45 protein-coding genes (1 of these 45 running past the window's edge) are annotated in these 57,671 nt (G+C 52.3%); 29 read left to right on the top strand and 16 right to left on the bottom strand.

Going from position 1 to position 57,671, the window contains the following annotated elements; all coding sequences use genetic code 11:
• The 4 genes from nqrE to nqrM form a co-directional block, all read left to right on the top strand.
• Positions 1-292 carry the 3' portion of an NADH:ubiquinone reductase (Na(+)-transporting) subunit E gene (gene nqrE, locus C2M35_RS02285; protein ID WP_105188154.1) on the top strand. The gene continues 317 nt to the left of window position 1, outside the view, so only the last 292 of its 609 coding nucleotides appear in the window; its start codon lies off the left edge, out of view; it ends in the stop codon at positions 290-292.
• A gap of 17 nt (positions 293-309) precedes the next feature.
• Positions 310-1,536, top strand: coding sequence for an NADH:ubiquinone reductase (Na(+)-transporting) subunit F (nqrF, locus tag C2M35_RS02280; protein WP_105199701.1), 1,227 nt, complete (start codon positions 310-312; stop codon positions 1,534-1,536).
• 90 nt (positions 1,537-1,626) lie between these two features.
• Positions 1,627-2,658, top strand: a complete 1,032-nt coding sequence (locus tag C2M35_RS02275; protein WP_105264513.1) for an FAD:protein FMN transferase — start codon at positions 1,627-1,629, stop codon at positions 2,656-2,658.
• 75 nt (positions 2,659-2,733) lie between these two features.
• Positions 2,734-2,946 (top strand): (Na+)-NQR maturation NqrM, encoded by a 213-nt coding sequence (gene nqrM / locus C2M35_RS02270; protein WP_105199703.1) that lies wholly within the window; start codon positions 2,734-2,736, stop codon positions 2,944-2,946.
• Positions 2,947-2,994: 48 nt separating this feature from the next.
• On the opposite strand, the gene C2M35_RS02265 is transcribed toward nqrM, so the two are convergent.
• The 6 genes from C2M35_RS02265 to C2M35_RS02240 form a co-directional block, all read right to left on the bottom strand.
• Positions 2,995-4,152 carry a glutathionylspermidine synthase family protein gene (locus C2M35_RS02265; RefSeq protein WP_105264512.1) on the bottom strand — a complete coding sequence of 386 codons (1,158 nt, stop codon included), beginning with the start codon at positions 4,150-4,152 and terminating at the stop codon, positions 2,995-2,997.
• Positions 4,153-4,740 (bottom strand): DUF1190 domain-containing protein, encoded by a 588-nt coding sequence (locus C2M35_RS02260; protein ID WP_105264511.1) that lies wholly within the window; start codon positions 4,738-4,740, stop codon positions 4,153-4,155.
• 12 nt (positions 4,741-4,752) lie between these two features.
• Complete coding sequence (locus C2M35_RS02255; RefSeq protein ID WP_105199706.1) at positions 4,753-5,157, bottom strand: DUF350 domain-containing protein; 405 nt, start codon at positions 5,155-5,157, stop codon at positions 4,753-4,755.
• 25 nt (positions 5,158-5,182) lie between these two features.
• Positions 5,183-5,518 carry a PilZ domain-containing protein gene (locus C2M35_RS02250; protein WP_105199707.1) on the bottom strand — a complete coding sequence of 112 codons (336 nt, stop codon included), beginning with the start codon at positions 5,516-5,518 and terminating at the stop codon, positions 5,183-5,185.
• A 112-nt stretch (positions 5,519-5,630) separates the two neighbouring features.
• Entirely contained in the window at positions 5,631-7,304 is a 1,674-nt protein-coding gene (gene ettA / locus C2M35_RS02245; RefSeq protein WP_105257756.1) for an energy-dependent translational throttle protein EttA, read from the bottom strand.
• Positions 7,305-7,397: 93 nt separating this feature from the next.
• On the bottom strand, positions 7,398-8,285 hold the full coding sequence (locus tag C2M35_RS02240) for a DMT family transporter (RefSeq protein WP_234000012.1): 888 nt from the start codon (positions 8,283-8,285) through the stop codon (positions 7,398-7,400).
• 150 nt (positions 8,286-8,435) lie between these two features.
• Here C2M35_RS02240 and C2M35_RS02235 point away from each other — a divergent pair, with 150 nt between their 5' ends.
• The 8 genes from C2M35_RS02235 to C2M35_RS02200 all read left to right on the top strand — a co-directional run bounded on the left by C2M35_RS02235 (position 8,436) and on the right by C2M35_RS02200 (position 21,454).
• On the top strand, positions 8,436-9,383 hold the full coding sequence (locus tag C2M35_RS02235; protein WP_105264509.1) for a homoserine O-succinyltransferase: 948 nt from the start codon (positions 8,436-8,438) through the stop codon (positions 9,381-9,383).
• Entirely contained in the window at positions 9,373-10,428 is a 1,056-nt protein-coding gene (locus C2M35_RS02230) for a homocysteine S-methyltransferase family protein (protein WP_105264508.1), read from the top strand. The genes C2M35_RS02235 and C2M35_RS02230 overlap by 11 nt, the downstream gene beginning before the upstream one ends.
• Positions 10,429-10,441: 13 nt before the next feature.
• Positions 10,442-13,066: a methionine synthase gene (gene metH, locus C2M35_RS02225; RefSeq protein WP_105199716.1), complete on the top strand. Its 2,625-nt coding sequence runs from the start codon at positions 10,442-10,444 to the stop codon at positions 13,064-13,066.
• 151 nt (positions 13,067-13,217) lie between these two features.
• The gene (locus C2M35_RS02220; protein WP_105264507.1) at positions 13,218-14,249 is read left to right on the top strand and encodes a GGDEF domain-containing protein; all 1,032 of its coding nucleotides are present in this window, start codon (positions 13,218-13,220) and stop codon (positions 14,247-14,249) included.
• 68 nt (positions 14,250-14,317) lie between these two features.
• Complete coding sequence (hrpB, locus tag C2M35_RS02215) at positions 14,318-16,732, top strand: ATP-dependent helicase HrpB (RefSeq protein ID WP_105264548.1); 2,415 nt, start codon at positions 14,318-14,320, stop codon at positions 16,730-16,732.
• Positions 16,733-16,826: 94 nt separating this feature from the next.
• On the top strand, positions 16,827-19,595 hold the full coding sequence (locus tag C2M35_RS02210) for a DUF2339 domain-containing protein (RefSeq protein WP_105264506.1): 2,769 nt from the start codon (positions 16,827-16,829) through the stop codon (positions 19,593-19,595).
• Positions 19,596-19,661: 66 nt separating this feature from the next.
• Positions 19,662-20,462, top strand: a complete 801-nt coding sequence (locus C2M35_RS02205; protein WP_234000011.1) for an ABC transporter ATP-binding protein — start codon at positions 19,662-19,664, stop codon at positions 20,460-20,462.
• Positions 20,459-21,454 carry a FecCD family ABC transporter permease gene (locus C2M35_RS02200; RefSeq protein ID WP_105264504.1) on the top strand — a complete coding sequence of 332 codons (996 nt, stop codon included), beginning with the start codon at positions 20,459-20,461 and terminating at the stop codon, positions 21,452-21,454. The genes C2M35_RS02205 and C2M35_RS02200 overlap by 4 nt, the downstream gene beginning before the upstream one ends.
• A gap of 38 nt (positions 21,455-21,492) precedes the next feature.
• Here C2M35_RS02200 and C2M35_RS02195 read toward each other — a convergent pair whose 3' ends face one another.
• The 6 genes from C2M35_RS02195 to C2M35_RS02170 all read right to left on the bottom strand — a co-directional run bounded on the left by C2M35_RS02195 (position 21,493) and on the right by C2M35_RS02170 (position 31,776).
• Positions 21,493-24,906 carry an Ig-like domain-containing protein gene (locus C2M35_RS02195; RefSeq protein ID WP_105264503.1) on the bottom strand — a complete coding sequence of 1,138 codons (3,414 nt, stop codon included), beginning with the start codon at positions 24,904-24,906 and terminating at the stop codon, positions 21,493-21,495.
• Entirely contained in the window at positions 24,897-28,031 is a 3,135-nt protein-coding gene (locus tag C2M35_RS02190; protein WP_105264502.1) for a DUF4347 domain-containing protein, read from the bottom strand. Before C2M35_RS02190 ends, C2M35_RS02195 begins: the two co-directional genes overlap by 10 nt.
• A complete protein-coding gene (locus tag C2M35_RS02185) occupies positions 28,018-28,863 on the bottom strand; it encodes a sulfotransferase family protein (RefSeq protein ID WP_105213193.1) in 846 nt (281 codons plus the stop codon). The genes C2M35_RS02190 and C2M35_RS02185 overlap by 14 nt, the downstream gene beginning before the upstream one ends.
• 80 nt (positions 28,864-28,943) lie before the next feature.
• Positions 28,944-29,537, bottom strand: a complete 594-nt coding sequence (locus C2M35_RS02180; RefSeq protein ID WP_105199723.1) for a phage tail protein — start codon at positions 29,535-29,537, stop codon at positions 28,944-28,946.
• 10 nt (positions 29,538-29,547) lie between these two features.
• The gene (locus C2M35_RS02175) at positions 29,548-30,516 is read right to left on the bottom strand and encodes a formyltransferase family protein (RefSeq protein ID WP_105264501.1); all 969 of its coding nucleotides are present in this window, start codon (positions 30,514-30,516) and stop codon (positions 29,548-29,550) included.
• A 3-nt stretch (positions 30,517-30,519) separates the two neighbouring features.
• Complete coding sequence (locus C2M35_RS02170; RefSeq protein ID WP_105264500.1) at positions 30,520-31,776, bottom strand: hypothetical protein; 1,257 nt, start codon at positions 31,774-31,776, stop codon at positions 30,520-30,522.
• Between the two features lie 333 nt (positions 31,777-32,109).
• Here C2M35_RS02170 and cobO point away from each other — a divergent pair, with 333 nt between their 5' ends.
• The 15 genes from cobO (at position 32,110) to C2M35_RS02095 (ending at position 49,500) form a co-directional block, all read left to right on the top strand.
• Entirely contained in the window at positions 32,110-32,706 is a 597-nt protein-coding gene (gene cobO, locus C2M35_RS02165; RefSeq protein ID WP_105199726.1) for a cob(I)yrinic acid a,c-diamide adenosyltransferase, read from the top strand.
• Positions 32,706-33,566, top strand: coding sequence for a cobalamin-binding protein (locus C2M35_RS02160; RefSeq protein WP_105264499.1), 861 nt, complete (start codon positions 32,706-32,708; stop codon positions 33,564-33,566). Before cobO ends, C2M35_RS02160 begins: the two co-directional genes overlap by 1 nt.
• A 179-nt stretch (positions 33,567-33,745) precedes the next feature.
• On the top strand, positions 33,746-34,453 hold the full coding sequence (locus tag C2M35_RS02155; RefSeq protein WP_158677894.1) for a hypothetical protein: 708 nt from the start codon (positions 33,746-33,748) through the stop codon (positions 34,451-34,453).
• A complete protein-coding gene (locus tag C2M35_RS02150; RefSeq protein WP_105264497.1) occupies positions 34,454-35,863 on the top strand; it encodes a Y-family DNA polymerase in 1,410 nt (469 codons plus the stop codon).
• Complete coding sequence (locus C2M35_RS02145; protein WP_105264496.1) at positions 35,863-38,958, top strand: error-prone DNA polymerase; 3,096 nt, start codon at positions 35,863-35,865, stop codon at positions 38,956-38,958. The genes C2M35_RS02150 and C2M35_RS02145 overlap by 1 nt, the downstream gene beginning before the upstream one ends.
• Before the next feature lie 194 nt (positions 38,959-39,152).
• Positions 39,153-40,409, top strand: coding sequence for a serine hydroxymethyltransferase (glyA, locus tag C2M35_RS02140; protein ID WP_105199731.1), 1,257 nt, complete (start codon positions 39,153-39,155; stop codon positions 40,407-40,409).
• A 91-nt stretch (positions 40,410-40,500) separates the two neighbouring features.
• The gene (nrdR, locus tag C2M35_RS02135) at positions 40,501-40,950 is read left to right on the top strand and encodes a transcriptional regulator NrdR (RefSeq protein WP_105199732.1); all 450 of its coding nucleotides are present in this window, start codon (positions 40,501-40,503) and stop codon (positions 40,948-40,950) included.
• A 1-nt stretch (position 40,951) separates the two neighbouring features.
• Positions 40,952-42,097 carry a bifunctional diaminohydroxyphosphoribosylaminopyrimidine deaminase/5-amino-6-(5-phosphoribosylamino)uracil reductase RibD gene (gene ribD / locus C2M35_RS02130; RefSeq protein ID WP_105264495.1) on the top strand — a complete coding sequence of 382 codons (1,146 nt, stop codon included), beginning with the start codon at positions 40,952-40,954 and terminating at the stop codon, positions 42,095-42,097.
• 2 nt (positions 42,098-42,099) lie between these two features.
• Entirely contained in the window at positions 42,100-42,756 is a 657-nt protein-coding gene (locus C2M35_RS02125; RefSeq protein ID WP_105199734.1) for a riboflavin synthase, read from the top strand.
• A gap of 17 nt (positions 42,757-42,773) precedes the next feature.
• Positions 42,774-43,880, top strand: coding sequence for a bifunctional 3,4-dihydroxy-2-butanone-4-phosphate synthase/GTP cyclohydrolase II (ribBA, locus tag C2M35_RS02120; RefSeq protein WP_105199735.1), 1,107 nt, complete (start codon positions 42,774-42,776; stop codon positions 43,878-43,880).
• Between the two features lie 101 nt (positions 43,881-43,981).
• Positions 43,982-44,446, top strand: coding sequence for a 6,7-dimethyl-8-ribityllumazine synthase (gene ribH, locus C2M35_RS02115; protein ID WP_105188120.1), 465 nt, complete (start codon positions 43,982-43,984; stop codon positions 44,444-44,446).
• A 9-nt stretch (positions 44,447-44,455) separates the two neighbouring features.
• A complete protein-coding gene (nusB, locus tag C2M35_RS02110) occupies positions 44,456-44,866 on the top strand; it encodes a transcription antitermination factor NusB (RefSeq protein WP_105199736.1) in 411 nt (136 codons plus the stop codon).
• A 45-nt stretch (positions 44,867-44,911) separates the two neighbouring features.
• The gene (thiL, locus tag C2M35_RS02105) at positions 44,912-45,889 is read left to right on the top strand and encodes a thiamine-phosphate kinase (RefSeq protein ID WP_105213186.1); all 978 of its coding nucleotides are present in this window, start codon (positions 44,912-44,914) and stop codon (positions 45,887-45,889) included.
• Positions 45,890-45,891: 2 nt separating this feature from the next.
• A complete protein-coding gene (locus C2M35_RS02100; protein ID WP_105199773.1) occupies positions 45,892-46,377 on the top strand; it encodes a phosphatidylglycerophosphatase A family protein in 486 nt (161 codons plus the stop codon).
• Between the two features lie 9 nt (positions 46,378-46,386).
• On the top strand, positions 46,387-49,500 hold the full coding sequence (locus C2M35_RS02095) for a diguanylate cyclase domain-containing protein (RefSeq protein ID WP_105213185.1): 3,114 nt from the start codon (positions 46,387-46,389) through the stop codon (positions 49,498-49,500).
• A 92-nt stretch (positions 49,501-49,592) separates the two neighbouring features.
• Here the strand turns inward: C2M35_RS02095 and dxs are convergent, their stop codons facing one another.
• From dxs to C2M35_RS02080, 3 genes are all read right to left on the bottom strand, one after another.
• Positions 49,593-51,455 (bottom strand): 1-deoxy-D-xylulose-5-phosphate synthase, encoded by a 1,863-nt coding sequence (gene dxs / locus C2M35_RS02090; RefSeq protein ID WP_105213184.1) that lies wholly within the window; start codon positions 51,453-51,455, stop codon positions 49,593-49,595.
• A gap of 68 nt (positions 51,456-51,523) precedes the next feature.
• On the bottom strand, positions 51,524-52,411 hold the full coding sequence (gene ispA, locus C2M35_RS02085) for a (2E,6E)-farnesyl diphosphate synthase (RefSeq protein ID WP_105264494.1): 888 nt from the start codon (positions 52,409-52,411) through the stop codon (positions 51,524-51,526).
• An 8-nt stretch (positions 52,412-52,419) separates the two neighbouring features.
• Entirely contained in the window at positions 52,420-52,659 is a 240-nt protein-coding gene (locus C2M35_RS02080) for an exodeoxyribonuclease VII small subunit (protein WP_105199741.1), read from the bottom strand.
• Between the two features lie 276 nt (positions 52,660-52,935).
• Here C2M35_RS02080 and C2M35_RS02075 point away from each other — a divergent pair, with 276 nt between their 5' ends.
• Positions 52,936-54,858, top strand: coding sequence for a DNA topoisomerase III (locus tag C2M35_RS02075; RefSeq protein WP_105264493.1), 1,923 nt, complete (start codon positions 52,936-52,938; stop codon positions 54,856-54,858).
• Here C2M35_RS02075 and C2M35_RS02070 read toward each other — a convergent pair.
• Positions 54,855-56,174, bottom strand: coding sequence for a M20 metallopeptidase family protein (locus tag C2M35_RS02070; protein ID WP_442792744.1), 1,320 nt, complete (start codon positions 56,172-56,174; stop codon positions 54,855-54,857). The genes C2M35_RS02075 and C2M35_RS02070 overlap by 4 nt on opposite strands.
• Before the next feature lie 75 nt (positions 56,175-56,249).
• Between C2M35_RS02070 and C2M35_RS02065 the strand changes: the two genes are divergently transcribed.
• The gene (locus C2M35_RS02065; protein WP_105199743.1) at positions 56,250-57,107 is read left to right on the top strand and encodes a tetratricopeptide repeat protein; all 858 of its coding nucleotides are present in this window, start codon (positions 56,250-56,252) and stop codon (positions 57,105-57,107) included.
• Positions 57,108-57,671: the final 564 nt, after the last annotated feature.

Raw genomic sequence — 57,671 nt, 5'->3', positions numbered from 1 at the left:
CCCGCCGCTATACAACGCGCTGGGCATCTTCCTACCATTGATCACGGTAAACTGTGCGATTTTCGGTGCGGTATCCTTCATGGTAGAGCGTAACTACAACTTCGGTGAGTCAGTGGTTTTCGGCCTAGGCTCAGGTGTGGGTTGGGCACTGGCAATCACTTTGCTTGCTGGTATCCGTGAGAAGATGAAGTATTCAGACGTGCCAGACGGTCTGCGTGGTCTAGGTATTACCTTTATCACCGTAGGTCTTATGGGTCTTGGCTTTATGTCATTCTCTGGTATTTCACTATAAGGTAGCGAGGAGAAATCATGCTTGAGGTATATTTAGGCGTAGGTGTATTCGTCGCTATCGTGGTTATCTTGGTTTTAGTTATTATTGCAGCTAAATCTAAGCTAGTACCCACAGGTGACGTCACCATTGGGATCAATGGCGATCCTGAGAAAGCAATTAAAACTTCACCGGGTAGCAAGCTACTTGGTGCACTAGCAGATGCCGGTATTTTCGTATCGTCTGCTTGTGGTGGCGGTGGCTCATGTGGCCAGTGTCGCGTAGATGTGAAATCGGGTGGTGGTGATATCCTACCGACCGAGCTTGACCACATCTCTAAAGGTGAAGCCCGTCATGGCTGTCGTCTAGCGTGTCAGGTTGCCGTTAAAGGCGACATGGAAATTGAACTTGAAGAGTCAATCTTCGGTATCAAGAAGTGGGAATGTTCTGTTATCTCTAACGATAACAAGGCAACCTTCATTAAAGAACTGAAACTAGCTATCCCTGAAGGTGAGGTTGTACCTTTCCGTGCCGGTGGTTACATTCAGATCGAAGCGCCTGCTCACCATGTTAAATACGCTGACTTCGATATTCCTGAAGAATATCGTGCAGACTGGGATCGTTTTGGCTTCTTCAAACTAGAGTCAAAAGTTGACGAAGAAACAATCCGTGCGTACTCAATGGCTAACTACCCAGAAGAGTTCGGCATCATCATGCTTAACGTACGTATTGCGACTCCGCCGCCAAACAACCTAAGCCTACCTTGCGGTAAGATGTCTTCATACATCTGGTCGCTTAAAGCAGGTGACAAGGTAACTATTTCTGGTCCATTCGGTGAATTCTTCGCCAAAGACACAGACGCAGAAATGGTATTCGTAGGTGGTGGTGCAGGTATGGCACCTATGCGTTCACACATTTTCGACCAGCTTAAGCGTCTTAACTCTAAGCGTAAGATGAGCTTCTGGTACGGTGCACGTTCTAAGCGCGAAATGTTCTATGTAGAAGATTTCGACGGCCTAGCTGCTGAAAACGATAACTTCGTATGGCACGTAGCCCTTTCAGATCCTCAACCAGAGGACAACTGGGAAGGTTACACTGGCTTTATCCACAACGTATTGTATGACAACTATCTGAAGGACCACGACGCGCCTGAAGATTGTGAGTTCTACATGTGTGGACCACCTATGATGAACGCGGCCGTTATCAACATGCTTAAAGATTTAGGTGTTGAAGACGAGAACATCCTACTGGATGACTTCGGCGGCTAATTTAACGATGTATATTCGTTAACATTAGGTATAAGGGCTTCCTAGCTAAGGTTAGGGAGCCTTTTCTTTTTTCTCACGCGAGTATTACAGATGAAACCTATTCTACGTGTCACGGCCTTAGTGATTTTCGCCCTTACCTTTGGCCTACTTAGCGGTTGTGATAAGGCCGGTGAGCCCGAGCAGCAAGAGTTACTGCTGCATGGTAAAACCATGGGCACTACCTATAACATCAAGCTGTATGCCACCGGCGAGCATTTGGCATCGCTGAATCTACATGGCGACATAGAGCAGGCCTTAAAAGCCGTGAATCAGTCCATGTCGACCTATATACCCGACTCGGAAATCAACCAGTTTAACCGCTTGAGCGCGGGAGAGGTGATGGCCATCAGTGCGGACTTTCGCACCGTGACGGCGGAGTCTATCCGTTTGGGCTTCTCCACCAAGACCCTGGATGTGACCATGGGCCCGCTGATTGATCTCTGGGGCTTTGGCCCGGATAAGCGCCCGACGCAGCGACCTACGCAGGCTGAGCTTGATGCCATGGTCGCCAATATCGGCGTTGATAAGCTGACCCTGAACGAGCAGGGCTTAGCTAAGTCGGTAGACGGTTTGGAGCTGAGCTTTTCGGCGACCGCCAAAGGTTTCGGTATAGATAAGGTGGCAGACTTACTTGAGCGCCAAGGCATAGCCAACTATATGGTTGAGATTGGCGGCGAGATGCGTATTGCCGGGCACAAACCGGGGAACAAGCCTTGGGTGATTGCCATTGAGCAACCGGATGCACCAAAGGGTGAGCGTAAAATCCATCGTACCTTAGAGCCGGGCTCTATGGGCGTGGCGACCTCAGGTGATTATCGTATCTTCTATGAGATGGACGGCGAGGTATACACGCACTTGATTGACCCGCAAACCGGTATGCCGATTAAGCACGACCTGGTGTCTGTGACCGTGTTACACCCCAGTGCCATGACCGCCGACGGCCTGGCTACGGCGCTAACGGTAATGGGTACGGAGCGAGCTAAAGCCTATGCCGAGGCCAATAACCTACCCGTGTATTTGATCAGCAAAACATCGGAAGGCTTAAAAACCTATTCAAGTCCGGCGTTTAAGCCATATTTGTAGTCAGGTTAAAGCGGGCGTATAATAACGCCCGTGGCTGACTCAGCCGTTGATTGTCATTTTTAAGGGGCACAGACAATGCAGCTATTTCTTCTTACCTTTGGTCTGCTTTTGATTATTATCGCGGCGATGGCGGTAGGTGTTATCGTTCAACGCAAATCAATGGCCAGCAGCTGTGGTGGCCTGGGCTCTGTAGGCATAGAAAAAGCCTGTGACTGCGACGACCCGTGCGACAAGCGTAAAAAGCGCATGGCCAAAGAGCAAGCCTGGAAAGAGAATCAGATTCTTTAATGCCGATAAAAAAACCGCTTAAGTAAGCGGTTTTTTTGTGTCCGATGTTTAGCCAAGAATAATATGCGGCACAAAGCGCGAGGTGTCCTTGGTGATGGGGCCATTATCCTCACGAATAGTCAGGCCACAGCTTTTATGACCTACGACCCAGGAGCCTATCAAGGTGTGGTTGCCGGCAAATACGGGCAGAGGCGCTAAGGCCTGGGTAATAAAGCCCTCACCGCCGTAGCTGCCGCCTTGATGAACCCGGCCCTTGCTGGGGTGTACCCAGGTGATGTTTTCTCCCTCACGGCTAAATAAGGGTTTGCTGACATAGCCTCGTTCGAGCCCTTCGCCTTCTTCCCCGGCAAAATAGCTGGGTAGTAAATTGGGATGCCCGGGGAACATTTGCCAAAGCAGCGGTAAAATAGCCTTATTCGAGAGCACTGCCTTCCACGGCGGCTCCACAAACAGGGTATCCGTGCTTAACAGCTGTGGCGCGAATTCATCAAAAAACAGCTCTTCCCAGGGGTAAAGTTTAAATAACTGGGAGATTGGCGTGTCATCAAGGTCGGTAAGCTGGCCCTTGGCGTCTATGCCTATGTCCTCAATGGCCATTCTTATGGTCGGCATACCCCCCTGATAGGCGCAGTCTTGCAAATAGGCGACCGTGCCCTTGTCTTCCAGCGAATCGCGGCTGTGAACAAGGTGGATGGCATCCTGGTTGCTGAAGTGGTTAAAGCGGCTGATCAAGGCTTCTTGTATGCTGTTGAATTGATCGGCACGCCTTGGCAGTACGCCCCTGTCTACCTGTTGCTCCAGCCATAGCCATTGGAAAAAACCCGCCTCGTAGATGGAGGTGGGGGTGTCGGCATTGTATTCCAGCAGTTTAGCCGGGCCTGTGCCCTGATAACTAAAGTCCATGCGCCCATACAGGCTGGGCTCTTTGTTATGCCAACTGGTGGCGACAAAATCCCAAAAGCGCTCGGGCAGGGCAAACTTCTTTAGCCAGTATTCGTCCCGAACCACCTTATCGACCAATTCCAGGCACATCTGCTCGAGCTCGTTGGTCGGGTCTTCCAGGTCGTTTTCAATTTGCTTCAGGGTAAATTGATAATAGGCGCTCTCGTCCCAATACTTTTCGCCATCTATATTGCAGAACTCGAAGCCGAAGTAATCGGCCTGAGCGGCCAAGTCTGACCGCTCAGTGATGGGTTGGCGAAACATCTAACTACCAAAGCTGCTGCGAGATGCGGCGCGACGACCAAAACCACCGCGTGAACTGGTGACGGTTTTAGGCTTGCTTGAGTAGTGGATTTGCGATTTCTTCACCATGGTGGTGCCGCGGTTATTCACCGAGCCGATATAGCCATTGTTGGCATTACGGAAACTGAAAAAGTCATCTCGGGAGCGATACAGGGGCTTGGCGCCCGAGTAGTAGCTACCGCCCAGATAGGCGTACTTTTTACGCTTTTTCTTTTTCATCAGGTCGAGGCCTTCATCGACCGCCTCGGCCACCGCGGCTATCATAAAGCCGGCCATAATGGGGCGCCAGATACTGCCTTCCTGTTCGCACTGGTCAAAGCCAAAGTCATTTTCACACAGGCCTTCGTTGACATACTTAGGCGCTTCCATGGCGTGGTTGGCCAGGGCTTCCTGGTACTGCGCCTGGCACACGTCCTGCTCGACACCAAAGCTCATACAGTCTTCGGTATCGTTAAAGAGCAGAGCCGACTCGTCCGGATCGCCACAACCGCTAAGCCCTGCGGTGGCACCCAGCATCAGGGTCAGTTTTAATTTACTCGTCCTTTTCATAATCACCGCTCCTTAGTAGGTAATACAAGCGGCGTTAAGAATTCCGGTCGCCAGCGAGGCGATACCTAAAAAGGCTCCGGCGCTCATATGGCCGTTGGCAATTTTTTCAGACAATTTAGGCATATACAGGCGTACTAAGAAAAAGGTAATAAGCTGCATAACACCGGCAATGACACCCCAGATGGCGAAGTCAATAATGGATACCGAGTTCACCGCGGCACTGGCAACCGGCAGGGTAAAGCCAATAAAGGCACCGCTAAAGGCGGTTGCGGCGGCGGCATTGTTTTCCTTCATCAAAGTCCACTCACAGTGGGGGGTGACTAGGGTGTATAAAAACAAAAATGCCAAAACCAACAGGTAGCCAAGGCCAAAATACATCAAAAAGGGAATAAACCCTTGCATGGATTCCATGATCATAATTGCTGCTCTCACTGAGTCTATTTTATTGTTGTTCCACCGAGGCCGGCTGTACCAGCTCTCGGTGCAATAGCTTATCATCCCCGACATTAAGTTCAATAAGACGTTTTAAATGCGTGGCGCTATCTAAGTCAATGAGGATGCAGCGTAAACCAATATGCGGCTGTTCGATATCGGTGTCGGCTAGGGTAAAGCTCAGTTGCAGTTCTGCCCCTAGGCTGGGGTGGAAGTTCTCTGGGTGGCTGATCAGGGCACCTGTAAGTGAGAGGTCGAGTAACTGGCTGGGGTAGAGATGTTGATGGTCGGTGACTAGAGTGGGGCGTTGAAACAGTACCCGGGTAAAGTGGCGACGCTCGTGCATAAACACTCCTAAAAAGCAGGGTATTTAGTCAGTGTAGTTGGCGACGGGCAATTTTGTCTATGAACAGGGGATACAAAAAAGCCCCATTGCTGGGGCTTTTGCAATTGGTTAATTAACCAATTTTCTTATATTTAATACGCTTAGGTTGTGCGGCATCGGCGCCCAGCGTTTTCTTCAACCAGGCTTCGTACTCTGTGTAGTTACCATCGAAGAAGTTGATCTGACCTTCGTCACGGTAATCCAGAATATGCGTAGCGATACGGTCAAGGAACCAACGATCGTGCGAAATAACCATCACACAGCCCGGGAATTCTAGAATCGCATTCTCCAAGGCGCGCAGAGTTTCTACGTCCAGGTCGTTGGTAGGCTCATCCAGTAGCAAGACGTTGCCGCCCGCTTTAAGCAGCTTGGCAAGGTGTAAACGGTTACGCTCACCACCTGATAGGTCTTTTACAAACTTCTGCTGGTCATTGCCTTTAAAGTTAAAGCGACCCACGTAGGCACGGCTTGGGAATTCGAAGTTACCCACTTTTAGCACGTCCTGACCGTCAGCGATTTCTTCAAATACGGTTTTGCTATCGTCCATATTGCCACGGAACTGATCCACTGTGGCCAGCTCTACGGTTTCACCAATAGTGATTTCACCGCTATCCGGCTGCTCATCGCCGCTTAGCATCTTAAACAGGGTTGATTTACCGGCACCGTTAGCACCGATAATGCCGACGATGGCACCCTTAGGCACGGTGAATTCCAGGTTGTCGATCAACTGACGATCGCCAAAGCTCTTGTTCAGACCTTTAACCTCGATTACCTGATCGCCCAGGCGTGGACCCGGTGGAATAAACAGTTCATTGGTTTCGTTACGCTTTTGGTAATCGCTTTGCTGTAGCTCGGCGAACTGGGCCATACGCGCTTTAGACTTGGCTTGGCGACCTTTAGGGTTTGAACGCACCCACTCAAGCTCTTGGGCAATTGATTTCTGGCGTGCTTTTTCCGCTTTTTGCTCTTGCTTCAAACGGGCATCTTTTTGCTCTAGCCAAGATGAGTAGTTGCCTTCCCATGGAATACCTTCACCACGGTCAAGCTCAAGGATCCAACCGGCAACGTTATCAAGGAAGTAACGGTCGTGGGTTACCGCCACTACTGTGCCTTCGTAATCGTGCAGGAAGCGCTCCAACCAAGCCACAGATTCTGCATCCAGGTGGTTGGTCGGTTCGTCGAGAATAAGCATGTCTGGCTTTTCAAGTAGCAAACGACAAATCGCCACACGGCGTCGCTCACCACCGGAAAGATGTTCAACTTTTGCATCCCATGCAGGTAGACGAAGGGCATCGGCGGCACGCTCTAGAGCGTTGTCCAGGTTATGACCGTCATGTGCCTGGATAATGGCTTCAAGTTCGCCTTGCTCTTTGGCTAGGGCATCAAAGTCCGCATCTTCCATGGCGTATTCGGCATATACTTCATCAAGGCGGGTCAGGGCGTTTTTAACTTCGCTTACCGCTTCTTCAACCACTTCACGCACGGTTTTGCTTTCATCAAGTACCGGCTCCTGTGGCAGGTAACCAATTTTCACGCCCGGTTGAGGGTGAGCCTCACCTTCAAAATCTTTATCAACGCCGGCCATGATACGTAACAGGCTAGATTTACCCGAGCCGTTTAGACCAAGTACACCAATTTTTGCGCCAGGGAAAAAGTGCAGAGAAATGTCTTTTAGGATGGTGCGCTTAGGCGGCACAACCTTAGACACTCGACTCATCGAGAAAATAAACTTATCAGGTAAAACCATGAAAGGAACCTTTGCAATATGACTAAAATTATCAGCCGCTATTGTAGAGTCTCTAGGGTAAAAGCGTCAACGAAAGGCCACGTTTTTAGCCGCTTAATTTGCCAGTAGAATGCCGACGCCGGCTAGAGCTAAAACGCCGCCGAGGATCATGTTTGCGCTCACCGGCTCACGTTTAAAAAAGCCGAAGGTCATCACCATCAACGGGGCGGTGGCAAAGAGGGTTTGCGCTATGGCCGGGTCGGTGTATTTTACCGACGCTAACTGCAGCCACAGGCCGATAAAGGTGCCGAAGAATACCGCCACCAACAACCAATGCTTCTTATCTATGCCTTTTAAGCGGATTGCCTGATACAGGTCCGAGTGTTTGATCAGCGCCACCACCAAAGCCACGGTGAGGGTGCCCGATACCAGACGTATCATCGCCGCCCACAAACTACTCATTGACTCTAGGTTCATTGCTCCTTTTGACATCACCATGCCGGTGGCCTGGCACAGTGCCGCCAGCAGCGCCAAGGATACGCCGATTACATAATGACGCTTATCCAGGCTTGGTAAGGCATGCTGTGGCCGAATGGCAATCACCACCCCGACCGTGGTGACGATAATACCGACCCAGGCCAGTGTGGACAGGTAGTGTCCCAGCAACAGGATATTAAGTATGCCTGCCAAGGCGGGGGCAAGTGACTCTATGATCAGGGTACGCGCCGGACCAATATTGCGCAGGGCGCCAAAGTAGGCGCTGTCACCGATGGCAATGCCAATAATACCACCGGCGATAAGCCAACCCCAGGCGGCTACTTGCTGCGGGATGTTAGAGTCTGCGGTGATAACAATGGCTGCGACCATCATCAGTGACGCCAGCAAGCCCTTGCTGACATTGAGCTGTAAGGGCGAAAGGTGATGGCTAAAGGTTTTGTAGAGCAGGGTTGAAAACGCCCAGACAATGGCGGCACAGATTGCTGCTAATTCTCCTAATCCCACCTTGGGTCCCTTATACTTAATTCGACGCGCGGCATTATGGCAAGGGAGAGCCGCGCTGTAAAATTTATATGGACGTCTAAACATCTAGAGGTTGATATTTCCAGTGGGAGGGTCATAATAGCCCTTCTAATATTAGCATTGGAGTTCACTATGCCTATTACGGTTCAGGATGCGTTGCCAGCGATTTCGCAATTGCGCCAAGAAAATGTCTTTGTGATGCCGAAAAGTCGTGCCAGCACGCAGGAGATCAGGCCCATGCGTTTGGCCATATTGAACCTGATGCCGAATAAGGTGGAAACGGAAGTGCAGTTTATTCGCTTGCTGGCCAACACCCCCTTGCAGGTCAACGTGGACTTACTGCGTCTTGATACCCATAGATCCAGCGCCAACTCCGAGCAGCACTTGGACATGTTTTATCGCTATTTCAGCGATGTGAAAGACACTAACTATGATGCGGTGATCATCACAGGCGCGCCGCTGGCCCATCTTGAATATGATGAGGTAGGCTATTGGCAGGAATTACAGGAGTTTTTCGACTGGGCCGAGCATCATGTCACCTCGACCCTGTTTAGCTGTTGGGCCGCTCATGCCGGTTTGTATCATCACTATGGTTTGAAACGTGAACTCCAGGCCAACAAACTATGCGGTGTGTTTGAACACCAGTGTTATTTCGACCACGGCGCGCTCACCCGCGGTTTTGACGACCGTTTCTTGGTGCCACACTCGCGCTACGGTCATATCGATATCAATAAAATTGCCGCGCGCGAAGATCTTGTGGTGCTTGCCGGTTCAGAGGAAGTGGGTGCCTACTTACTTAAAAACCAAAGCGGCTCGCAGGTGTACCTGACCGGGCACCCGGAATACGACGCCGATACCTTGCAAAAAGAGTATCAACGCGATGTCGACAAGGGCCTGGATGTGGATAAACCGAAAAACTATTTTCCCGAGGATAACCCGGCCTTAAAACCGTCGAAAACCTGGCAAAGCCATGCCTTCTTGTTATTTTCCAATTGGCTAAACTACTACGTGTATCAAACCACGCCCTATGATATTAATCTGGTGAGCCAGGATGTAAGGACAGATAATTATGCCGAATAAACGTCACGCCCTCGAAGCGGCCCTCAAACAGCGTATTTTAATTCTCGATGGCGCCATGGGCACCATGATCCAAAAACATAAGTTTGAGGAAAACGACTATCGCGGCGAGCGCTTTAAAGACTGGCATGTGCTGGTGAAGGGCAACAACGATTTGTTAAGCCTGACGCAACCCGAGGTGATCGCGCAAATCCATCGCGAATACCTTGAAGCTGGTGCGGATATTATAGAAACCAACACCTTTAACGCCACCACCATTTCCATGGAAGACTACGACATGGCAAGCCTTAGCCGCGAGATTAATTTCGAGTCGGCGCGCTTAGCCCGCAAGGTGGCCGATGAATTTACCGCCAAGGAGCCAAATAAACCGCGCTACGTGGCCGGTGTGCTTGGGCCCACGTCCAAGACCTGCTCTATCTCGCCGGACGTGAACGACCCGGGTTATCGTAATATCACCTTCGATAAACTGGTTGAGGCCTATATCGAGTCGACTTTGGCGCTGATGGAAGGCGGTGCCGACCTGATCTTGATCGAAACCATTTTTGATACCCTCAATGCCAAGGCCGCGGCCTTTGCGGTGGAAGAGGCCTTCGAGCAGGCCGGCACCAGTTTGCCTGTGATGATCTCCGGCACCATTACCGATGCCTCGGGCCGCACCCTGTCGGGACAAACCACAGAGGCTTTCTATAACTCCATTCGTCATATTAAGCCGCTTTCCATCGGCCTTAATTGCGCCTTAGGCCCGGATCTGCTGCGCCAGTACGTGGAGGAGCTATCCACCGTATGTGAAACCTTTACCTCGGTGCACCCCAATGCCGGTTTGCCCAACGAGTTCGGTGAGTACGACCTGGAAGCCGAAGAAATGGCCGAGGAGATCATCGACTGGGGCGAGCAGGGCTTTATCAATATCGTTGGTGGCTGCTGTGGTACCACGCCCGAGCATATTAAAGCCTTTAGCGACGGCTTAAAGAACACCGCACCACGAGCGCTCCCCGAGCTGCCGGTGCGCATGCGTCTCAGCGGCCTTGAAGCCTGTAACTTGAATTAAGGGGCTATCAACTATGACCAATACAGCCATTTTTACCAATGTCGGTGAGCGTACCAATGTCACCGGCTCGGCGCGTTTTAAGCGCCTGATCATGGAAGAAGACTATGAAACCGCCCTGGATGTGGCCCGCGAACAAGTAGAAAGCGGCGCCCAGGTGATCGATATCAACATGGACGAAGCCATGTTGGACTCCAAGGCGGCGATGGTGAAGTTTCTTAATCTGATCGCCTCGGAGCCGGATATCTCCAAGGTGCCGATCATGGTCGACTCCTCCAAGTGGGAGGTGATTGAAGCGGGCCTTAAGTGTATTCAAGGCAAGGCAATTGTGAACTCCATTTCCCTTAAAGAAGGGGAAGAGCCGTTCCGTCACCAGGCAAAAATCCTGAAGCGCTTTGGCGCCGCCGTGGTGGTCATGGCCTTTGATGAAACCGGCCAGGCGGAAACCGCAGACCGTAAGTTTGCAATCTGTGAGCGCTCCTACCGTATTTTGGTAGACGAGCTCGGCTTCCCGCCGGAAGACATTATTTTCGACCCCAATATTTTCGCCGTGGCCACGGGCATCGAAGAGCACGATAACTACGCCGTTGAATTTATAGAGGGCACCCGCCGCATCAAAGAAAACCTGCCGTACTGTAAGGTGTCCGGCGGGGTGTCGAATGTGTCCTTCTCATTCCGTGGTAATAATCCGGTGCGCGAAGCCATTCACTCGGTATTCCTGTATCACGCCATCCAAGCGGGCATGGACATGGGCATAGTTAATGCCGGCCAGCTGGCGGTGTATGACGATATTCCCGAAGAGCTACGCAATGCGGTTGAGGATGTGATCCTTAATAAAGACCCGGGGGCGGGCGAGCGCTTGGTTGAGCTGGCGCCTAAATACTCGGGCATGGCTCAGGCCGAGAAGGTGGAAGACCTGGAATGGCGCTCCTGGCCGGTGGAAAAACGCCTGGAGCACGCCCTGGTGAAGGGCATCACCGATTACATTGAAGAAGACACAGAGGCCTGTCGCCAGCAGTTTGCCAAGCCCATTGAGGTTATCGAAGGGCCGCTGATGGATGGCATGAATGTGGTCGGTGACCTCTTTGGTGCCGGTAAGATGTTCTTGCCTCAGGTGGTGAAATCGGCGCGGGTTATGAAGCGCGCAGTGGCCTACCTCGACCCCTATATTGAAGCCGAAAAGGAAGAAGGGCAGACCAACGGTAAAATTATTATGGCCACGGTAAAGGGCGATGTGCACGACATAGGCAAAAACATCGTCGGCGTGGTGCTGCAATGTAATAACTATGAGGTGATAGACCTGGGCGTGATGGTGCCGGCGGAGAAAATTCTGCAAACCGCCATCGATGAAAACGCCGATATCATAGGTTTATCCGGCCTTATTACCCCATCCCTTGACGAGATGGTGCATGTGGCCAAGGAAATGACCCGTCGCGGCTTTGAGATACCGCTGCTGATTGGCGGTGCCACCACCTCCAAGGCGCACACGGCGGTGAAAATTGAGCCCCAATACGACAAGGGTGTGATCTATGTGAATAATGCCAGCCGCGCCGTGGGCGTGGCCTCCAGCCTGTTGAGTAAAACCGCCAAGGCGGACTTTGTGGCTAAAACCAAGGTCGAGTACGAAAAGGTGCGTGAGCAACAGGCGCGTAAGAAACCGCGCTCCAAGCCCATTGGTTTACAGCAGGCACGGGCCAACCATGCCAAGCTGGACTGGCAAAACTATGTGCCACCGGTTCCCAGTAAGCTGGGCGTGCAGGAGTTCCACGATGTGGCCATAGACACCTTGCGTCATTATATCGACTGGACCCCGTTTTTTATGACCTGGTCGCTGGCGGGCAAGTATCCACGCATTCTCAATGACGAGGTGGTGGGTGAGCAGGCGCAGTCGCTGTTTGCCGATGCCAATGCCATGCTCGATAAGTTTGCCCGTGAGCGCAGTATACAGCCCAAGGGGGTGATAGGTTTGTTCCCGGCCAACCGCGTCGGCGACGACATCGAAATTTACGCCGATGAAACCCGCTCTCAGGTGTTGTTGCGTTCGTGTCAGTTGCGTCAGCAAACCGAGAAAAAGGGCTTTGCCAACTACTGCTTAGCAGATTATGTGGCGCCCAAGGGCACGCCGGATTACTTTGGTGCCTTTGCCGTCACCGGCGGCTTGGAAGAAGACGCGCTGGCCGATGCCTTTGATGCCCAAGGTGATGACTACAATAAGATCATGGTCAAGGCCGTGGCCGACCGTCTCGCCGAAGCCTTTGCCGAGTATCTGCATGAGCAGGTGCGTAAGGTACATTGGGGCTACGCCACGGATGAAGCGCTCAGTAATGATGAGCTAATTCGCGAAAATTATCAGGGTATTCGCCCGGCGCCTGGTTATCCGGCCTGCCCGGAGCATACGGAGAAGTCGAAGATCTGGGACTTGCTGAACGTCGAAGAGCGCATCGGCATGAAGCTGACTTCGTCTTACGCCATGTGGCCGGGGGCGGCTGTGTCGGGCTGGTATTTCAGCCATCCTGATTCCAAGTACTTCGCCGTGGCGGGCATTCAGCGCGACCAGGTTGAAGATTACGCCGAGCGCCAGGGTATGACGCTGGACGAAGCGCACAGATGGCTCGGGCCTAATCTGGGCTACGACTACTAAGGTGATTATATTGAATAAAAAGGTGACTGAGGTCGCCTTTTTTTATGCGTTCAATCAACCCCGAACAATTTTTAACAACCCCAGAACTTGGGCATTAATATTTTTATGATACAGTAAGTTATCGAATAACAAGGATAAGTAGTGCGGATCAGTGAAAGATACTTTTAATGCCACCGATGCCGATAAGGCCCATTTCTTACGTGTATTTGCCGCGATCGGCGCCTGTACTTCCTTGATAATGGCCATCAACAGTTACCTCGATGGCTACCTGTTGCTTAGCCTGCTGTTGGCCAGCGCCGTGCTGGTGTTTGCCTTGCCCTTTGTGATAACAAAGCATGATGCCTTTATTGCTGTGCTTATGTTGTATTCCCTGTACGCGCTGATGTCGTACCTGGTGGTATCCGGAGGCAGCCATGGTACCGGGCCCTTGTGGTTATTTATTGTCTCGCCGGTGACCTTCTTCATTCGTGGTTTAAAGCAAGGGGCGGTGGACCTTATTTTACTGGCCGTGGTGGTTTTGCTGTTGTTTATCTTTACGCCCAACCTAGGCTTGTATCAATACGATAATTACCATTTTCCCGCTCGTGTGATGCTGTGCTTTGCCATTCTCTGTGCGCTGGCTGGCTTTTATGAGTATTACCGCAATAAATACAGCCGGGCGTTAATGCAGCAGTTGCAGATTAATGAGCAACTGGCGCGCACCGATGCCATGACCGGGCTCAGCAACCGCCGTTATGCTCTGGAATGTCTGATTCAGCCTGGTTTCGGCGCCGGTGCCGTGTATATGTTGCTTGATGCCGATAATTTTAAGCAGATCAATGATGGCTATGGTCATCAGGTCGGCGATCAGGTGCTGCGCTTTATCGCCGCGACTTTAAAGGACCATGCCGGGCCCGATGATATTGTCGCTCGTTGGGGCGGTGAAGAGTTTTTGCTGGTGGTGCATAACACCGCGGCGCGCAGTGCCAAACGGGTTGCTACGCAGATAATGCAACATCTGCAGGATAACGCTCTGCACACAGATGGCCATAGCTTGCAAATGACCCTGAGCATAGGTGCTCACCAACGTCAGTTTGGTGAGAGCATAGATCATTGCCTCAATATTGCCGATAAGCGTTTGTATCTGGCCAAAAGCAGTGGTAAAAACCGGGTCGTATTCGACGACGATGTGGCCATGGATTAGCCCTAGCTGCTGATCCTGAGCGGACAATGGCATACAATAGCCACCATGAATCGCTTCGTGTGAACGCCGTGCTACCAATACAACAAAGCTACCCTCAGCTTATAGAGCAACTCAGTAACCACCCCTTGTGTTTATTACAAGCGCCTCCCGGTGCCGGTAAATCAACCTGGCTGCCGCTGCAATTGCTGCGCGATGGCCACTTTCAGCGCATTATTATGCTTGAGCCCCGGCGCTTAGCGGCGCGCAACATCGCTCAGTTTTTGGCATCGCAACAAAACGAGCGGGTGGGGCAAAGCGTGGGGTTGCGTTTGCGTCAGGAAACCAAGGTGAGTGCCGACACGCGGCTGGAGATCGTCACCGAAGGGGTGTTGACGCGCATGCTGCAAAGCGACCCCGAGTTGAGCGGCGTCGATCTGGTGATCTTCGATGAATTCCATGAGCGCTCACTGGCCGCCGACACGGCCCTGGCCTTTGCCTTGGAAAGCCAGTTGCTGCGCGATGACCTAAAAATTCTGATCATGTCGGCTACTTTGGATGGCGAGCGTTATCAGCAGTTTTTCGATTGTCCCATGGTGTCTGCCGAGGGACGCAGTTATCCCATAGAGGAAGTGTATGAACCCCTGGCGCAGAGCGAGCGCTGGTTAGAGGCCATGGCGCCCTTGGTGAAGAAGGCTCTGAGCGAACAAGAAGGCAGTGTGTTGGTGTTTTTGCCCGGTCAGCGCGAGATCAACCGCGTGGGCGAGCAACTGGCGGATTTACCGGCCGACATCGAGGTGCATAAACTCTATGGTGAGCTGGATAAACAGGCGCAGCAAGAGGCCATTGCCCCGGCACCCGAGGGTAAGCGCAAGGTAGTGTTAACCACCAATGTGGCGGAAACCAGTTTAACCATAGATGGCATTCGCGTGGTGGTGGACAGCGGTAAACGTCGCGCCGCCGAGTTTAATTTAAAAACCGGGGTCACCGAGCTTAAAACCGTGAACATTTCGCGTTCCTCCGCCACCCAAAGAGCCGGACGAGCCGGGCGTTTGCAACCTGGCGTGGTCTATCGCCTTGGTGCCAGGGAGCAGCTTGAACGCCGCGCCAGTCACGATGCCCCCGAGATGCTCACCAGTGATATCAGCCCCTTGTTGTTAGAGGCCAAGCTGTGGGGGGCCAGTCTTGACGAGCTGCAGCTGCTGGACCCGCCAACCCAGGCGCAGCAACAGCAGGCCCAGGTGTTATTACAGATGCTTGAGGTGCTGGAAGGCGATAAATTATCGCCTCAGGCCCACATCATGCACGCCATGGGTACCGAATTGCGCTTTGCCCATCTTTTGTATAAGGCCGAGAAGTTTGAACGCCAGTGGCCGGGTTTTTTACAGCTGGCGGTCCATTTTGTTGCCCTGATGGAAGCGCGTATTAGCACAGCCGCTGAGCTCAGCACGGCGCTTAATGCGCAATTGCATCGCCCCCATCCGGCGTTTCGCCAGCAGCTCAGGTATTGGCAGCAAAGGCTCAAGTTAGCGCCCAGCCAATCTTTGCCCATGTCCTTATTGCCCCTGGTAGTGGCGCTGGCCTACCCGGATCGTCTGGCCAAGCGCCGTGGGCAGGGCATGCTGATGAGTAATGGCGCCGGAGTGCAGGCATCCGCTGAGCACTGGCTTGATGAAGACTACCTGGCCATTGCCGAGGTGGGTGGCCAAGGCGGCCAGCGGATCTTTTCTGCCACCGCTTTTTGCCCCCAGCAATTACAGGAGCAGTTGCCGCATTTATTTAGCGAGCAAGAGGTGTGCGAGTTTAACGACAAAACAGCGCAGTTCACCAATGAAACCCGCTTTAAACTGGGCGCCATTACTTTGCGCAGCCAGCCTTCCTCGCAAGCCATTAGCTCGCAAATGAAATGCCAAGCCTGGCTCGGGTTGTTGCAAAAACAAGGGTGGGCGCTGCTTAAGCATCCGCAGGCGCAACAGTTGCGAACCCGTTTATTGTTGGCAGGCCAGTTACTGGGCGCACCTTTTACCTACAGCGACGAGCAGAGCTTGCTGGCGGCGGCGCCTACGTGGCTGGCGCCTTATCTGAGTGAGGTGCAGTCATTGGCCCAATTACAGCAACTCGATTACCGTCCGGCCTTGCTAAGTTTGCTGGATTACCCGGCGCAACAGCAACTGGATCAGCAGTTACCGAGCAAGCTGGTGGTGCCTTCGGGGTCGACACATCGCATCCAGTATCAGCTTGACGGCCCGGCTAAACTGAGCGTGCGTATGCAGGAAGTGTATGGCCTTACCGAGAGCCCGAAATTGGCGCAGGGCAAGCTGCCTATGCTTATGGAATTACTGTCGCCGGCACAGCGTCCACTGCAATTAACCCAGGATTTGGCGCAGTTCTGGCAGGGCAGTTATCGTGAGGTGCAAAAGGAAATGAAGGGACGCTATCCGAAGCATTTTTGGCCCGACGATCCTGCGAATGCGCAGGCAACCACTCGGGTAAAGAGCAGAATGTAGTCAAAATCAGGTTTTAATGCGCTCTGACGCGGCGAACTTTCCTTTTTCATTTTTGTGAGTATAGTTAAACGAGTCAATAACTTAAGGTTAGGCCATGGATACGATGATCGCTTTTATGGGCTTACTAATGCTGGTTGTAGTGATCGGCAGTGTGTGCGGGTTAGTCGCGCTCACACAAATAGGTGAGCTTAAGCGTCAACTGGCGCATTTACAACGGCAATTAAAGGCTGCCCCGGGTGCTATGGGCGCAGCTGCCGCTAAGGAAACACCACCCCAGACACCTCCCGAGTCCGCTACCGCGGCTAAAGACTCGGCTGTGAGTGCGACTGCAAGTGCGGCTGAGAGTGCTGCCGCAAAAACGGCACAGAGCACGGCAAGTATTACCACTAAGCCTCCTGCAAAGGCTATGGCAAAGCCTTCGGCGGCGCCCACGCTTGAGCCTGCCGCTACATCCGTGACTACTCCAGTATCGGAGCCGCAGGAAGCGAGCTATCAGGATGCAAACGATTCCATTTTACCGCCCAAAGACCCGGCAACGCCTGGTTTATGGCAGCGTTTTACTGCTCAATTTAAAGAGCACTGGATGGTGTGGATAGGCGCTCTGGCATTGGCCTTTGGTGGCATTTTCTTTGTTTCTTATTCTCTTGAGGCGGGGCTCTTGTCGGTCACCGCACGTTTGGTGCTAGGTGCGGCCTTTGGCTTGTTGCTATTGGTTGGTGCCGAATATGTGCATCGTAAATTCTATCGTGACAGCGAGGCACAATACGCCATGATTGCCTATGTGCCGGCGGCGCTGGCGGCCGGTGGTTATATCAGTTTATTTGCGCTGACCGCCCTGGCGCTGGTGAGTTATAAACTGCTGTCCCCGGGCAGCGCCTTTGTGATGTTGACCTTGGTATCTGTGGCGGCCAGTTGGACGGCGCTGCGTTATGGCCCACTGCTGGCTATTATCGGCATGTTGGGCGCTTATAGCGTGCCTCTGTGGGTCTCGACCGGCTCCTCAAATTACCTTGAACTGGTTATTTTCTTAAGCGTGCTGACTCTGAATTTAACCTTTGTGGTGCGCAAGGTCAGGCGCATGTGGTTGTGGTACAGCATTTGGGCGCTGCACCTGTTATGGCTATTGCTTATTGCCGTGGACATCCCGCGTGAACACGCCATGGCCATGGTTGTTTTCGTGCCCATCAGCGTGGTGCTCTTGATTATGATCCCCCGTTTGGGCTTCTCATTTTCGCAACTTGAGCACAGGGTTTGGTCGTTTAAATCTCTGGTGCTGCAAAAGCCGGATCTTGCCTTGCTGTTGGTGATCTTTGGCGCCACTGTGCTCTTCTCAAGCGGCCAGGAGATGGCCGTGCTAAGCGTGCAGTTTTGGCTGCTGAGCGCCTTGTTTGCGGTTGCTGCCTTACTTAACACCCGCTGGCAGCTGTGGCCGATACTCAGTGCTGTGTTGCTGGCGCTGCTATTGGATCAGCCTTATCCGATGAACGTTGATTTAAACCATGATGGCCTTTTGATGTTCCACGGAGCGCTGGGGCAGGCGCAAATTGCCATGGTGGCGTTTTTAGTTTACGGCTCTGTGTTTGCCAGTCGTTCCCCTCGGCATATGGGCTTTAGCTTTATAGCCGGTGGCGCCGTGCTGGTGCCCCTGGTATTGGCTTATCTGGCCTTACCGCAAGTCTGGCTGGATGATGTTAAATGGTTCTGGGTAATTGAATTGTTACTGGCCGGCGCCTTCTTGGTCTTTCTTGCCAATCGCACCCGCAACAAGGTGCAGCAGATGATTTACTGGTGTGCCATCAATGCTCACCTAGCCTTTGCGGCGACTTTGGTGTTGGGCACTCATGCCCTGACCTTGGCGCTGGCGCTTCAGGTGGTGTTGATGACTTATCTGAGTAAGCGCTTTGCGCAGCCCATTCCTTCTTGGTTGCTTAAGGCCTTGGTTACTGTAGTGGCGGGGCGCCTCACCATCTTGTGGATTGACCCATCTTATGGCAATGGGCTGAGCGAGCCTTCTTTATGGTTATATCCAAGCGTTGCGGCACTCTTTACCCTAGGTTATCGATTCTTTGCCAGTGAAGGTTTGAAACCTTGGCTGCTGGGCGTGATTTTACACGTGTTGGCACTGTGGGTAAGCGCACTGACCAGCTATGCCCTGGTGGGTCATACCATTCATTTGGAAGACTTGTCGCTGCTCGAAAAGCTGGTGCTGAGCATTAACTGGGGATTACTTGGCTGCGTTTATCTGTATCGTGCCAAAGCGGCGCAAACTATGGCGCAGTACTATACCATTGGTGCTTATCTTCTGCTCGGTGCTGCGGCCTTGTTGCAAAGTCAGCTATGGCTGGAGTACAACCCCTGGTTTGACCGCGTGCCCATGGGCGAGTCCTTGCTGAGCAGTTATGCCTGGTTATACTATTTTGCGCCGGCTGGTATTGGCGCCTGGCTTGGTTATCAACTGCGCCAGTCTCAGGCGAGCTTAAGCCGTGTGCTCTTTGGTGCCACGGGCTTTTACCTCTTTGTTGGTATCAATGCTTTGGTACGGCAATATTGGCAGGGGCCCATTATTGCTCTTTCCATGGGCGTGGAGGATGCGGAGCTCTACAGCTATTCGGTGATCTGGTTACTGCTTGGCGCCGCCTTAGTCGCCGTGAGCTTAACGCTTAACAAGCTGCTCATTCAGCGTGTCGGTGTGGCCTTATTGGCTTTGGTGATCGCCAAGGTGTTCCTGGTCGATATGGCCAACTTAACCGGGTTATTGCGAGCGCTGTCCTTTATCGGTCTTGGCTTGGCTCTGGTTGGTTTAGGGGCGCTGTTTAAGTGGTTGCAGCGTCAGCATATGCCGAGTGAACAGACGTCTGGATAGACAAAATTTACTTTAGCTGGCAATGCTTTCATAATAGCGCCTTGCCAGTTTATCTAAGTGGGTGTTGTGTCTCATCATTCTTTACTGACCGTGGAGCAGTTGCAGTGTCGTTTGCAGGAGCGACAAGTGCTCGACGGCATCAGTTTTTCCTTGCAGCAGGGCGAGTTTATCGGTCTGCTCGGCCCCAATGGCGCCGGTAAGTCAAGCTTGCTGCGCTGCATTTATCGCTATTATTCCAGCGCCGTAAATGCCGTACGCCTTGATGGTCGCTGCATTCAAGGCATGGCACCGCGAGCCTTGGCTCAGGATATGGCCGTGGTATTGCAGCAGGCGCCGAGCGATATGTCCTTGACCGTGGTCGATGTGGTGGCCTTGGGTTTGTTGCCCGGCATGGCTCTGTGGCAAAGGCCGGATAGCGAGGCGCTGGCGCGGGTACAGCAAGCCATTGCCGATGTCGGCTTGGCGGCGCAGCAGCATAAGCAACTGGCGCAACTCTCAGGTGGTGAGCAGCAGCGGGTACACATTGCCCGGGCTCTGGTACAGAGACCTAAGTTATTGATTATGGACGAACCCACCAGTCATTTAGACATAAAATATCAAATCGAACTCATGGAGTTGGTGCGCTCGCTAAACCTCACTGTACTGGCTTCATTTCATGATTTAAATCTTGCGGCAGCCATGTGCGACAAGCTACTGGTACTCGATGGCGGTAAACTGGTTGCCAATGGCACCCCCAAAGCGGTGATCACCGAGTCCTTACTGAGTGAGGTGTTTGGCGTCTGTACTCAGGTTGGCGTTCATCCGCAAAACCCAGAGCATTGGCCCCTGGTGCACTATTTCTACGCTGATAGGAGCCAAAAGTCATGATAAATCAGCGTAAAATCGCCATTGTCGCGCTTGTTGTGATCGTGCCGCTGAGCGCCTTATGGGCGCTAAAACTGGGGGCGGTTAATTTAAGCTGGTCGCAGTTACTGGCTGTGCTTGGCGGCGAGGGCGACCCCCTGTGGCAACAGATTATCTGGCAGCTCAGGGTACCGCGCGTGGCCTTGGCCTTTATGGCCGGGGCCGGGTTGGCTTTAGCCGGCGCCATGCTGCAAACCGTGACCCGCAACCCCTTGGCCGATCCTTATTTGTTTGGCATCTCCTCCGGGGCTGCGCTGGGCGTGGTGGTGGCTATGACTTTGCTTGGCATCAGTGCCGGTATTATGTTGACCCTCAGCGCCTTTATCGGTGCCATGCTGGCCACCGCCTTGTTGCTATCCGTGGCTTTATCGCTGCGCTATATGCAAAATTCCATCATGGTGCTGTGCGGTGTGGCTCTGTCTTTCGGTTTTAGCGCCCTCACCAGTTTATTGCTGTATTTTAGCGAACCCCAGGCGATCAGCGCCGTGGTGTTTTGGACCCTGGGCAGTTTTGCTCGCGCCAATCTCGCCATGCTGTTGCCCATCGCCTTGTTGTTACTGATTGTGCTGGCACTGGTGGTGGTGCTGCGCCGCGCCCTAAACGCCCTCTTGTTGGGCGATGAAAGTGCTCATACCCTGGGGGTGAATGTGCCCATGCTACGTATTATTATGTTGCTGCTCAGTGCTTTGATCACCGCAGTATTGGTGAGCGTGTGTGGCGGCATAGGCTTTGTCGGTTTGATGATCCCTCATTTGGTGCGCCTCAGTGGGCGTTTTAGCAGCACCCAAGTCTATCCGCTGAGCTTTATTTGCGGTGGCCTGTTTATGCTCTGGGTGGATGTCTTGGCTCGGACCACCTTGACCAATCAGGAGTTGCCCATAGGGGTGATCACTGCATCTCTTGGCAGCGCCTTTTTCTTTGCTTTGTTATACACACAGCAGCGTCAACACCAATAGAGAAATAAGAGCCCCGCAACCAAGCGGGGCTCTCGGGCTCAGTTGCGCTTGGCGCGGCGACGAATGGTCACGAATCCTGCCAGTAACAGCAGCCAATACATGTTGAGCACGCCACTGCTGATCTTACGCTTAGGTGGCTCAACCACCTTCACCGTCACCTTGGCCGTCGCCTGGGCACCAAACTCATCGGCAATCACATACTCGATGGTGGCGGTGCCGCGAAACTCATCCATAGGCGTAAAGTTCAGGCTGTAGTCGGCGTTAATAGTCACCTCTCCCTGTGCACTGCTGGCCTCGACCACTCTAATGGCACGTCCCTCAGGATCGCTGTCGTTGCTAAGCACATTCAGGGTGACCTTGGTGCGATACCAGGTTTCGGCCTCGTCATCATTGGCAATTGGCGCCTGATTGGCGGCTATGTTCACCTGCACCTTGGCACTGTGTGTATTGCCTTGGCTGTCTGCAATGCTGTAGAGCAGGGTATCCATGCCCAGGTACTGACTCGGGGTGCGATAGAGTATTTGATTATCGAGGATTTCCGCCTGACCCAGAGTGCTTTCCACATTGAGTAGTTGCAGCTCGTCGCCATCGGCATCGGTGTCGTTACTCAGTACATCCAATGAAGTATCGCTGTTTTTTGGCACCCGATATACATCATCATTGGCTATCGGCGCCTGGTTGCCCGACACGCTCAGGGCTATCACTCCGGGGTCGTCTATATAGCCGTTAACCATGCCGTCACCGTCGTTGGCGCCCCCATCTTCAAGAGTGAGTTGCACGCACCAGTGACCAATATTCAGTCCGCTTTGCCATTGCTTGCTGCCCGGCGCCGGACAATAGCCGCGGCTTCCTAAGGCCGAGGCCACCGCATTACCCTCATCGAGATGTAAGTCCTGCCATTGTGAGGAAACGAACTTGCGGTACTGGGCATTGCCCGGCAGCGGCTGATGCTGGGGCAACACGAGATTGACGCTGCTGCCCTGAGTCGCTAATGCCGACACCACCACGCCATAGAGGGTGCCGACATGGCGCTTGTCTGGGTCCGGGCTGAGAGCTTCTGGGTTTAACTGAGCACCGGCCTGGGCACTGTCGGCATAGGGACTGCTGTGCAGGCAGGTTCCCGGCTCACTGGCGAGGATAAAGTCTTGCTCCTGACCCGCCACCGCCGCCATTAGGTGGCATGGACGCAAGGCATCCAGGTGGTCGCTGACGCCATCGCCATCCTGATCGATAAAACCTTCCTCCTGATCCGGCAGTAAGTCACCGTCGCTGTCGCCGTTATCTAGCGGCGGCAAGGTGGCGCGAATATCCAATTGCCCCTGTACTGTGGTGCTCAATGCCGGAGTGCCATTGTCACTGACCGTCACTGTGACCTTATACACCCCCTCGACAAGGGTGTCGGCGGCCAGGGTCGCATCGGCACTGTGGGCATCGCTGAGAGTCAGGGCCGGCTCCAGTTGCCAGGAGTAGGTGTGGCTATCGCCATGATTGGCATCCGTCACCTGGGCATGTAACCGAATGTCCTCATCCAGGCGATACAAGGTGCGGGCTTGCTGTCCTTGCTGTGCCTTAATGCTAACCCCGGGGGCAAGATTGGCTTCGCTGATGGTGACCTTGTGTTCACCGCGCTCGCCAAGGTTACTTTGCTCCGAGAGGGTGATAAGTATGGTTTCATCGCCTTCATCCAAGTTGTCATCGTAAATATCCATGCTCAGGGTACTGTGCTCGGAATGAAATACCAGCTCGCCGTCGACCAGGGAGTGGTCGCTGTTGTCACTGCTACCGCCGACACTGTAGGGCACCACCAAGGGGTAACTGGGCGCAGAGCCGCTCAGGTAGGCATGAACCTTATGACTGCCGCCTTCACTGGCAGTACTGTCGGCAGCGAAACTGATCTGCGGATGGACGCGGACATGCTGGGCTGCAAGTGTGCTGCGGCCCTCATCATCCGTGGCTTGCCAATAGACCTTGTGCTCACCCGAGGTGAAGTACACAGGGTTATCAAGCAGCTGGACCGGAATTGACTGCCCCGTGTTGTCTTGTGCCGTGGCGATACCTAAATTCACCTTGGTATAGAGCCCCGTAGCATTTGCTTCCACATCGGCAGGCACCGTCAGTTGCGGCGTATCCGCGGGAAGCTCTCCCGAGAGGGTAAAACGCACCGTGGCACTGTCTGCCGCTCCGGCTTTGTCGACCACGCGATAGTTTAGTGCCACGGTTTCATTAAGCCCGGCTATGGGGGTATACATCAGACCATTATCATTGATGCTGACCCCGCCTAGCTCGGCGTTAGCGGAGGTGATGGTCAGTTGATCGTCGGCATCCGGGTCGCTGTCATTGGCTAGAACGTCGAGGAAATAGCTCCCCGAGTCGGCACGGGCCAAGGTAATAACATCATCTTCCGCCACGGGCGCATCGTTTTCGCCGGTGACTGTGATCATTATGCTGGTTGGCTGGCTTTGCAGGCTACCGTCACTGGCGATCAGAGTGACACTGTCCTGGCCATTAAAATTGGCATCCGGCGTATAGCTCAGTGTGATGCCGTTTATAGTGACCTGACCATGTGCCGGCTCGACACTGACGCTTAATTCCACGGCTTGCGGGGTTTCGTCACTAATATCCAGCTCGGCCGTGAGCGTCGTATCTTCCTCTGTGCTCAGGCTGGTGGTATTGATAACAGGTGCCAGGTTCTCATCATCCTTGATGCTAATAATGACTTGTTGCGTTGCGTCCTCGATAGCCCCGCCACTGAGGGAAGTGATATCGACAATAATGGTTTCTTCGTCTTCGGTAAGAGCGTCATCAATGGCGGTAATGGCTATGCCCGCCGAGCTTGTTAAAGCGCCAATGGTAATACTCGGCGAGCGACTGTAATCCGTGTCCACCGCGGCGGTGCCGCTGTAACTTAAGGTGACGAGGATATTTTCCGGCCATTGATTATTCAGGCTATTACCTATGCTGGCGGTGAGCTGCGCCGAGCCGCCGGCTTCGTCTATGCTGCTGGTGTCACTGCTTAGGCTAATGGCTGGTAGGTTGGCATAAATGGCATCGTTCGCCTGGCTGATGGGCGTGGTATAGCTGCTTTGGTTATTTAAGCCATCGGCCAGCACTAGGTTCACCGGCACATCGGCGCTTGCGGCAATATTCTGGCCGCCATCATCAATAGTAAACTCGGCACTGTAGTTACCACCGCCTAAATCGCTAAAGCCGTTTAAGGCATAGCCGTTCACCGTACCCAAAACCAGGCTGGCGCCCGGTTCGGAGGCGTTAATACTGACACTGACCGTATCACCGACCTTATGCGCCGTATCGGCGATACTCAGGGTATTGATGACGGGCCCTGCTAAATCAAGCTGATACGTCTCGCCCCCGGTAAAGGCCGGGGTATAACCGTTGTTGCCATTCCCATTGCCCAGGGCGTCGGTAATATCCGTATTCGCCTTCAGGTCCAAGCGTAAGTGCCACTGCCCGCCATATTGTTGACCGTAACCGTAACGCTGCTGCCACTGGATGCCGACACCATGGCTAGGGTGCCGCTGGCATCGCCACTGAGGGTGGTCAGGGCGAAATCATCGCTGGAAATATTTTGGACTTGACTGTCAAAGCTTACTAGGTAGCTGATTTGCGTGGCATTAGCCGGGGGAGTACCAACCAGTGTAATACCGGTGACTCGCGGCGGTATGGTATCCAAGGCGGTGAGCGCGGTGCTGTTGGCAGTGGCCAAGCCGCCCGATGAAGCCTGCAGGTTAAAGACTTCCGAATCCGCTCCGGCGGGGCTGTAGGTTAATTGCAAGTTGGTGAAGGTGGCCGACCCTGAGCTCGGGGTGATGGAAACCGTGCTGGCATTACCATCAATGTCGCCAGTTGCCGTCATTATGGCGGTGCCTGGGCCATTGACCTCGGCGAGCGTGATACTGGTGCTATAGCCCTGATCCACCACGTTAATTGCATCCACCGCCTGGACTACGGGCACAGTGGTAAAGCTGGTGCTTTGCCATGCGGGTATCGAGGTGGGGGCGGGCTCGGTGCTAAACACCAGTTTAGTGGCCACCACATCGGCAATAACGGCATTGGCGTTGACACTGGGTAGGTCACTGCCAACGCCGTCTTGGTCATTGGCCGTTAACGTAAAGGCTTGTTGGTCGGCGGTGGCGGTATAGGTCAGGCCGCTGAAGGTGGCGATACCACTGCTGGCGCTGGCGCTGGCGTTAGTGAGCACACCGGCCGAGCCTTCGCTCAGGGTAATGGTTTCACTAAAGTCGGTATCCGTATTGCCAAATGCGTCGGAGGCTGTCACAACGGGCTGTGTCATAAGCGCACTGCCCGAGACACTGCCCGCCGGCTGAGTGCTAAAGCGCAGCTGGGTGGCCAAGACCTCTATGGGTGACCCGGTACCATTGTTGATTAGGCTGGTGGCCCCCATGCGTGTACCTGCACCTAAGGTGACATCGGTATCGCCATCAATGCTCAGCAGGTAGGCATGTTTTTCAGTCAGGTTCGTATTGTTATTGAAATAACCGTTGATGGTGTAGGTTTCATTGTCGCCATCGGCAATTGATATATTCAACCCGGAAAATGTGATCACGTCAGCGAGGGCATTGTACACACCTGTGACGTTATTCGCGTCAGGCCCACTTAATCGCCAGGTCACTTTATCACGTTCAGGGTCGCTGGAGGTGCCAGCGACCTGCACCCGGATAGCCGACACAGCCATGGCCAGATTATCGCCACCGCCGCCATCGCTTAAGGTGAAATCGAAGAGGTTAACCGCTTCGCCGCTGGTATCGACCGTGGTGGACAGAGCGACCGGTTCAATTACGCCATCCGCGGCGCTTAAATTACCATCGCTGTTAGCCGCTAACACGGTGACGGTTATATCCTGGTTCGCCGAGGTGCCACCATCGCCGTCGTTGATCGTCACACGTACATTTCGAGCTCCCGTGGTGGGGCTGACTGAGTCGGTATTTTCATAGTTGAGGGCCCGTAACAGGGTTTGTACTCTGGCAGGGGTGGCGTTGGCGTTGAAGTTGGCGGTAAAGTCGTTGCCGGCGGCGATATTATTCGCGAGCGTGCCGATCACTGTCCCCGACACCGACAGATTACTGCCGGCCGTGGGGCCCGACAGGGATACTGCGCCCGAGGTATCGACACTGAGCAGATCCTCGGCGGCATCTTCTCCTGAGGTAATTGTGGCACTGAGGTTACCGCCACTAAAATCCGAGCTGTCAGCGTCGCTGACCGTAGCATTGCTGCCCTGGTCTAGGAGTGTCGCACTGCCGGGGTAAGTATTGAGGCTATCGCCATTTAGGTTGGCGATGCTTGGCGCGCTATTGTAAGGCGTGGTATTGAATTCTATTACGCCAAAAGAAGTTGAGTTAGGTACGCAGTTAGTTCCGGTTACTCTAAATGAGGAGATGTTTGTAGTATTTCCTCCCAAATTGAGGGTGTGTTGCCCGGTAGTGAATTCCGTGCTGGCGTAAATAGTACTACCTGAGTTATTTGTCACTTCAATACGGCAAGAGTTATAAACATCTAACTTTAGGGAATTTAGATTAAAATTTGTGTAACTAGCTGATTTTGTAAACTCTATGTGCCCTGTAGCCGTAGGGGGAGCAGGATAGCTTAACGTATAAAGAGACTGGGTCGTGCTGTATTGATGAATATAAGTACCGCTTGGCCCGCTTGCTACTAAGTTACCATTGGCTGAGGTTTCTGTTGTGCCGCATTCCCCATTGGTTGGTAGCTCATCGGGGCAAAAGTCATCGGCAACATAGGTTGCCAGCACATCACTAAAATCCTGCAGAGTCAGGGCATCAAACGGCGATTCGCTGTCGATATCGCCCTGAACGATTTCCAACTGCCAGTCGCCACCCTTATCGCTGGCTCCGGTTAGGTCATTTGATGCTGCGATGTCGGCACCGGTATGGGCGCTGAGGAGTTCTATAAACTCAATACCTTGTTCGCCTTGGGCCAGATTACAGTTATAAAAACGAATGTCGGCGCCGGCGCTCAGTTTAGTACCTAGGCGTTTGATATCGGCCACATAATCATTGAGGCTGGCGGCACTGATTTGTTGTTGGCCAACATGAATTTTTCCCTGTGAGCCATGGCTTACCCAATGTAAGGCATCGAGGCTTTTATAGGCAGCCAGCTTGCTATTAAGCTGGGCAAATATCGGCGTCTGATCATCAATTTCTATCACCTCTATGCCCGGTTTTAGGGCCTTGTAAAAGGTGGACTTATCAGGCAGTGAGGCATCTATGATCATTACTTCCTGGCTGAGCTGTCCTGCTTTTAACTCGATTCCAGAGTGGTTTGGCAGGGCAGTGGGGGAGGCGGTTTTTGTGCCTTGCATCAGGCTTAAATCTGCCGGTGACAGCGGCTTTTTGTTGCTTGGCATCTTGCTGGCATTAAAAGCCCTGTGCCTCTCCTGGCCCAGCGTGTGTGATGCCAGTGGCGTGTGCCGCTGTTGTTGCGTACGAATATAACCGCCGTAGGCCCCGGCTAAGGTGGGGAGTGCGCTCAGGCCCAAGGGCATCAGCAAGGCGGCGGCCTTATTGAGTTTAAAATGATGCATAGGTATCTCCTTGAGGCGCTGTGGCGCAGATCAGGCTGGCTTGTGTGCCCGATGTGTCTTGCCAAAATGCCATGTCACTGTATTTGTTGAATAACTCGGGTGGCAAAATGCTGCGCCTTGGGGTGAATTTGACTTCTTTTTTGACCGTATGCAGGCCTTTGACGCCAATATTGCTATCGAATTCACCTTCTTCATATTCCACATGATTAAAGTCGTGGTCGAACGTAGGCAAGTCTAAAAACTGGTAGAGCAGCTCCATGGTGCGCGCCGGATGCTGGGTAAGTAAGTCGTAATCCACTAGCAATAAGCGCTGCGAATATTCGCCATAGTAGGCTTCTTTCAAGGCCGTCCAGGCACTGCCGAACACCCCCTGATGATGGGCCATGGACTCGCAGCGGGTATATACGGTTTGCCGGCTTTGCGGGGAATACATGCGACTGTAGTCAAAGGGGTTTTTACGATAGATGCACTCAAAGCTGTCCATCACCCAGGCAGGGTTGCGAACACAGCAGATCACCTTAAAATCGTCAAACAGCTCTACCAGCTGATGCATACGTGCCGTCCAGATACGATTGGTATCGAAGATCACCTGCTTATCGGCGTGTTCGCTGTAGTAACTATTCACCAGGCTTTGGCACAGGGCGCGGCGCTTTTGCTCGCTAAAAAAAGGGGCGAACTCACTGCCGGCACCGATTTGCTCTAAACACCCGGCCATCAGTGGGGCCACAGGGCTACTCATGGCGGCATGATAGGCGGGGTTTTGTCTTAATAAACCGGCCAACAGTGTGGAGCCAGAGCGGGGCAAGCCTGAAATAAAATGATACTGCGTCATTGTTGTTGTTCCTACCTTTATAAACGCAAAAGGGTGGCGCCTTTTGACGCCACCGAGTTACTTCCTGTTGATAAAACAGTCTAGCTTCTGGATGGATAAATGCCCTCTAACGCCATGGAGTAATTAACCCCCAGGCTAGGCTGGCTGATATTAAAGGCCTGGCTATTGCCCGGGCTCTGTACCGGGGCGGTGCCGCTGAGGGTGACACCCCCTAGTGCGACCTCGGTGGCGCTGTTGCTGGGGGCATAGATTTTTTCCGGGGTATCACTGCGGCTATCGCCGGCTACGGTCGTTGCAAGTACATAGCCAGCTTGCGGCGTTTCCGTGGTGCCGCCATCCGTGGTGGCGCTCAGGGTTCCCGTTACGCCGTTAAGGTTAGCCTCGGCGGTATGAGCTGGAAGCTCGTTCACCGATAAGATATGTGTTTCCGCACCGCGTTTTTGGCCCATGGTCCAAGGCGTAAGGCCCGGTCCTGAGCCTTGGCTCACCGCTGTTCTGCCACGCAAATCGGGCAGCGCAAAGTTGGTGCGACCGTCACCGCCAAAGTTGGTGCCTACTAACGAGAAGAGCGCAGTGTACTCGGTGATAGGCAGCAATTGCCCATCACAGGTGGCCCAGTTTCTTGGTGCAAAGTTAAAACCAAAGGGCTGAATTTGAGCGATAAAGGGGTCCATGTAGTTGTCCTTATACTTGCTGTTGTAATGGGTGCGGTGGGCGTTGCAGCTGCTCACCGGCATCGAGGTAAATTAATTGTGCTAAACGTTCGGCGCTCATAACGCCTAATTCGCAGGCGACAATATCCAGGCGAATACAACCATCCTGCGTATTGACGACCAGCCCCTGCGTCGAGGAAATCATCACTATGGTGCCCGGTGCCGTGCCATAGCCCGGGTAATCGGCCAGGCTGACTTGAATAAGCTCAACCGCCATACCTTTAATATTGAGCAGCACCCGGCCATAGTGACCGTTATGAGCGCGTGTGAGCGCCTCAATTTGCGCCCCGGTGAGGGCATTAAAATCCAGTATGATAAATTCCGGCGCAGCACTTGTTTGGTCTGCTTTTTGTCCCTTTGGCGGCGGTGCGACTGTAGCGGTTGTGAGCTGGTGAAAAAGCTGTTCCAGGCTGCTAAGAGCCAGATAAGCGAAGCGCTGAACCAAACTGGCATAAGTATCTTGACCGCCAAGGGGCAGCGGCAGCTGCAGCAGAATGTCGCCACTATCGAGGTGCTCATTCATGGCATGCCAGGTCAGGGCACTGTATGTTTCTTGGTTGCGCAGTTGCCAATAGATGGGGTCCTTTCCCCCGTAAGCGGGCAATGGAGAGGCATGGCAGTTATAAATTCCTAACCTGTAGTGTTCGAGTACCGGTTGCGGTAATAAATGACTAAAGCCCAGGCACAGGGCAAGATCGGCGTTAAAGTGCGGTAAGTGGCTGGGAATTAAATGCAGCTTCTCCTTGCACACCACTTCAAAGGGAATGCCATTGGCTTGCAGTTGATTCAACAGCTGCAGCAAGGGCTCTTGTCTGTGCCCCAATGTTTGCGGGTCCGGGGTGATCACCCCGACAAGCTGCTCAGTGGCAAATAGCGCCTCAATACAGGGCCAGGCAAACAGGCTGCTGGCATACACAAGAGTCCTAGGTTGTTCCTTCATTACCTATTCCTTAATGACCAAAAAGCCGGGAAGACCGCTTAAACTGTAGTAAAACTTCAGGGTGTCGCCAGAATTTGCCAAGGTGTCATCCGCTTGCGGGTCGCTTGGGATAAAGTTGATGCAGACACTGAGATCTGGAAGCGGATGGGTGATCCCCGAGTCATACAACCCGAGTCGCTCATCGGCGAACAAGCTGATCTGGGTGTACAGACTCAGGGTTTGTTTATTGGCATGCTCGGCGAGCTGAGGCAGAACCAAGGTAGCGGCACCAAGCAGTGCTTGTTGTTCAATCTGGCTAGGAGCTATGGCCCTGAGGCTTTGTGCCGTGATCGACATGACCACGCCGAGCTCGGTGCGTTGTTGGCTAATGGCCCTTAATTTTTCACTGAGTTGTTGGGCACTGAGACCCTCATTGCGCCACTGCTCCACATACTCAAGCTGGGCTATATTGAGCATGGCGTGAACATCGACCTGCTGCGGAATAAGGTAACCATTGTTACTTAACTGCTGAGCAAAATGATGGGCAATGGCGAAGTGTCCTTCCCGACTAAAGCCATGTTGCATGGCCTCGACAATGACCAGATCGAAGAGCATAGGGGCGTTATAAGCACAGGCATCACCACAATACATTTGCTGTATGTATTCTTGCAGCCCCAACTCGGTGATCAGCTTATGCAGTGAGGCGATGGCCCCGGGTTGAATATCGATAAGGGTGATGCGCAACCGCTCGCCGCTTATGCCCTGGCGTTGATAGTAACTCAACAGTGGCAACAATAAAGGAGCAAAGGGGCCGCAGGCGGGATAGGCGATAAAGATTTTTTCCTGGCCGCCACCAAATAAGGCGGTGATAGCCTTGTCTATGGCGCGCATATAGGCGCTCACCCGTAAACCATCTTTAATGGTGTGAATACAGTGATCCGGTGCCATTACCAGGCCGTGTTTACTGATAAACTGTTGGCTGCGTTCGGCTTTAGCAATATCGGCGTGTTGATAAACGGCGTTATAGGCCGTAAAAAGCGAATTAAAAAGCGGGGTAACCAGCTCGCGGCTTGGTTTATGTGCTTGCAAAATGGTGGCAGCGGTGCCGGCGTTAAGTGTTTGGAGTTCTTTTTTTGTAAGTGTTGGTAAAACTTGGGTGCTGAGCTGTTGCTTTAGTAAACTACGTTGTTGCTGGTGGGCAAACAAGCCGGCAACGCTGCCGTCACAAAGGTGAGTTTGGTTGCAATTGGCTATGGATTGTTGATCTTTATAGGCGTGCATGACAAGGTTCCGTTTATTGCCCTTTAGTCAAGCCTAGTCGCGAGTTGTGGGATTGCCACTATTTGTAATCAGATGAAATATTTCACTTAATAATAAAGACTTAGTTCTCTCAACTTTGATGCTCGACGTTCTTATATTGGCGACGGGAGATAAGTTGGGCATCTTGGTCATTGCAATATTGTCAGTATTCTCGCAAGTAAAAATGTGCGTTGTGAATGGGTATAATGGGTGCGGTATAGAGCCGACAGGCATAAACAATAAAACGAGCCCCTGTCGGGGTGTGATAATCGCACCTTGATATCAGTAATCTAATTTAGTTCATGGAGTCGTGGCATGACGGATAAAAATGCGCAGCATCAAAAGCGCCAACAAAAAGTAAAGGCCGAAGTGGATAAGCGTATTGAGCAGGCGCAGACGGAGCAGGGCATATTGCAGGTGATCACCGGCAATGGCAAAGGCAAGTCGACCTCCGGCTTTGGTACCGTGGCACGCTGTGTCGGTCATGGGCAAAAAGCGGCGGTAGTACAGTTTATTAAGGGTCTTTGGGAGTGTGGCGAGCGCAACCTGCTGGAGCAGGTGGGTGTGCCTTTTGCGGTAATGAAAACCGGCTTTACCTGGGAAACGCAAAACCGTGAGGCCGACACTCAGGCGGCGCAGGCAACCTGGCAACAGGCCAAGCAATTTCTCGCCGACGAGAGCCTAGATCTGGTCCTGCTCGATGAGCTCACCTATATGCTGACCTATGACTATATCGATTTAGACGAGGTACTGGAGGCGCTGGCAAATCGACCGAAAATGCAATCTGTGATCGTCACCGGGCGCGGTGCCCACCGTCGTTTAGTGGAGCTTGCCGATACCGTCAGTGAGGTGCGCAATGTGAAACACGCCTTCGATGCCGGGATTAAGGCACGCGCAGGGTTTGATTACTAATGGCCATCTCTCGCTGGTTAGTGATCTTTACGGCGTTCTTTTTTGCCAGTGCGGCTGCAAGTACGAGTGCAAGTACGGCTGCAAGTGAAGAACCTACGGCGGTACAGCAGCGTATTGTCGCCCTCTCTCCCCATATAGTGGAAAACCTCTATGCCATAGGCGCCGGCGAGCACCTAGTGGCCAGCGTCGATCATGCTGACTACCCGGAGCAAGCTAAGGCCTTGCCTCGTGTTGGCGGCTATTACGGGGTGCAAATAGAGAAAATACTGGCATTAAAACCCACCTTGGTAGTGGTGTGGCAAGGCGGCAATAAGGCCGCCGATGTGGAAACCCTGGAGCGCTTAGGGGTGCCCTTGTATATCAGTAACATACAAGGGGTGGAGGACATTGCCACCGAGTTGCGACAACTAGGAAAGCTCACCGGTAATGTGGCCCAGAGCGAGCGGGTGGCCGCACAATTTGAGCAAGGTTATCAGCGCTTGCAACAAGATTATCGGCGCAGTGAGGGGCAAAAGCCCAAGGTGTTTTATCAACTTTGGTCGGCGCCCATGATGACGGTCAATAACAACACCTTGATTGGCAAGGCGATTACCCTGTGTGGCGGCGAGAATGTGTTTGCCGATAACAGCACCGACTATCCGCAGATCAGCGTCGAAAATGTTGCTCTGGCGAAGCCGGATATTATTGTTTTAAGCAGTGAAAAAAATGCCGCCGAACAGACCCAGCAGTGGCAACAATGGGGCATGATCCCGGCGGTACAAAATAAGGCGATCCGCGCCATCGACGCCGATTTGCTGCATCGCTACAGCACCCGAATACTCGATGGCATTAGCAAACTATGCCTGGCTATTAATTCGTAATAAGGTGTTTTTAGTTTCTTCAGTTTCTTACAAGCCCAGCCCAACACGCTGGGCTTTTTTGTTTTCCTCCTCCTGGCAAGCCTCTGCACCTGTCTTTTTGCTCGAATAAAATCGATCCTTTGTGCATCCGCGAAAATCATTTATACTGTATTTATATACAGTATTTTGAGGTGGTGTGGATGAACACAACTTTAGCAGCGATGCACCATCAAGGACTGATCTTCAGCGCCAATCAAGACCGTGGCGCAGAGCAGCAAGAAAGCGAGACGGTGCTTAGCAGTGGTTTTTCGGCCCTGGATCGGCTGCTTGGCGGCGGCTGGCCGCAGAGCGGGGTGATCCACCTTAGTAGCGAGCCGGCCATAGGCGAATTTACCCTGTTACAGGGGGCGTTGGTGAAGGCGCGCGAGCAAGGCCTGGTGGTGCTCATTAATCCGCCGGCAGAGCCCTGTATCCAATGGTTGCTTGCCCAAGGTGTTGCTCCTGCCCGCTTACTGATTTTACGCCCGCAAAGTACGGCGCATGCGCTGTGGGCCGCAGAGCAATGCAGTCGCAGCAGCAGTTGCGCCCTGGTGTGGTTGTGGCATCAAGGTCTGTCGTTTACTCAGGCGCGGCGCTTTAGCCTGGCGTGTCAGCAATCGCAGGCGCTTTTGGTGCTGGTGGATTACCAGTGTCAAAGCGCAGCCTTACCGGTGCAAATCAGTATGCGATTGCAACAGCAGCAACAAGGCTTGCAGCTTGTTTTATTGCGTCAGCAAGGGCGTTTTGCCCGTGGCGAGGTGACCTTGAGTAAGGTGCAGCTCTGGCCCTTTCTCCGCCATAGCCACAAACAAATGGCGTCATCTTTGACACAGCTGCAACCGGCTGCCCAGCATTACGAGGTAGGGTAAATGTATTTGGCTGTGTATTGTGCGCACTTGCAATTGCAGCGTCGGCGGTTGCAGGAGCCTGCGGTCTTGGTGGTCAAAGAGCATGTGGTGCAAGTAAATGCTGCGGCGCAGCGTCTGGGTGTGCGCTTGGGTATGGGCCTGGCCAGTGCCGCGGCGCTGTGCGCCACCTTACAAGTGTATCCCTACGAGCTTGAGCTGGAGCGGCAATTATTGCAGGAGCTCGCGGCGCACTGCTATCAAGTCTGTGGCGACATCATCCTAGCCGGCAGTGATTGTTTGATTGTGGTGGCCACCAGTATGCGGGCTCTCTATCCCAGTACAGAGCAGCTTTTTGGCGCCTTAGCGCCGGTCATTCGTGCCTTTGTGCCGCATTTTTACTATGCCTCGGGAGAGAGCATGGAGGCGGCGGAGCTCTTAGCCCGCGAGCAACAGAACTTTATCAGTGATGAGGCAAGCGTCTGTCGCCAGCATCTGGCCCGCGTTGAGGTGACGGATCTCTTACTCGCAGTCGAACATAAACAGCAATTGGCGCGCTTAGGCATTGAGCGGGTCGAGCAGCTCCTAGCCCTGCCCATGAATCAGCTGCGCCAGCGCTTTCATTATGAGGTGGTGGATTATTTAACCCGTCTACAGGGGCAACTGCCCCATGCGGGCCTGGCGAAAAAGTCCGGGTATTATCGCTTTTACCAGCCGACCCAGAGCTTTAGTGAAAGTCGGGAGCTGAATTTTGAAATCGATAACAGTGAGCGTTTATTACAGCCTTTAACTCAGTTGTGTGAGTGTTTGTGTCGTTATCTGCGCCAGCATCAATTGCATACTCAACGCCTGATTTTTAGTCTTTTTTTTCGCGAGCAAGTGGCACTGGAACTCTGCTTAGACAGTGTTGAGCCACAAGGACAGCTGGCTCCCTGGCAGGCCTTGTTGGAAATTAAGCTGGCGGCTTTAGTGCTGCCGGCGCCGGTCATTGCCATACGTTTGCAGTGCGAGGAATTTGTCAGCGCCGACGGTCACAGCGAAAACCTTTTTGCCAAGCGCCAGCAGGGGCTGGCAAAGCAACAACTGCTGAGTTTGCTTAACGCCCGTTTAGGGCCGCAGCATTGCTATCGTCTGCAACCGGGGCGGGCGCATATCCCCGAATTTACTCAGGTGCAGGAGGCCACCTTGCATCCTTATCAAGATGGGCTGCCCGCATCACCGCAGGCCCTCTTGCGACCCAACTTTATGATCGAACCCACCCCCTTACAGGAGCAACTTTGTTTACTGCGCGGCCCGGAGCGGATCCAAAGTCATTGGTGGCAGCAAGCGCAGTTAGAGCGCGATTACTATATCGGTGAAAACAGTCGAGGCCAGTTGTGCTGGGTGTTTAGGGATAAACACAAGGGCTGGTTTATTCAGGGGTATTTTGCCTGATGGCCGGCACGTACAGTGAATTATTTTGCCAAAGTAATTTCAGCTTTTTAACTGGGGCCTCACACCCGGAAGAGCTGGTAGGCAGGGCCGCGGAGCTGGGTTACAGCGCCCTGGCCTTATGTGATGAATGTTCGGTGGCGGGGGTGGTCAGGGCCCATAGCCACATCAAGGCGCAGCAATTGCCCATTAAGCTGATCGTTGGTAGTTACCTTTGCTACGAGGAATTAGAGCTGGTGGTGTTGTGCCCCACCAAGTCGGCGTACAGCCAGCTCTGTCGGGTGATCACCAATGCCCGCAGGCGCTGTGAAAAAGGGCGCTATCAACTCAGTGAATGGGATTTAAAAACCCTGAAGGGCTGCATCCTGATCTGGCTCGTACATGGGCGCAGCGAAGCAGCGAAAACGGCGGATAAAGAGTGGGGGCCCTGGTTGCAACGCCATTATGGCGAACAGCTTTACTTAGGTGTGCGCCGTGAGCTCAATGGCTTTGAACCTGAGCAATTGGCCTATATACGCACCCTGAGCGAGCAATGGCAGATAAGCGAAGTGGCGCTCGGTGCCGTGCTAATGCACACGCCGGAGCGCCTGCCTTTACAGCATGTGCTCAGTGCCATTAAGCAAGGGCAAACCGTGTCTTCGCTAGGACAGAGCCTGTTAGCCAATGCCGAGCGGGCTTTGCGCCCTTTGGACAAATTAGCCAAGCTGTTCAGTCCGGCCCAGTTGGCAACCAGTGAGCAGATTGCGCAAAGCTGCGCCTTTAATCTGGATGAGCTCAGTTATCAGTACCCCTATGAACTGGTGCCGCAAGGTCTAAGCGCCAGCGAACATCTTAAATCCCTGGTAGAACAAGGGGCGAGGAAGCGTTTTAAGGGGGCAGCGCCGCCGGCGATCCAAGCTACCATAGACAAAGAGCTCGCGCTTATTGCCGAGCAAGGCTATGAGCCCTTCTTTTTGACTATTCACGATATTGTGCAATTCGCCAAACGCCACGATATCTTGTACCAGGGGCGGGGCTCTGCGGCGAACTCTGTGGTCTGCTATTGCCTGGAGATTACCGCCGTCGACCCTAGACAAATCGATGTTTTGTTCGAGCGCTTTATCTCCAAAGAGCGCAATGAGCCGCCGGATATTGATGTCGATTTTGAACACCAAAGGCGCGAGGAGGTGTTCCAATACATTTATCAAAAATATGGTCGGCAGCGCGCCGCCCTGGCCGCGACCGTGATCACCTATCGCTTAAAAAGTGCCATGCGCGATGTGGGCAAGGCCCTTGGTTTTAGCGATACTCAGCTCGATTATTATATTAAGCAGCTTAATCGCCGCCACGGCGGTGGGCAATGGCAGGCGCAGCTGATCCAACTCGGGCTCGACCCTGAGGCAACCATTAACCGGCATTTTTTCCGTTTGGTGGATGAAATAAAGGGCTTTCCCCGGCATCTGTCACAGCATGTGGGTGGCTTTGTGATCTCTGAAGGACCGCTGCATGAGCTGGTGCCCGTTGAGAATGCCGCCATGGCTGAGCGCACCGTGATCCAGTGGGATAAAGACGATCTGGAGAGTTTAAAACTGCTTAAGGTGGATGTGCTGGCCTTGGGTATGTTGAGCGCTATTCAACGCAGTTTTAAGCTCTTGGAAAAACATTATCAGCACAGTATTAGCATTGCCGATATTACTCGCCTGGGGGATGACCCTCAGGTATATGCCATGTTGCAAAAGGCCGATACCGTGGGCGTGTTTCAAATTGAATCGCGGGCGCAAATGAGCATGCTGCCACGCCTGAAGCCGCGTTGTTATTACGACCTGGTGATCCAAATCGCCATTGTGCGTCCCGGGCCGATTCAAGGGGACATGGTGCATCCCTATTTACGCCGTCGTGACGGCGATGAAGCGGTGGAGTACCCCTCCAAGCAGGTAGAGCAGGTATTAAAGCGCACTTTGGGAGTGCCCATTTTCCAGGAGCAGGTGATCAAGGTGGCCATGGTTGCCGCTGGGTTTAGTGGGGGCGAGGCCGATCAACTGCGCCGCGCCATGGCCAAGTGGAAACGCGACGGCGAGCTGACTCAGTTCAAACAAAAGCTGATCGATGGCATGCTGCAGCGTGGTTATGACTATCAGTTTGCCGAGCGTATCTATCAGCAAATTTGTGGTTTTGGCGAGTATGGCTTTCCCGAGTCCCACTCCGCCAGTTTCGCGGTATTGGCCTATGTGTCGGCCTATTTAAAATACTACTACCCCGAGGTGTTTTTCTGCGCCTTGGCAAACAGCTTACCCATGGGCTTTTATTCCCTCGACCAATTGGTTCAGGATGCTCGGCGTCACAATATCAACATACTGGCCGTAGACGTAAATCACTCCCTCTGGGAGCATCAAGTCATACGCCAGGGCGAGCATGTTGCCGTGCGTTTGGGTTTTTGCTGTATCAAGGGCTTTAGCGCGGCAAGTGCAGATAAGCTGATTGCGCAGCGCCCTACGTCGGGCTATCGCAGCATTAGCGAGCTTTACCATCATGGTTTACAAGAAGGGGAGCTGGAAACGTTGGCCAGCAGCAACGCCCTGGCGGCCATTGCCAAGGACAGGTTTAACAGCCGCTGGCAAATTATGGATAAACAGCAGCGTTTGCCCCTCTTTGCCGATGATGAAAGCATTATGGAGGAAGAGTCGGTCTTGGCGGCGCCAAGCGGCATCCAGGATACCTTGGAAGACTACGCCAGTATGGGCGTTAATATGGGAGCGCATCCATTAACCTATTTACGTCAACAAGGCTTGTTTACCCGTGCCAAGAAAGCCAGCGAATTAAGCCAATGCCGTAATGGCGCCAGTGTCACCATTGCCGGTTTGGTCACCGGGCGTCAGTCGCCGGGCAGTGCCGCGGGGGTGACCTTTTTAACCCTGGAAGATGACACCGGCAATATCAATGTGGTGGTGTGGCTGGCCACCGCCAAGGCGCAGCAAAAAGCGTTTTTAACGGCTCGCCTGCTGGAGGTTAAAGGTGTGGTGGAGCATCATAAAGGGGTGGTGCATGTGATTGCTGGGCGTTTAATCGACCACAGTGATAAATTACCGGCTTTAATTCTAAAGAGTCGATTTTTTCATTAGTAATAAAAATGACTTTCGTTTTATTTATTTTAAATTTTTATGTATTAGATAAAAAAATATCATTTTTTTAGGGCTGTGAAAAAATTTCAATCCCTGTTTAAATAAGCTCAACCTTAGCCAATAGGCAAACGCGCCGTTTAAGCGTACAATAGCGGCCTTTCATATCGACAATCACGTTGCACCTAGGAGACAGCATGTTAGAACGTAACATGAACATTGCAGACTTTGACCCAGAATTAGCTAATGCGATGAACGCAGAAGTAGCTCGCCAAGAAGAGCACATCGAGCTTATCGCATCAGAAAACTACTGTAGCCCTCGCGTACTTGAAGCACAGGGTTCACAGCTAACTAACAAATATGCAGAAGGCTACCCGGGTAAGCGTTACTACGGTGGTTGTGAGCATGTTGACGTGGTTGAGCAACTGGCTATTGACCGTGCGAACGAGCTATTCGGCACCGAGTATGCAAACGTACAGCCGCACGCGGGTTCACAAGCAAACGCCGCTGTTTTCCAAGCGCTTCTTCAGCCGCACGATACCGTACTAGGCATGAGCCTGGCACACGGTGGTCACTTGACTCACGGTGCACACGTAAACTTCTCAGGTAAAATGTACAACGCTATTCAGTACGGCCTAAACGAAGCAACCGGTGAAATCGATTACGATCAGGTTGAAGCGCTAGCGCTTGAGCACAAGCCAAAAATGATCATCGGTGGTTTCTCTGCTTACTCAGGTATCGTTGACTGGAAACGTTTCCGTGAAATCGCTGACAAAGTAGGTGCTTACCTGTTTGTTGATATGGCTCACGTTGCTGGCCTTATCGCCGCTGGTGTATACCCAAGCCCAGTGCCTTATGCGCACGTGGTAACAACCACTACGCACAAGACGCTTGCTGGTCCTCGTGGTGGTCTAATCGTTTCTAACTGTGGTGACGAAGAGATCTACAAAAAGCTAAACAGCGCCGTATTCCCAGGTGGCCAAGGTGGTCCTCTATGTCATGTAATCGCGGCTAAAGCGGTTGCTTTCAAAGAAGCGCTACAGCCTGAATTTAAAGCATACCAGCAGCAGGTTGTTGCTAATGCTCAAGCCATGGTTGAAGTGCTACAAGAGCGCGGTTACAAGGTAGTTTCGGGCAAAACCGACAACCACCTGTTCCTTCTTGACCTGATCGACAAAGACATCACAGGTAAAGATGCCGATGCTGCCCTTGGCAATGCCAACATCACGGTAAACAAGAACTCGGTACCAAACGATCCGCGTTCACCGTTCGTAACTTCTGGTCTACGTATCGGTTCTCCGGCTATCACTCGCCGTGGTTTCAAAGAAGCCGAAGCGAAAGAGCTAGCTGGTTGGATCTGTGACGTACTAGACAATATCGAAAGCACTGATGTTCAGGCACAAGTGAAAGAAAAAGTGAAAGCAATTTGCGCTAAGTTCCCTGTTTACGCATAACAGCGTGAAATAGCTATTACACAAACATTTGTGTATGATAAAGGCCGCAATTTTTGCGGCCTTTTTGTTATCTACAGGAACCCCATTCACTATGCATTGTCCTTTCTGCAGCGCTAAAGACACCAAGGTAATTGACTCACGTCTGGTCGGTGGTGGCCACCAGGTTCGTCGTCGTCGCGAATGCAATGACTGTCACGAACGTTTTACCACCTTTGAAGGGGCGGAATTAGTGATGCCACGGGTGATCAAGCGTGATGGTTCCCGTGAGCCCTTTAATGAAGACAAGTTGCAAAATGGCCTGCATCGCGCCCTTGAACGTCGACCAGTAAAAACAGAACAAATCGATGAGGTGGTGCATCAAATTAAATCGCAAATTCGCGCCACTGGCGAGCGTGAAGTCAGCTCACAACTGATAGGCGAATGCATTATGGAAGCGTTGAAGGGTCTGGATAAGGTCGCTTATGTGCGCTTTGCTTCTGTCTATCGTTCGTTTGAAGATATCCGTGAATTCGGTGAAGAAATCGCCCGCCTAGGAGACTAAGATGATCTTCAGTGCGGACGATAAGCGTTATATGCGCCGGGCCATTGAGCTGGCGTATCTAGGTCGATTCACCACCACACCCAATCCCAATGTCGGCTGTGTGCTGGTTAAAGATGGTCAGATTATCGGTGAAGGTTTTCACCAACAAGCGGGGACAGCACATGCTGAGGTGCATGCACTTGCGGCGGCCGGTGACAAGGCCGAAGGCGCTACCGCATATGTAACCCTGGAACCCTGCAGCCATACCGGCCGTACCGGCCCCTGTGCCGGCGCCCTGATCAAGGCCAAGGTGGCAAAAGTCATTTGCGCCATGCAAGACCCTAATCCACAGGTCAGTGGTCGCGGCATGAAGATGCTGGCCGAGGCGGGCATAGAAGTCGCATCTGGTTTGCTTGGCGATGAAGCCGAAAAGCTAAACCTCGGCTTTTTAAAGCGCATGCGCACCGGGCGCCCTTATGTTACCTGTAAGCTGGCCGCCAGCCTGGACGGTAAAACCGCCCTGGCCAATGGTGAGAGTAAATGGATCACCGGGCCCGAGGCACGTAAAGATGTGCAGGCGTTTCGCGCCCAGCACTGTGCCATTTTAAGTGGCGCCGATACCGTGCTGGTGGATGACGCTAAGCTCAATGTGCGTTTGGACGACACGCAACTGGCCGAGTATGTGCTGCCGGAGGTGCGCCAACCGCTGCGGGTGATCTTAGATAGCCGTTATCGGCTGACCCCGGATTTAGTGCTTTTTCAACAGCCCGGCGAGATATTATTAGTGCGCTCACGCACAGCCAGTGTGACGCGCAAAGAGCTTGATAAACAATCCCTGTGGCCCAACAATGTAACCGAGTTGATGTGCGAAGGCCTTGAAAATGGCCAGGTTAATCTCGACGCCTTGCTGGCGGAGCTGGCGCAGCGCGATATTAACTCAGTTTGGCTGGAGGCGGGGGCGACCCTGGCCGGTGCCATGGCGCAGCAGCAACTTATTGATAGCTACATTGTTTATATTGCGCCAAAATTAATGGGCAGTGATGCCAAAGGCTTGTTAACTATGGGCCCCTTTACGGCCATGACTCAAGTGCCAACCCTGCACTTTAGCGATATGACCCCAGTTGGTGAGGATATTCGCCTTACCTTAGAACAACTTAGAGTAGAATAGCCATGTTTACAGGCATTATTGAAGCAACGGGCACGCTCAGCTCCCTGACCTTGGTTGATGGCGACTTAAGCGTGCGCGTACAAAGTGACAACTTGGACATGAGTGACGTCGCGCTTGGCGACAGTATCGCTACCAATGGCGTCTGTTTGACCGTTACTGAAAAATTCAGCGATGGTTTTAGTGCCGATGTCTCAAAAGAGACCTTGTCACTGACGCGTTTTGCGCATTACCAGCGCGGCCAGCGGGTCAATTTAGAAAAGGCTCTGCAGCCGATTTCACGCCTGGGTGGGCACCTGGTTTCCGGCCATGTGGATGGCATTGCCGAGGTGGTAAAAGTCAGCCCTAATGCCCGCGCCATCGACTATTGGTTAGCGGCGCCGGAAGCGCTGATGAAATATATTCCCTACAAGGGCTCGGTGTGCATCGACGGTGCCAGTTTGACCGTTAATGAAATCGACGGCAACCAGTTTAAATTAACCATAGTGCCGCACACACTGGCACAAACCACGATCGCCGAATTTCAGGTTGGCACTAAGGTCAATCTCGAGGTCGATCAAATAGCGCGTTACTTGGAGCGCCTAATTCAAGGGGCGCAAGCTCCGAAAGCAGAATCAACAGTAACCGAAAGCCTGCTGGTGCAGGCCGGATTTATCAAATAACACATAGTGGGCAAGATATGAGTTTGAATAGCGCAGCGGAGATCATCGAAGACATTAAAAATGGCAAAATGGTCATCTTGATGGACGACGAAGATCGTGAAAACGAAGGCGACCTGATTATTGCCGCCGAGCACATCAGTGCTGATGCGATTAACTTTATGGCGACCTATGGCCGCGGCCTGATCTGCTTAACGCTGACACAAGAGCGTTGTGAGCAATTGGCACTGCCGCTGATGGTGAAAAACAATGGCGCCCAGTTCTCGACCAACTTCACCATGTCTATTGAGGCCGCCAAGGGCGTAACCACAGGTATTTCCGCCGCCGACCGCGCACGCACGGTGCAGGCCGCCGTGGCCAAAGGCGCGGTAGCCGAGGATATCGTTCAGCCTGGGCATATTTTCCCGATTATGGCCCAGCCTGGTGGTGTTTTAACCCGAGCTGGTCATACCGAAGCTGGCTGTGACTTAGCCCGTCTGGCCGGTCTTGAGCCGTCGTCTGTAATTGTCGAAATCCTGAACCCAGATGGCACCATGGCTCGTCGCCCTGAGCTGGAAGTGTTCGCTAAGGAGCACGGTATTAAGATGGGCACCATTGCCGATCTGATTGAGTACCGTAACCTTAATGAAACCACCATTGAGAAGGTTGCCCAGTGTAAGCTGCCGACCGAGCATGGTGAGTTCGAGCTGGTAACATACAAAGACACTATCGATGGTCAGCTTCACTATGCCATGGTGAAGGGTGAAATTAACGACCCAACCTTAGTGCGTGTGCACCTGCAAAGTACCTTTAACGACATTCTGCTATCCGATCGCGGTGCCGATCGCAGCTGGACGCTTTCTAAGGCCATGGATTACATTGCCAAAAATGAAGGGGTACTGGTTATTCTTGGCAAACAAGAGTGCAGCGAGGATATCGAAGCCATGGTCAAGGCGTTTGCCATGGAAGATGAAGGTCAGCAGGCCAATCATCGTAAATTCCAGGGCACCTCTCGTACCGTGGGCATTGGCTCGCAAATCCTTGCGGATTTGGGCATTACCAAGATGCGCCTGATGAGCATGCCGAAGAAGTATCATGCGCTGTCAGGCTTCCACCTTGAAGTGGTTGAATACGTACAGCCAGAATAAGCAGCTATTTTTTTTCAGTTATGGTATGATGCGCGGCAATTTTGCGATACCCCCTAATTCGCCCCGCATCACGCGTTGGTAATATCAATAAAGGTTTATAAATGAAAATTATTGAAGGTAACAAGTTTGCACCGGGCAAAAAATTTGCCATCGTGATTTCACGTTTTAATGACTTCATTGGCAGCAGCCTACTTGATGGCGCGGTGGATGAGTTAAAGCGCACTGGCAACGTCAGTGACGACGACATCACAGTAGTTTACGTACCGGGCGCCGTTGAGTTACCACTTGTGGCTAAGCGTCTTGCCGCTAAAGGCGAGCACGATGCCATTATCGCCCTTGGCGTTATTATTCGTGGCGGCACACCGCATTTCGATCTGGTTGCCGGTGAGTCGAACAAGGGTCTGGCACAAGTATCGCTAGAGTATGATGTACCAGTTGCTTTTGGTGTATTAACCACGGAAAGCATCGAGCAAGCCATTGAGCGTGCTGGTACAAAAATGGGCAACAAGGGTGGCGAAGCTGCACTAAGTGCCCTAGAAATGGTTAATGTTTTAGACAAAATTTAAGGGTTCACAGTGAAACCAGCAGCTAGACGCAAAGCGCGCGTATTGGCCCTACAGGCCGTTTACTCTTGGCAAATGAGTGGCAATGCCATTGCCGACATCGAACAGAATATGTTGCTTGAGAACGACATTTCTAAGGTTGATGTAGAGTATTTTAAAGATCTCGCTCGTGGCGTGGCCGTTAACTTTAAACAGTTGGACACCATTTTGGCTCCGCACCTAACGCGTCCTTACGAAGACATCGACATGGTTGAGAAAGCCATTCTGCGTCTAAGCGCGTATGAGTTAAAGTTCCGTGAAGACGTACCTTACAAGGTAGCGATTAACGAAGGCATTGAATTGGCAAAAACTTTTGGTGCCGAAGACAGCCATAAATTCGTTAATGGTGTGCTGGATAAGGCGGTCAAGGAACTGCGTAGCTAAGCACCTGACAACAAGGAGAGCCGGCTCAGGCCGGCTTTTTTGTGTATGCAAGAATTTGAATTAATTAATCGCTACTTTAAAGGCCGTGGCATCAGTCGTCGCGACGTTAACTTAGGTATTGGGGATGACTGTGCTCTAGTCACAGTGCCGCAAAATAGCCAGTTGGCGGTCACCACAGACACCATGGTCAGTGGCGTGCATTTCTTTGAAGATATGTCACCACGAGCCTTGGGACATAGAGCCATCGCCGTAAACCTGAGCGACTTGGCGGCCATGGGCGCCGAGCCGGCCTGGGTGTCGGTGGCTTTAACCTTGCCTCATGCCGATGCGCAATGGCTGGAAGAATTTACTGCGGGCATGCATGAAATTGCCGAGTATTTTAATGTCCAGATCATAGGGGGCGATACCACTCAAGGGCCGCTTACGGTAACCGTTTGTGCCAAGGGCACGGTTCCCGAAGGCAAGGCCATTACCCGCAGTGGTGCCAAGCCAGGCGACTGGATTTATGTCACCGGCCCGCTTGGGGATGCCGGATTGGCGGTGGAAGCACGCAAGCAACACCTGGACATAGACCCGGAGTGGCTGAAAAAATTAACTCATAAGCTTGAATACCCGACGCCGCGCGTTGCTGCGGGGCAGGTGCTGCGCGGTTATGCCAGTGCCGCCATCGACATCTCCGATGGTTTATTGGCGGACTTAGAGCACATCCTTGAGATGTCTCAGGTCAGTGCCACCATACAGGCCGATAAGATCCCTACCACTGAGGCGTTCCGCCAAAGTATCGAGGGTGAAGCCAAATGGCCGTATATTCTGGCCTATGGCGACGATTACGAGCTGCTTTATACGGTGCCGGAAAACCACAAGGCCATGCTCGATAACAAGCTTAACCAGTATGGTATCGATGCCGTGTGTATCGGCCAGATCCGCGGTGGCGAAGGCAAAGTCGACGTCTTTGATGGTGAGCATAAGCTGGATATCAGCGCCATGGGATTTGAACATTTTGCCGAGGATGACGCATGCTAAGCATGACCAGTAACAGCTATAATTTACGCCGTGGCCATCAGTTCTTAGGTCTTGGCTTTGGCCTAGGTTTAAGCCCCAAGGCGCCTGGCACTGTCGGCACCTTTGCCGCCTTGCCCTTTATCTTTATGACCATGAACTTTCCGCTGTGGCTGCAACTGGTGTTTGCGGTGGTGATCTCTGTGCTGGGTATCTGGGCCTGTGGCAAAACAGCTGATGATTTGGGCGTACACGATCACCCGGCAATCGTCTGGGATGAGGTGGCTGGTTTTTATATCACCATGATAGGTGCGGCGCTGAATTGGCAAACGCTTTTGGTTGGCTTCTTATTATTCCGCTTCTTCGATATCGCCAAACCAGGACCGATACGCATGCTGGATAAACGCCTACACGGTGGTTTGGGCATTATGGCAGACGATATTTTGGCCGGGATTTGCTCTCTAATTTGCCTACAGGCGTTAATTAAAGTAGGTTATTTGCCTGGACTATAAGTTTTGAACATGGGTGTGACATTGCTGCGGTTTTTACAGTCACTTTTGCTGCTGGCGGCGACGCTGATAACATCAACGGCGTCGGCATCTATTACCGATTATGTAGTCAAACAATGGAACACACGTAATGGCTTGCCTTCGCAATCCTTAAAGAGTGTGACCCAGGACAATCAGGGTTATATTTGGGTCGGCACCCAGTTCGGCCTCAGTCGCTTCGATGGCGAGCACTTCACCAACTTTAATGAGCAAAACAGCAACTTCCTAAGCAGCAATGCCATTAACAAGCTGCTGATAGATAAAGAAGGCCTGCTGTGGATCGGCACCAAGAAAGGGGTTTCTGTGCTCGACCCCAATTCGATGAACTACTTTCAGTTCGGCATTAGCGGTCCGGTGCGTGATATCTTGCAAGATGACAAGGGCAATATCTGGGTTGCCGCTAGCGAACTTTTTTATATCGAGCGTAACCAAATTGCCTTCCACCTTGACGAAGAGCAGCGCCGCCGCAGCGGCCGCATGCAAAGCCGATTAACTGCGATTAACCAGATTTCCGTCAGTAAGATGGCACTGGCGCCGCAAGGTGTTTGGTTGGTCAGTGAAAATCACCTCTTGCGCCTAACCAATATGTCGTCCTCATCATCCAGGCTGCGCTTAAAAATCACCGCCCGGGTGACCTTGCCCGAGCGCTTGGCACAAACCATAATTCATGATTTGGCCTGGCTTGAAGGGACTCTTTATCTGGCGTCTGAGCTCGGCGCCTATTTCCTTGATATAGACGATGAATTACGTCCCTTTGCCTTGCCAAACGCCAGTAATGCCGCCGTTTATAAGTTTATGAGTGACTCCGATGGGGCGCTGTGGATTTCGACCTATGGCCGCCTTTTGTATCGCGATAACTCCAAAGAGTGGCAGTGGGTGGAGCCGGCAGCACTGGATCAAAGCATCTGGTTTTCAGACATTTACCGTGACGATCAAAATAATATTTGGCTGGCCAGTTTTAGTGAAGGCTTGTGGCTGGCGCATGCCGGGCGGGTAGAGCGCCACAATGCCTTATCAAGCATGACCGAAGCCGTGATGGCGCTGACCCTCTCTCCTAAGGGGCAACTTTGGGTTGCCAACCGCTCTGGAGTCGGCTATTTCGATCAGGACAATAACTTCGTTAATCGTATTCCTCGCGCCAAGCTCAGACGCAGCGCCGTGCACGATATGCATTTTGTCGGCGAGCGCCTCTATATTGCCACCGACCGCGGTGTCCTCTATTTTGAAAATGAAGAACTCTTTAATATAGAAGCGCGCGAGCTGCGCCTTAACCCTGTGTTTGCCATTAGTGAGGCCAGCGCCGGTGGGCTTTGGTTTGGTACAGGTCGCGGCATGTATCGCCTTGGTTATAAGGGGCTGACTCCCTTTAACTACAATGCGGTGCTCGACAGTAAATTTATCACCTTTGTCGTCGATAAGGGCAAATACGGCCTGATCGGCACCAGTCAGGGCGGCTATATCTTCTCCGACAAGGGCATAGAGCGTGCCGGTGATAACACCGCCCTTGAGAGCGCTTATGTCACCAGTATCTTAGAAATAGACGGTGTGGGCACTTTAGTTGGCTCACTCAATGATGGCCTTTTCTATCGCAGTACCAAGGGGCGCTGGCATCAGCTTGATGTTTCTAACGGTCTGCCTTATGGCTCCATCTTTAGTTTGCATTATGACAAAGATCTGCAGCGGGTCTGGGTCAGCACCATGAAGGGTGTGTATCGCATGCCGGTGGAGCAATTCTCCGATGAAATAGGCAACTTGCAGGTGGAGCAGGTGATCTCCTCCTACGACCGCCAATTAGACGGTAAGGCCAGCCAGTGCTGTGCCGGTTTAGGCCATGATGCGGTTGCCGATAATGGCAGTTCGATTTGGTACCCCAGTTTGCAGGGGGTGGTGGAAATTCCCAAAAGCGTGCAGCTGTTTGGCCAGGATCCTCTAGCTCCTCAGGTGGAAAGCATAGCGACGCCACGACGCACCCTTTACACGGGCGCCTTGGGCAAGAAACCAGTGCTTGATACCGATGAGCGTGACCTTACCATCAGCTACACCGCCATCGACTTTTATGCGCCGGCGGAAGTGGAGTTTCGCTATCGCTTACAGGGTTTGGACAATGACTGGCGCTACGCCAACAATCGCCGCGAGGCCATTTATACCAATTTACCGCCCGGGCCTTTTGTCTTTCAACTTGAAGCCAAGCGCACCAGCGGCAATTGGCAAGAGGCCAGCAGCGCCGAGTACGCCTTTACCGTGCCACGTCGGTTTGATGAAACCATTTACTTCCGTTTGCTGATCGTTTCTTGCTTCTTCTTTATTTTGTATCTGTTGCTGTGGGTCTTTAGGGCACAGGAGCGACGTAAACAGGCGGCGTTGGAAAGCTTGGTGGAAGAGCGCACCCTGGAGCTGCGTGACGCCAACGACAAGCTCAATCAGGTTAACTCTCAGTTGAAGTTAGTGAGCCATTCCGACGAGCTGACCGGGCTGCGCAGCCGCCGCTTCTTGTTCGATCAGCTGCCCAAGGATATAGAGCACTATCAGCGCAATGCAGAGTCCTTGCAAAAGCAGGGTCGTGCCCTGGTGCTGGTAATCGTCAATATCGACAACTTCTCGCGTATAAATGATGCCTACGGGCCACTAAGCGGCGATAGCTGCTTGCAGCAAATGGCCACCCTGCTTAACTCCTGTACTCAAGGGTCGGACTATGTGGCGCGCTGGAGTGGCGATGAGTTCTTATTGCTGCTGCGTGACTTTGAGGTCGATCAGGTTAATCTCTTTGTGCGTAATCTGTGTAAGTCCATCGCCAGTAAGAGCTTCTTACTGCCTAATGGTAAAAAGATTAACCTCAGCGCCTCCCTGGGCTGGTCCTGCTATCCCATGCCTTTATTAGGCGGCCAGGTGATCGGGTGGGAAACCTCTGTGAATCTGGCGGATATCGCCCTGCATCAAGTGAAAAAGCGCGGCGGTGATGGCTGTGCACATATCGAATTTGATGATCAGCTTGATGCCTTTGAGTTCGAGCAAAGCGAGAATCTTGATGAGCAGATAGCGACGCTGCAGAGCTCGTCCCTGGCGGATATTAAGATTTGGATGCGTTAAGCCAGAGCTAAGTCATTGGCCTCTATGAGCCAAAACACGGACAGAAAAAAGGAGCGATATCGCTCCTTTTTGCTTTTATTTAGCTTTGCTAGTTACGCTAACCAAGCTTTAACTTGTCGCTCGATACCGGCGCTATCCAGGCCAAGCTCTGCGTGCATTTCCTGCTGGGTGCCGTGCTTGATAAAGACATCCGGCAGGCCTAAGTGCAATACTGGTTTAAGCTGCTTGCTTTGTGCCAGATATTCGCTCACCGCTGAGCCGGCACCACCGGCAATCACATTGTCTTCCAAGGTCACTAGGTGCTCATGGGTAGCGGCTAATTCATCAATCAGCGCCGTATCCAGTGGCTTAACAAAACGCATATCTACCAAGGTGGCATCCAGTGCTTCGGCGGCTGGCTCGGCATACTCGAGTAGGGTACCGAATGACAGTATGGCCACACCTTTACCTTGACGAAGCACACGGCCTTTACCAATTTCAAGCGCTTGCATTTGTGCATCGAATTCACCCTCACCGGCGCTGCCACGGGGATAGCGCACCGCTGCTGGCTTATCCAGCTTGTGGCCGGTGTAAAGCATGTTCCGGCATTCGTTGGCATTGGCCGGAGCCATGATCACCATATTAGGAATGCAGCGTAAGAAGCTTAAATCATAGGTGCCCTGGTGAGTTTCACCATCGGCGCCAACCACACCGGCACGGTCGATAGCAAATAACACAGGTAACTCTTGCAGGGCAACATCGTGGATCAGCTGATCATAGGCGCGCTGTAAGAAAGATGAGTAAATCGCCACCACAGGATTTAATTGCTCGCAGGCAAAACCGGCGGCTAAGGTCACAGCATGCTGCTCGGCAATGGCCACATCAAAATACTGCTCTGGGTATTCCTTGGAGAAACGCACCATGCCTGAGCCTTCACGCATGGCCGGGGTAATGGCCATCAGGCGGCTGTCTTCGGCGGCCATATCGCATAGCCAGTCGCCAAAGACCTTGGAAAAGGTCGGCGCGCCAGGCTTTGACTTGGGTAACTTGCTTTCGCTTGGGTCGAATTTGGGCACCGCATGGTAACCGATAGGATCGGCTTCGGCAGGCTTATAACCTTTACCTTTTTGTGTTTTCACGTGCAGTAGCTGCGGACCCTTAAGGTTGCGCATATTGCGCAGGGTGTCGACCAGCATATTAACGTCGTGGCCATCAATGGGGCCGATGTAATTAAAGCCCAGCTCCTCGAAAAAGGTGCCAGGGATCACCATGCCTTTCAGGTGCTCTTCCATGCGGCTGGCCAGCTCTTTGACCGGCGGCAGACCGGAGAGCAGCTTTTTGCCGCCTTCACGAATATTAGTGTAAAAGCTGCCGGAAAGAATACGAGCGAAGTGGTTATTCAGGGCGCCCACGTTTTCCGAGATAGACATCTCGTTATCGTTGAGGATCACCAGCATATCCGACTTCACATCACCGGCGTGGTTCATGGCTTCGAAGGCCATACCTGCGGTAATAGCACCATCGCCGATCACGGCTACGGTTTTACGTCCTTTACCTTCTTTTTGCGCCGCAATAGACATGCCTAACGCCGCAGAAATCGAGGTACTTGAGTGACCCACACTGAAGGTGTCGTACTCGCTTTCGCCACGGTAAGGAAAAGGGTGTAGGCCATCTTTTTGGCGGATGGTGTGCATTTGCTCGCGACGACCTGTGATCAACTTATGCGGATAGGCCTGGTGACCCACATCCCAGATCAAGCGGTCGAATGGCGTGTTATAGACATAATGCAACGCCACAGTCAGCTCCACCGTGCCTAAACCTGAGGCAAAATGGCCACTGCTTTGTGATACGGAGTTCAGTAGGTAGTCCCGCAATTCATAGCTAAACGCGCCTAGCTTATCTTGAGCGAGGTCGCGCAGTTGTGCAGGTTCATCGACCTGATTTAAAAGGGGATACTTGCTACTATCCAAATTCATGCGTTTTATTATCCTTCACTGCGATGGCCCGAGTATATCAAAATGGGCACGGCCATCTGTAGTAATTTTTAATGATCTCGGGCGATGATGTATTGCGCCAGTTGCGCCAACATCCTGGTGTCATAGGGCAGGTTATCGAGGGCGGTAATGGCCTCGTCATAGAGCTGCTGTAGTTTGGCTTTTGCGCCATCTAAGCCAAGCAGAGCCGGGTAGGTGGCTTTACTGGCGGCCTCATCCGAGCCCTGCGGTTTGCCCAAGGTCTGGGTGTCGCCTTCTATATCTAAAATATCGTCTTGCACCTGGAATGCCAGGCCGATGGCCTTGCCGTATTTTTGCAGTGCCGCTTGCGTATCGCTGTCGCCCTTGGGGGCGCATAAATAGCCAAGCTCGATGGCGCAGCTTAGGAGCGCACCGGTTTTGGCATTATGTATCTGCTCAAGCTCGCTTAAACTGATGTCTTTTCCTGTTGCGGCTATGTCCAGGGCCTGGCCGCCGACCATGCCGAGCAAACCAGACGCTCGGCTTAGGCTTTGTACCAGGCGAATTTGCGCACCAGCCTCTAGGTTAAAGTCACTGCTGCTTAGCAATTCAAAGGCGATGCTCTGCAAGGCGTCACCGGCCAAAATGGCATGGGCTTCATCATAGGCAATATGGCAGGTGGGGCGACCACGGCGTAATTCATCGTCGTCCATGGCTGGCAAGTCATCATGCACAAGGGAATAGCTGTGAATACATTCGATGGCCGCGGCGGTCTTATCAAGATCGCCCTTGTTGGCACCGAGCATGGAGCCGACGCAATAAACCAAAAACGGACGCAGTCGTTTACCGCCATTTTGTACGCTGTATTGGCTGGCCGCGAGGATCCTTGGTTGGGCATCTTGCTGGCTGTGGAAATAGTTTTCCAGGGTGTGCACTACGTCTTGCTGCGCTTGCGCTAAGGCTTGTTTTAATTCCACAGTGACTATTACTCTTGAGGGTCCATAGGCGTTAATTCGCTGTCGAGATCATTACTCATCAGCATGCTTACCTTTTGCTGTGCATGATCCAGTTTTTGCGCCGAGACATTGGCCAGGCTGATACCACGTTCAAACTGCTTTAAAGAATGTTCCAGCGGCATATCGCCTTGTTCCATCTCAGTGACAATTTGGCTCAGTTCATTGATTGCGTCCTCAAAGGTGAGGTTTTCTGGTTTTTTTTGGGCCATTGCCTGCGCTCTCGTTACTGAATTGCTAAGAGCGCCAATTTTAGGGGGATTCCGTGACCAGGTCAAAGGCGGTGATGATTTTCGACCACTTAGAGCCAGTGTAGTTGTTTTTAATCTGCGGATTTTAAATAAAGGGTTAAGTACTTGAAGTGGCTCGGTAGCAATTTAAAGCATGGGTGCGCGTTACTTAGTGGGCACTAGCTCTTAATACTCTTTCATCAAAAGTAAAAATGCACTACACTCTTTCTTACTGTATGGATGAACAGTTGTTGTGCTATGAAGCTATATATTGCCGAAAAACCTTCCCTTGGGCGTGCCATTGCTGCCGCTTTACCTAAACCCCATAACAAAAAAGACGGCTATATCGAGCTGGGCAATGGCGATTGCGTGACCTGGTGTATCGGTCATCTATTAGAGCAGGCTGAGCCCGATGACTATGATGCCGCTTATAAAAAGTGGCAAGTACAGCATCTACCCATAGTGCCACAGCAATGGCAACTTAAAGCCAAGAGCAAAACCCGCAAACAACTTACCTTAGTCAAAAAGCTGATCAAGCAAGCTTCGCAAATTGTTCATGCCGGCGACCCCGACAGGGAAGGGCAACTCTTAGTCGATGAGGTGATCTCCCAAGCCAATGTGAGCAAGGCTAAAAAGCAAAGTATTCAGCGTTTACTGATCAGTGACCTAAATTTACCCGCAGTGAAAAAGGCCCTTGGACAATTGCGTGCCAACGCGGAATTTATTCCACTTAGCGTCTCGGCCTTGGCGCGCTCCCGTGCCGATTGGCTGTTTGGCATGAACCTCACCCGGGCCTATACCCTTGCGGGCCAAAAAGGCGGCTATAAGGGCGTGCTCTCCGTTGGCCGGGTGCAAACGCCCATCCTTGGCTTGGTGGTAGCGCGGGATAAAGAAATTAAAGAATTTGTCAGCAAGCCCTTCTATGAAGTAGAAGCCCTGATGCGCACTCAAGAGCAACAAGGCTTTACTTTAAAGTGGCAACCGAGCGAAGCCTGCCAACCTTATCAGGACGAGCAGGGTCGGGTATTAGTCAAGGCCTTGGCCGATAACGTTGTTTCCCGTATCAAGGGGCAGCATGGATTGATCACTCAGGTCAAAAGGGCTGAAAAACAAGAACTGGCGCCCTTGCCTTACAATCTCTCTGCCTTGCAAATCGATGCCGCCAAGCGCTTCGGGTTGCCAGCTAAAGCGGTACTTGATACGTGCCAAAGTCTTTATGAAAAACATACCTTGATCACCTATCCACGCTCGGATAATAGGTATTTGCCTAAGGATCATTTTCAGCAGGCGCCCGACATTATCGATAGCGTGATTGCCAACGGCGTGTTTTCAAAAGAGCAGCTGGCTACCGCGGATCCGTTAAGAAAAGCACGTTGCTTTAACGATGCCAAGGTTGCCGCTCACCATGCCATAGTGCCGACCAATAAAAAGACCTCGGCGCAGCTCACAGAAACGGAGCGCCGTGTTTATGAGCTGATCTGTCGCCAGTACCTGATGCAATTTATGCCGGCCTACCGTTATCACCAAACCGATGTGGAAGCAGAGATAGCCGGCGGCACGTTCACTACCAAGGCCAAAGAAGAGATAGAACGCGGCTTTAAGGTGTTGTTGCCTAATAAAGAAGAAAAAGAAGCGCCTAGCTTACCGCCTTTAAGCGTGGGTCAGCAGGTACTGTGCGAGGATGCGCGGCGTTTAGATAAAAACACCACACCACCGGCGCATTTTACCGATGCCACCTTGCTTGCAGCGATGACCGCTATTTCCCGTTATGTGAAAGACCCGGATATCCGTAAGGTCCTGCGGGAAACCGATGGCCTGGGTACAGAGGCGACCCGCGCCAGCATTATCGAGTTATTGTTTACCCGCGGCTTCCTTGCTCGCAGTGGCAAGACCATTGTTGCCACAGAAACGGGTGTGGCGCTGATCAATGCCTTGCCTTACACCCTTTCAACACCGGATATGACCGCTCATTGGGAAATGGCCTTGGCACAAATTGCAGAGAAACAGCTTAAGTACGATGATTTTATGCAGCCCTTGGTTGGGCAACTAGGGGCATTAATAGAAGAAGCAAAAACCTGTGACAGTCGTCAGTTTTCACATATCAAGAGTCAGGTAAAAAGGAAGTTTAAGGGCGCGAGAAGAAAAAGCCCGCGCCCGAAAAGCAGTAAAGCTCAGGCTTAGTTTCTATTAAACAAGGCCAATGCTGCATTACTCATGGCGTTGACCCCTGTTGGAATCGCCTTTTGGTAATCCGGAGCAAACTTACTCGAATGCAATGACGGCAACTGGGTATTGTTTTTCATTGCCTTCTTATAAGTATCCGGGTTTACACCACCTAGCCAGAATAGGGTAATAGGCAGCTTGTCTTCGGTACGGCCATATAAACCAAAGTCTTCACCGGCCATGACTGGCTCGGTCAACTCAACATTATCGGCGCCAATGGCCGCTTTAATGGCCTGGGTGACGCGAGCGGTTTGCTCCGGGTTATTGTAGGTCGAGGGAATAGACTCGGCCTCATGAACCACCACTTCAGGGTAAAGTGATTCTTCAAGCCCGGCACTGGCGGCAATACCTGCGGTAATGCGCTTAATCGCCGCAATCTGTTGTTCGCGTACCGCCGGGTTATAGCTGCGTAATGTCAGCTGGAGTTTGACCTCGTTGGAAATAACATTGTGCTTACTGCCCCCATGGATTGAACCTACGGTGACTACCGAAGGCTCAAGAGGAGAGAGCTCGCGGCTGGTGATCGTTTGTAAGGCCAGCACGATACGAGAAGCCAGCACCACGGGATCGATAGTGGTATGCGGGTAAGCACCGTGGCCGCCTTTGCCTTTGACATGAATATCAACAGAGTCGACGCTGGCCATGGTGTACTCCGGCTTTAAAGCAACCTTACCCGCGGGCACACTGGCACTGACATGCAGGGCTAAAATATGATCTGGTTTGGCAAACTGGCTAAAGAGCCCTTCATTTAACATGGCCTTGGCGCCGGCACCCACTTCCTCGGCGGGCTGGGCCACCATCATTAGGGTGCCTTGCCATTGGTCTTTGTGGGCGACCAAGTGCTCGGCGGTGCCAATAAAGCTGGTCATGTGAATATCGTGACCACAGCCGTGCATCACGCCGACCTCAGTCCCTTCTTTATTTAGCACCTTCACCTTAGAAGCATAGGAAACGCCGGTTTGTTCGGTGATGGGTAAACCGTCGGTGTCGGTGCGGATCATAATAGTGGGGCCTGCACCATTTTTTAGCAGTCCGACCACGCCATAACCGCCCACCTCTGTGGTCACCTCAAAGCCCAGACGTTTTAGTTGCTTGGCGATTTTCTTGCCGGTTTGTTGTTCTTGTAACGAGAGCTCAGGGGATTGGTGTAAGTCCAAATAGAGCTTTTCCAGCTCGGGCAGGCGCTCGTTAACCTTAATAGCGGCGTCGGCGGGCAATGCCGTGGTTAATAATAACGCCGTGCTCGCTATTGTCATATTTTGCAGAAAACCCATAATATTCCTTACACTTGTAATTGTGATCTTTGACTCCATATCAAAGCCTAATTCTAAATAGATGGCAACTTAACCATGACGAATCAAATTCAACTTACTGCTGAAAATATTCAGCAGGTTTTAGGACAAACTTCCGAAGACAATATCGTTGCCTTGAGCTTCTACTCGGCGCAGAGCCATGAATGCCAAGAGCAGGCACGTATTCTCGATGGTTTAGCGCAGCAATATCAACAGCATCTTATCGTTGCTACCCTGGACTGTGACCTTCAGCAAGCGCTGGCCAGCCAGTTGGCGCAGCAAATTGGTTTGCAGACATTACCTACCTTAGTGCTATTAAAAGGTGGCGCGCCGGTGGATATGTTGCCAGGCGCGCAAAGCGAGCAACAAATAAAAGAAGCATTGCAAAAGCACCTGCCACAGCCGGAAGATGCTTTATTACAGCAGGCTAAAGCAGCGTTGGCGGCGGATAACCTGAATGATGCCTTTAAATACGCCAAGCAGGCCTATGAAATCGACCCGCAGAATGCTCGAATTAAGCTGGTGCTAACCGATATCTGCATCCAAATACATAAGTTGGATGATGCAAAAGCCTTGCTAGATACCATAGCGTTGGCGGATCAGGACGCCTACTACAACAATATCAAAGCAAAATTAGAGCAAGCAGAGCAAGCACAAGACTCTCCTGAGATCCGCTTATTGCAGCAGGAAATTGAGCAGCAAGGCGATAATTTAGAGCTTAAGGTGAAACTGGCGGTGGCTTTTAATGATGCCGGTCGTAAAGCTGAAGCGCTCGAAACTTTATTTTTAGTGCTAAAGAAAGATCTTAACTTTGCCGATGCGAAGAAGTTCTATCTTGATATTATCGCCAGCCTACCTGAGGGGGATGCCCTGGCAGCGGCGTCACGTCGAAAACTATATAGCATTCTTTACTAGGGCTATTTTTGAGTACCTACATATATAGGTATAGATATGACTACGGCGAGCTTAGACTCGCCGTTATTATTTTTAGATTCCTACCTTGATCTTTACCGCAGTTGTTCAATACTTAGTAGTCCTGCCACGGAAGAATCATAACAAGGCCTGAATTCAAGACCTGAATTTGGCTACTTAACATCCGGTTTTGGGTGCTTATTAATCAATTGATGCGCAAAAGGCTATTTTTCGCAATTTTCTTTAAAAAAGGGGTTGCGTCAAAATCGAATCTCCCTATAATGCGACCCCACTGAGACGGCAGGCAGCAACGCATAGCGAGGCGCTAGCGACTCAGGGAGTCAAGTAAAACTGAGTTTTGAGACTTTCCTTGAAAAAAGAAACTTTCTCAAAATTAAGTGTTGACAACAAATCAGGGTTGAGTAGAATGCACAGCCCTCGAGACGCGAAAGCAACTCGAAACCGGGTAACCGGACTGTTCTTTAAAAATATGAAGCAATCATCTGTGTGGGCACTCGTACAGATTGAGTTCTAACAGCAGATTCTAGTTCGCTAGATGACGCAAAC

The organism is Pseudoalteromonas sp. T1lg76, from assembly GCF_002964725.1.
Lineage (GTDB): Bacteria > Pseudomonadota > Gammaproteobacteria > Enterobacterales > Alteromonadaceae > Pseudoalteromonas.
The sequence above is the reverse complement of the archived record's forward strand: the minus strand, read 5'-3'. Positions and strand labels throughout refer to the sequence as shown.

What these genes read in the sequence shown, in the direction of transcription:
- nqrF (WP_105199701.1), top strand. Translation starts at nt 310, where the DNA reads ATGCTTGAGGTATATTTAGGCGTAGGTGTATTCGTCGCTATCGTGGTT.
- C2M35_RS02275 (WP_105264513.1), top strand. Translation starts at nt 1,627, where the DNA reads ATGAAACCTATTCTACGTGTCACGGCCTTAGTGATTTTCGCCCTTACC.
- nqrM (WP_105199703.1), top strand. Translation starts at nt 2,734, where the DNA reads ATGCAGCTATTTCTTCTTACCTTTGGTCTGCTTTTGATTATTATCGCG.
- C2M35_RS02265 (WP_105264512.1), bottom strand. Translation starts at nt 4,152, where the DNA reads ATGTTTCGCCAACCCATCACTGAGCGGTCAGACTTGGCCGCTCAGGCC.
- C2M35_RS02260 (WP_105264511.1), bottom strand. Translation starts at nt 4,740, where the DNA reads ATGAAAAGGACGAGTAAATTAAAACTGACCCTGATGCTGGGTGCCACC.
- C2M35_RS02255 (WP_105199706.1), bottom strand. Translation starts at nt 5,157, where the DNA reads ATGATCATGGAATCCATGCAAGGGTTTATTCCCTTTTTGATGTATTTT.
- C2M35_RS02250 (WP_105199707.1), bottom strand. Translation starts at nt 5,518, where the DNA reads ATGCACGAGCGTCGCCACTTTACCCGGGTACTGTTTCAACGCCCCACT.
- ettA (WP_105257756.1), bottom strand. Translation starts at nt 7,304, where the DNA reads ATGGTTTTACCTGATAAGTTTATTTTCTCGATGAGTCGAGTGTCTAAG.
- C2M35_RS02235 (WP_105264509.1), top strand. Translation starts at nt 8,436, where the DNA reads ATGCCTATTACGGTTCAGGATGCGTTGCCAGCGATTTCGCAATTGCGC.
- C2M35_RS02230 (WP_105264508.1), top strand. Translation starts at nt 9,373, where the DNA reads ATGCCGAATAAACGTCACGCCCTCGAAGCGGCCCTCAAACAGCGTATT.
- metH (WP_105199716.1), top strand. Translation starts at nt 10,442, where the DNA reads ATGACCAATACAGCCATTTTTACCAATGTCGGTGAGCGTACCAATGTC.
- C2M35_RS02210 (WP_105264506.1), top strand. Translation starts at nt 16,827, where the DNA reads ATGGATACGATGATCGCTTTTATGGGCTTACTAATGCTGGTTGTAGTG.
- C2M35_RS02200 (WP_105264504.1), top strand. Translation starts at nt 20,459, where the DNA reads ATGATAAATCAGCGTAAAATCGCCATTGTCGCGCTTGTTGTGATCGTG.
- C2M35_RS02190 (WP_105264502.1), bottom strand. Translation starts at nt 28,031, where the DNA reads ATGCATCATTTTAAACTCAATAAGGCCGCCGCCTTGCTGATGCCCTTG.
- C2M35_RS02185 (WP_105213193.1), bottom strand. Translation starts at nt 28,863, where the DNA reads ATGACGCAGTATCATTTTATTTCAGGCTTGCCCCGCTCTGGCTCCACA.
- C2M35_RS02180 (WP_105199723.1), bottom strand. Translation starts at nt 29,537, where the DNA reads ATGGACCCCTTTATCGCTCAAATTCAGCCCTTTGGTTTTAACTTTGCA.
- C2M35_RS02175 (WP_105264501.1), bottom strand. Translation starts at nt 30,516, where the DNA reads ATGAAGGAACAACCTAGGACTCTTGTGTATGCCAGCAGCCTGTTTGCC.
- C2M35_RS02170 (WP_105264500.1), bottom strand. Translation starts at nt 31,776, where the DNA reads ATGCACGCCTATAAAGATCAACAATCCATAGCCAATTGCAACCAAACT.
- cobO (WP_105199726.1), top strand. Translation starts at nt 32,110, where the DNA reads ATGACGGATAAAAATGCGCAGCATCAAAAGCGCCAACAAAAAGTAAAG.
- C2M35_RS02160 (WP_105264499.1), top strand. Translation starts at nt 32,706, where the DNA reads ATGGCCATCTCTCGCTGGTTAGTGATCTTTACGGCGTTCTTTTTTGCC.
- C2M35_RS02155 (WP_158677894.1), top strand. Translation starts at nt 33,746, where the DNA reads ATGAACACAACTTTAGCAGCGATGCACCATCAAGGACTGATCTTCAGC.
- C2M35_RS02150 (WP_105264497.1), top strand. Translation starts at nt 34,454, where the DNA reads ATGTATTTGGCTGTGTATTGTGCGCACTTGCAATTGCAGCGTCGGCGG.
- C2M35_RS02145 (WP_105264496.1), top strand. Translation starts at nt 35,863, where the DNA reads ATGGCCGGCACGTACAGTGAATTATTTTGCCAAAGTAATTTCAGCTTT.
- glyA (WP_105199731.1), top strand. Translation starts at nt 39,153, where the DNA reads ATGTTAGAACGTAACATGAACATTGCAGACTTTGACCCAGAATTAGCT.
- nrdR (WP_105199732.1), top strand. Translation starts at nt 40,501, where the DNA reads ATGCATTGTCCTTTCTGCAGCGCTAAAGACACCAAGGTAATTGACTCA.
- ribD (WP_105264495.1), top strand. Translation starts at nt 40,952, where the DNA reads ATGATCTTCAGTGCGGACGATAAGCGTTATATGCGCCGGGCCATTGAG.
- C2M35_RS02125 (WP_105199734.1), top strand. Translation starts at nt 42,100, where the DNA reads ATGTTTACAGGCATTATTGAAGCAACGGGCACGCTCAGCTCCCTGACC.
- ribBA (WP_105199735.1), top strand. Translation starts at nt 42,774, where the DNA reads ATGAGTTTGAATAGCGCAGCGGAGATCATCGAAGACATTAAAAATGGC.
- ribH (WP_105188120.1), top strand. Translation starts at nt 43,982, where the DNA reads ATGAAAATTATTGAAGGTAACAAGTTTGCACCGGGCAAAAAATTTGCC.
- thiL (WP_105213186.1), top strand. Translation starts at nt 44,912, where the DNA reads ATGCAAGAATTTGAATTAATTAATCGCTACTTTAAAGGCCGTGGCATC.
- C2M35_RS02100 (WP_105199773.1), top strand. Translation starts at nt 45,892, where the DNA reads ATGACCAGTAACAGCTATAATTTACGCCGTGGCCATCAGTTCTTAGGT.
- C2M35_RS02095 (WP_105213185.1), top strand. Translation starts at nt 46,387, where the DNA reads ATGGGTGTGACATTGCTGCGGTTTTTACAGTCACTTTTGCTGCTGGCG.
- dxs (WP_105213184.1), bottom strand. Translation starts at nt 51,455, where the DNA reads ATGAATTTGGATAGTAGCAAGTATCCCCTTTTAAATCAGGTCGATGAA.
- C2M35_RS02080 (WP_105199741.1), bottom strand. Translation starts at nt 52,659, where the DNA reads ATGGCCCAAAAAAAACCAGAAAACCTCACCTTTGAGGACGCAATCAAT.
- C2M35_RS02075 (WP_105264493.1), top strand. Translation starts at nt 52,936, where the DNA reads ATGAAGCTATATATTGCCGAAAAACCTTCCCTTGGGCGTGCCATTGCT.
- C2M35_RS02070 (WP_442792744.1), bottom strand. Translation starts at nt 56,174, where the DNA reads ATGGGTTTTCTGCAAAATATGACAATAGCGAGCACGGCGTTATTATTA.
- C2M35_RS02065 (WP_105199743.1), top strand. Translation starts at nt 56,250, where the DNA reads ATGACGAATCAAATTCAACTTACTGCTGAAAATATTCAGCAGGTTTTA.